This window comes from Paraburkholderia caledonica NBRC 102488 (genome assembly GCF_000685095.1).
GTDB lineage: Bacteria > Pseudomonadota > Gammaproteobacteria > Burkholderiales > Burkholderiaceae > Paraburkholderia > Paraburkholderia caledonica.
In genome coordinates, this window is sequence record NZ_BAYE01000003.1 from 226,429 (window position 1) to 284,099 (window position 57,671).

The 57,671-nt window shown below is 62.0% G+C and carries 51 protein-coding genes and 4 tRNA genes (2 of these 55 only partly in view); 41 read left to right on the plus strand and 14 right to left on the minus strand.

The window, feature by feature from the left end; all coding sequences use genetic code 11:
• From fabG to nagZ, 17 genes are all read left to right on the plus strand, one after another.
• On the plus strand, positions 1-676 hold the 3' portion of the coding sequence (gene fabG / locus BCA01S_RS08065) for a 3-oxoacyl-ACP reductase FabG (RefSeq protein WP_027776484.1). 74 nt of this gene lie to the left of the window's left edge; the window shows 676 of its 750 coding nt (coding positions 75-750); its start codon lies off the left edge, out of view; its stop codon occupies positions 674-676.
• 150 nt (positions 677-826) lie between these two features.
• Entirely contained in the window at positions 827-1,066 is a 240-nt protein-coding gene (acpP, locus tag BCA01S_RS08070) for an acyl carrier protein (RefSeq protein ID WP_004197638.1), read from the plus strand.
• A gap of 231 nt (positions 1,067-1,297) precedes the next feature.
• The gene (gene fabF / locus BCA01S_RS08075; RefSeq protein ID WP_020069388.1) at positions 1,298-2,536 is read left to right on the plus strand and encodes a beta-ketoacyl-ACP synthase II; all 1,239 of its coding nucleotides are present in this window, start codon (positions 1,298-1,300) and stop codon (positions 2,534-2,536) included.
• Between the two features lie 97 nt (positions 2,537-2,633).
• Positions 2,634-3,035, plus strand: coding sequence for a protein YgfX (locus BCA01S_RS08080; protein WP_494471464.1), 402 nt, complete (start codon positions 2,634-2,636; stop codon positions 3,033-3,035).
• Between the two features lie 115 nt (positions 3,036-3,150).
• The gene (gene rpoE, locus BCA01S_RS08085) at positions 3,151-3,750 is read left to right on the plus strand and encodes an RNA polymerase sigma factor RpoE (RefSeq protein ID WP_006051939.1); all 600 of its coding nucleotides are present in this window, start codon (positions 3,151-3,153) and stop codon (positions 3,748-3,750) included.
• Positions 3,751-3,833: 83 nt separating this feature from the next.
• Complete coding sequence (locus tag BCA01S_RS08090) at positions 3,834-4,448, plus strand: sigma-E factor negative regulatory protein (protein WP_027776486.1); 615 nt, start codon at positions 3,834-3,836, stop codon at positions 4,446-4,448.
• A 4-nt stretch (positions 4,449-4,452) separates the two neighbouring features.
• Positions 4,453-5,496, plus strand: coding sequence for a MucB/RseB C-terminal domain-containing protein (locus BCA01S_RS08095; protein ID WP_020069391.1), 1,044 nt, complete (start codon positions 4,453-4,455; stop codon positions 5,494-5,496).
• Between the two features lie 35 nt (positions 5,497-5,531).
• Positions 5,532-7,058 carry a DegQ family serine endoprotease gene (locus BCA01S_RS08100; protein WP_027776487.1) on the plus strand — a complete coding sequence of 509 codons (1,527 nt, stop codon included), beginning with the start codon at positions 5,532-5,534 and terminating at the stop codon, positions 7,056-7,058.
• On the plus strand, positions 7,055-7,318 hold the full coding sequence (locus tag BCA01S_RS08105; protein ID WP_027776488.1) for a glutaredoxin family protein: 264 nt from the start codon (positions 7,055-7,057) through the stop codon (positions 7,316-7,318). The genes BCA01S_RS08100 and BCA01S_RS08105 overlap by 4 nt, the downstream gene beginning before the upstream one ends.
• A gap of 150 nt (positions 7,319-7,468) precedes the next feature.
• Positions 7,469-9,262, plus strand: a complete 1,794-nt coding sequence (gene lepA / locus BCA01S_RS08110; RefSeq protein ID WP_020069394.1) for a translation elongation factor 4 — start codon at positions 7,469-7,471, stop codon at positions 9,260-9,262.
• 18 nt (positions 9,263-9,280) lie between these two features.
• Positions 9,281-10,174: a signal peptidase I gene (gene lepB / locus BCA01S_RS08115; RefSeq protein WP_020069395.1), complete on the plus strand. Its 894-nt coding sequence runs from the start codon at positions 9,281-9,283 to the stop codon at positions 10,172-10,174.
• 186 nt (positions 10,175-10,360) lie between these two features.
• Positions 10,361-11,704: a ribonuclease III gene (rnc, locus tag BCA01S_RS08120; protein ID WP_027776489.1), complete on the plus strand. Its 1,344-nt coding sequence runs from the start codon at positions 10,361-10,363 to the stop codon at positions 11,702-11,704.
• A gap of 52 nt (positions 11,705-11,756) precedes the next feature.
• Positions 11,757-12,656 carry a GTPase Era gene (era, locus tag BCA01S_RS08125; RefSeq protein WP_027776490.1) on the plus strand — a complete coding sequence of 300 codons (900 nt, stop codon included), beginning with the start codon at positions 11,757-11,759 and terminating at the stop codon, positions 12,654-12,656.
• Complete coding sequence (gene recO, locus BCA01S_RS08130; RefSeq protein ID WP_027776491.1) at positions 12,643-13,560, plus strand: DNA repair protein RecO; 918 nt, start codon at positions 12,643-12,645, stop codon at positions 13,558-13,560. Before era ends, recO begins: the two co-directional genes overlap by 14 nt.
• Positions 13,557-14,321, plus strand: a complete 765-nt coding sequence (gene pdxJ / locus BCA01S_RS08135; RefSeq protein WP_027776492.1) for a pyridoxine 5'-phosphate synthase — start codon at positions 13,557-13,559, stop codon at positions 14,319-14,321. Before recO ends, pdxJ begins: the two co-directional genes overlap by 4 nt.
• Positions 14,322-14,341: 20 nt before the next feature.
• Positions 14,342-14,788 carry a holo-ACP synthase gene (gene acpS, locus BCA01S_RS08140; RefSeq protein WP_027776493.1) on the plus strand — a complete coding sequence of 149 codons (447 nt, stop codon included), beginning with the start codon at positions 14,342-14,344 and terminating at the stop codon, positions 14,786-14,788.
• A 63-nt stretch (positions 14,789-14,851) separates the two neighbouring features.
• Entirely contained in the window at positions 14,852-15,880 is a 1,029-nt protein-coding gene (nagZ, locus tag BCA01S_RS08145) for a beta-N-acetylhexosaminidase (RefSeq protein WP_027776494.1), read from the plus strand.
• A gap of 140 nt (positions 15,881-16,020) precedes the next feature.
• Here the strand turns inward: nagZ and BCA01S_RS08150 are convergent, their stop codons facing one another.
• From BCA01S_RS08150 to earP, 4 genes are all read right to left on the minus strand, one after another.
• Positions 16,021-17,400 (minus strand): sigma-54-dependent transcriptional regulator, encoded by a 1,380-nt coding sequence (locus tag BCA01S_RS08150; RefSeq protein WP_027776495.1) that lies wholly within the window; start codon positions 17,398-17,400, stop codon positions 16,021-16,023.
• A gap of 369 nt (positions 17,401-17,769) precedes the next feature.
• On the minus strand, positions 17,770-17,976 hold the full coding sequence (locus tag BCA01S_RS08155) for a CsbD family protein (RefSeq protein WP_027776496.1): 207 nt from the start codon (positions 17,974-17,976) through the stop codon (positions 17,770-17,772).
• A 265-nt stretch (positions 17,977-18,241) separates the two neighbouring features.
• Complete coding sequence (gene efp / locus BCA01S_RS08160) at positions 18,242-18,799, minus strand: elongation factor P (protein WP_020069404.1); 558 nt, start codon at positions 18,797-18,799, stop codon at positions 18,242-18,244.
• 450 nt (positions 18,800-19,249) lie between these two features.
• The gene (earP, locus tag BCA01S_RS08170) at positions 19,250-20,476 is read right to left on the minus strand and encodes an elongation factor P maturation arginine rhamnosyltransferase EarP (protein ID WP_027776498.1); all 1,227 of its coding nucleotides are present in this window, start codon (positions 20,474-20,476) and stop codon (positions 19,250-19,252) included.
• A 157-nt stretch (positions 20,477-20,633) separates the two neighbouring features.
• Here earP and uvrC point away from each other — a divergent pair, with 157 nt between their 5' ends.
• From uvrC to BCA01S_RS08210, 8 genes are all read left to right on the plus strand, one after another.
• Positions 20,634-22,838, plus strand: a complete 2,205-nt coding sequence (gene uvrC, locus BCA01S_RS08175) for an excinuclease ABC subunit UvrC (RefSeq protein ID WP_027776499.1) — start codon at positions 20,634-20,636, stop codon at positions 22,836-22,838.
• 230 nt (positions 22,839-23,068) lie between these two features.
• Positions 23,069-23,662: a CDP-diacylglycerol--glycerol-3-phosphate 3-phosphatidyltransferase gene (pgsA, locus tag BCA01S_RS08180; RefSeq protein WP_027776500.1), complete on the plus strand. Its 594-nt coding sequence runs from the start codon at positions 23,069-23,071 to the stop codon at positions 23,660-23,662.
• 207 nt (positions 23,663-23,869) lie between these two features.
• Positions 23,870-23,945 (plus strand) — tRNA-Gly (locus tag BCA01S_RS08185).
• Between the two features lie 69 nt (positions 23,946-24,014).
• Positions 24,015-24,090 (plus strand) — tRNA-Gly (locus BCA01S_RS08190).
• A gap of 98 nt (positions 24,091-24,188) precedes the next feature.
• Positions 24,189-24,262, plus strand: a tRNA-Cys gene (locus BCA01S_RS08195).
• 148 nt (positions 24,263-24,410) lie between these two features.
• Positions 24,411-25,169 carry a TraB/GumN family protein gene (locus BCA01S_RS08200; RefSeq protein WP_027776501.1) on the plus strand — a complete coding sequence of 253 codons (759 nt, stop codon included), beginning with the start codon at positions 24,411-24,413 and terminating at the stop codon, positions 25,167-25,169.
• A gap of 133 nt (positions 25,170-25,302) precedes the next feature.
• Entirely contained in the window at positions 25,303-26,283 is a 981-nt protein-coding gene (locus BCA01S_RS08205; protein WP_027776502.1) for a sensor domain-containing diguanylate cyclase, read from the plus strand.
• An 88-nt stretch (positions 26,284-26,371) separates the two neighbouring features.
• Positions 26,372-26,884 carry a GNAT family N-acetyltransferase gene (locus BCA01S_RS08210; protein WP_027776503.1) on the plus strand — a complete coding sequence of 171 codons (513 nt, stop codon included), beginning with the start codon at positions 26,372-26,374 and terminating at the stop codon, positions 26,882-26,884.
• A gap of 78 nt (positions 26,885-26,962) precedes the next feature.
• Here BCA01S_RS08210 and BCA01S_RS08215 read toward each other — a convergent pair whose 3' ends face one another.
• The 3 genes from BCA01S_RS08215 to BCA01S_RS08225 are packed head-to-tail and all read right to left on the minus strand — an operon-like array spanning position 26,963 to position 28,923.
• A complete protein-coding gene (locus tag BCA01S_RS08215) occupies positions 26,963-27,859 on the minus strand; it encodes a cytochrome c oxidase assembly protein (RefSeq protein ID WP_027776504.1) in 897 nt (298 codons plus the stop codon).
• 18 nt (positions 27,860-27,877) lie between these two features.
• Positions 27,878-28,351 carry a copper chaperone PCu(A)C gene (locus tag BCA01S_RS08220; protein WP_027776505.1) on the minus strand — a complete coding sequence of 158 codons (474 nt, stop codon included), beginning with the start codon at positions 28,349-28,351 and terminating at the stop codon, positions 27,878-27,880.
• Between the two features lie 8 nt (positions 28,352-28,359).
• Positions 28,360-28,923, minus strand: coding sequence for an SCO family protein (locus BCA01S_RS08225; RefSeq protein WP_042318242.1), 564 nt, complete (start codon positions 28,921-28,923; stop codon positions 28,360-28,362).
• Between the two features lie 501 nt (positions 28,924-29,424).
• Between BCA01S_RS08225 and otsB the strand changes: the two genes are divergently transcribed.
• Positions 29,425-30,174, plus strand: coding sequence for a trehalose-phosphatase (gene otsB, locus BCA01S_RS08230; protein WP_027776507.1), 750 nt, complete (start codon positions 29,425-29,427; stop codon positions 30,172-30,174).
• Positions 30,175-30,256: 82 nt separating this feature from the next.
• The gene (gene otsA, locus BCA01S_RS08235) at positions 30,257-31,717 is read left to right on the plus strand and encodes an alpha,alpha-trehalose-phosphate synthase (UDP-forming) (protein ID WP_027776508.1); all 1,461 of its coding nucleotides are present in this window, start codon (positions 30,257-30,259) and stop codon (positions 31,715-31,717) included.
• Between the two features lie 100 nt (positions 31,718-31,817).
• Here otsA and BCA01S_RS08240 read toward each other — a convergent pair whose 3' ends face one another.
• Positions 31,818-33,689 carry an ABC transporter ATP-binding protein gene (locus BCA01S_RS08240; protein WP_174447021.1) on the minus strand — a complete coding sequence of 624 codons (1,872 nt, stop codon included), beginning with the start codon at positions 33,687-33,689 and terminating at the stop codon, positions 31,818-31,820.
• 670 nt (positions 33,690-34,359) lie between these two features.
• On the opposite strand from BCA01S_RS08240, the gene BCA01S_RS08245 reads away from it, so the two are divergent.
• The 3 genes from BCA01S_RS08245 (at position 34,360) to BCA01S_RS08255 (ending at position 37,150) form a co-directional block, all read left to right on the plus strand.
• Complete coding sequence (locus tag BCA01S_RS08245) at positions 34,360-35,424, plus strand: glycosyltransferase family 4 protein (RefSeq protein ID WP_020069419.1); 1,065 nt, start codon at positions 34,360-34,362, stop codon at positions 35,422-35,424.
• 255 nt (positions 35,425-35,679) lie between these two features.
• Positions 35,680-36,534 (plus strand): hypothetical protein, encoded by an 855-nt coding sequence (locus tag BCA01S_RS08250; RefSeq protein WP_027776510.1) that lies wholly within the window; start codon positions 35,680-35,682, stop codon positions 36,532-36,534.
• Between the two features lie 151 nt (positions 36,535-36,685).
• The gene (locus BCA01S_RS08255) at positions 36,686-37,150 is read left to right on the plus strand and encodes a DUF2214 family protein (RefSeq protein WP_027776511.1); all 465 of its coding nucleotides are present in this window, start codon (positions 36,686-36,688) and stop codon (positions 37,148-37,150) included.
• Positions 37,151-37,223: 73 nt separating this feature from the next.
• On the opposite strand, the gene BCA01S_RS08260 is transcribed toward BCA01S_RS08255, so the two are convergent.
• The 5 genes from BCA01S_RS08260 to BCA01S_RS08280 all read right to left on the minus strand — a co-directional run bounded on the left by BCA01S_RS08260 (position 37,224) and on the right by BCA01S_RS08280 (position 41,901).
• On the minus strand, positions 37,224-39,101 hold the full coding sequence (locus tag BCA01S_RS08260) for an ABC transporter ATP-binding protein (RefSeq protein WP_027776512.1): 1,878 nt from the start codon (positions 39,099-39,101) through the stop codon (positions 37,224-37,226).
• Between the two features lie 504 nt (positions 39,102-39,605).
• A tRNA-Val gene (locus tag BCA01S_RS08265) sits at positions 39,606-39,680 on the minus strand.
• Positions 39,681-39,728: 48 nt separating this feature from the next.
• Positions 39,729-40,463 (minus strand): DNA polymerase III subunit epsilon, encoded by a 735-nt coding sequence (gene dnaQ, locus BCA01S_RS08270; RefSeq protein ID WP_020069424.1) that lies wholly within the window; start codon positions 40,461-40,463, stop codon positions 39,729-39,731.
• Positions 40,464-40,543: 80 nt separating this feature from the next.
• On the minus strand, positions 40,544-40,990 hold the full coding sequence (gene rnhA, locus BCA01S_RS08275) for a ribonuclease HI (protein ID WP_006051973.1): 447 nt from the start codon (positions 40,988-40,990) through the stop codon (positions 40,544-40,546).
• Positions 40,987-41,901 (minus strand): class I SAM-dependent methyltransferase, encoded by a 915-nt coding sequence (locus tag BCA01S_RS08280; protein WP_027776513.1) that lies wholly within the window; start codon positions 41,899-41,901, stop codon positions 40,987-40,989. The genes rnhA and BCA01S_RS08280 overlap by 4 nt, the downstream gene beginning before the upstream one ends.
• Positions 41,902-41,920: 19 nt before the next feature.
• Between BCA01S_RS08280 and gloB the strand changes: the two genes are divergently transcribed.
• The 7 genes from gloB to BCA01S_RS08315 all read left to right on the plus strand — a co-directional run bounded on the left by gloB (position 41,921) and on the right by BCA01S_RS08315 (position 52,157).
• Positions 41,921-42,712 (plus strand): hydroxyacylglutathione hydrolase, encoded by a 792-nt coding sequence (gene gloB, locus BCA01S_RS08285; RefSeq protein WP_027776514.1) that lies wholly within the window; start codon positions 41,921-41,923, stop codon positions 42,710-42,712.
• A gap of 156 nt (positions 42,713-42,868) precedes the next feature.
• The gene (locus BCA01S_RS08290; RefSeq protein WP_027776515.1) at positions 42,869-44,518 is read left to right on the plus strand and encodes a transglycosylase SLT domain-containing protein; all 1,650 of its coding nucleotides are present in this window, start codon (positions 42,869-42,871) and stop codon (positions 44,516-44,518) included.
• 201 nt (positions 44,519-44,719) lie between these two features.
• Positions 44,720-45,958 (plus strand): MFS transporter, encoded by a 1,239-nt coding sequence (locus BCA01S_RS08295; RefSeq protein ID WP_027776516.1) that lies wholly within the window; start codon positions 44,720-44,722, stop codon positions 45,956-45,958.
• Positions 45,959-46,414: 456 nt separating this feature from the next.
• Positions 46,415-47,569 (plus strand): glutamine-hydrolyzing carbamoyl-phosphate synthase small subunit, encoded by a 1,155-nt coding sequence (gene carA, locus BCA01S_RS08300; RefSeq protein ID WP_027776517.1) that lies wholly within the window; start codon positions 46,415-46,417, stop codon positions 47,567-47,569.
• Positions 47,570-47,665: 96 nt separating this feature from the next.
• Entirely contained in the window at positions 47,666-50,920 is a 3,255-nt protein-coding gene (gene carB / locus BCA01S_RS08305; RefSeq protein WP_027776518.1) for a carbamoyl-phosphate synthase large subunit, read from the plus strand.
• Positions 50,921-51,150: 230 nt separating this feature from the next.
• Entirely contained in the window at positions 51,151-51,627 is a 477-nt protein-coding gene (greA, locus tag BCA01S_RS08310; RefSeq protein ID WP_027776519.1) for a transcription elongation factor GreA, read from the plus strand.
• A 20-nt stretch (positions 51,628-51,647) separates the two neighbouring features.
• Positions 51,648-52,157 (plus strand): DUF4149 domain-containing protein, encoded by a 510-nt coding sequence (locus BCA01S_RS08315; RefSeq protein WP_027776520.1) that lies wholly within the window; start codon positions 51,648-51,650, stop codon positions 52,155-52,157.
• A gap of 142 nt (positions 52,158-52,299) precedes the next feature.
• Here BCA01S_RS08315 and BCA01S_RS08320 read toward each other — a convergent pair whose 3' ends face one another.
• On the minus strand, positions 52,300-52,827 hold the full coding sequence (locus tag BCA01S_RS08320) for a YhbY family RNA-binding protein (RefSeq protein WP_027776521.1): 528 nt from the start codon (positions 52,825-52,827) through the stop codon (positions 52,300-52,302).
• 223 nt (positions 52,828-53,050) lie between these two features.
• Between BCA01S_RS08320 and BCA01S_RS08325 the strand changes: the two genes are divergently transcribed.
• The 4 genes from BCA01S_RS08325 to glmM form a co-directional block, all read left to right on the plus strand.
• Positions 53,051-53,713 (plus strand): RlmE family RNA methyltransferase, encoded by a 663-nt coding sequence (locus BCA01S_RS08325; RefSeq protein ID WP_020069434.1) that lies wholly within the window; start codon positions 53,051-53,053, stop codon positions 53,711-53,713.
• A gap of 230 nt (positions 53,714-53,943) precedes the next feature.
• Positions 53,944-55,833, plus strand: coding sequence for an ATP-dependent zinc metalloprotease FtsH (ftsH, locus tag BCA01S_RS08330; RefSeq protein WP_006051983.1), 1,890 nt, complete (start codon positions 53,944-53,946; stop codon positions 55,831-55,833).
• An 83-nt stretch (positions 55,834-55,916) separates the two neighbouring features.
• Positions 55,917-56,816 carry a dihydropteroate synthase gene (gene folP / locus BCA01S_RS08335; protein WP_042318246.1) on the plus strand — a complete coding sequence of 300 codons (900 nt, stop codon included), beginning with the start codon at positions 55,917-55,919 and terminating at the stop codon, positions 56,814-56,816.
• Between the two features lie 27 nt (positions 56,817-56,843).
• Positions 56,844-57,671: the 5' portion of a phosphoglucosamine mutase gene (gene glmM / locus BCA01S_RS08340; protein WP_027776523.1), read on the plus strand. Its footprint extends 531 nt past the window's final position; the window shows 828 of its 1,359 coding nt (coding positions 1-828); its start codon is at positions 56,844-56,846; its stop codon lies off the right edge, out of view.

A 57,671-nucleotide genomic window follows, 5' to 3' on the forward strand; every position in this document is an offset into this window, starting at 1 on the left:
GGAGCTCGCGCGCCAGGGCGCAACGGTGATCGGCACGGCGACCAGCGAAAGCGGCGCGGCGGCAATCAGCGAAGCATTCAACGCGGCCGGCGTGAGCGGGCGCGGCGCGGTGCTCGACGTGAACGATGCGGCTGCTGCCGAAGCGCTGATCGAAGGCACGGTGAAGGAATTCGGTGCGCTGCATGTGCTCGTGAACAACGCCGGCATCACGCAGGACCAATTGGCCATGCGTATGAAGGACGACGACTGGGATGCGGTGGTCGACACCAATCTGAAGTCGGTGTTCCGTCTGTCGCGCGCGGTGCTGCGTCCAATGATGAAGGCGAAGGGCGGCCGCATCATCAATATCACGTCGGTGGTCGGTTCGGCGGGCAATCCCGGGCAGATCAACTACGCCGCAGCGAAAGCGGGCGTGGCCGGCATGACTCGCGCGCTTGCACGCGAGATCGGCAGCCGTGGCATTACCGTGAATTGCGTGGCGCCCGGTTTCATCGATACAGACATGACGCGCACGTTGCCGGAAGAGCAGCAAACGGCGCTGAAAACGCAGATTCCGCTGGGCCGTCTCGGCAGCCCGGAAGATATCGCATACGCCGTCGCATTCCTTGCGTCGCCGCAAGCAGGCTACATCACCGGCACGACGATGCATGTGAACGGCGGAATGTACATGTCGTAACCAAATTCGGTTACTATCCGCGCCTTGATGCGTTTGCAAATGCGTAAGGCGCATGCCTTGACAGCAACCTGATGTGCCGCTTTTTTGCCGGGTCAAACCTGATAAAATGCGCGCACCTGTATTTTTGAACTTCTTTCCCTTGGAGGGGTAATGGACAATATCGAACAGCGCGTCAAGAAGATCGTCGCAGAACAACTGGGCGTGGCCGAAGCTGAAATCAAGAACGAAGCTTCGTTCGTGAACGACCTCGGCGCCGACTCGCTGGACACGGTTGAACTCGTGATGGCCCTCGAAGACGAATTCGGCATGGAAATTCCGGATGAAGAAGCCGAGAAGATCACCACCGTTCAGCAAGCGATCGATTACGCTCGCGCAAACGTCAAGGCCTAAGGTCATTCGCGCCTGCGTTTATGCGTTAGCGGCGTATGACGCCCTGCCGTGTCGGTTGCCGACGCCAGCGGGGTCGCCATTTTTTGCCGCGAGGTGTGCCGTGCAGGAGCCAGCGATGTTGACAGCGCATTCTTCAGCGCGATTGCCGACTTAACAGCCACAGGGTACACAGGTCAGGTTCCTGTGGCCGCTGTGGCTTTTGTTTTTGTCATCTATGAAAAAGGGGTTACCGTGAGCCGCCGTCGTGTTGTTGTTACAGGCCTGGGGCTGATTTCGCCTGTTGGCAATAATGTTGCCGACGGCTGGGCCAATCTGGTCGCCGGCAAGTCGGGTATTGCCAATATCACGAAGTTCGATGCGTCGAACTTCTCGACTCGTTTCGCCGGCGAGGTGAAGGGCTTCAATATCGAGGACTACATCCCCGGTAAGGAAGCGCGCCACATGGATACGTTCATCCATTACGGCGTGGCTGCCGGCATCCAGGCGATGCAGGACAGCGGCCTGGAAGTCACCGACGAGAATTCGGAGCGTATCGGCGTCGTGGTCGGCTCGGGCATCGGCGGTCTGCCGATGATCGAAGTCACACAAACTGAACTGCTCAATCGCGGCCCGCGCCGCATTTCGCCGTTCTTCGTGCCGGCGTCGATCATCAACATGATCTCCGGGCACCTGTCGATCAAGTTCGGCATCAAGGGTCCGAATCTCGCCATCGTCACCGCGTGTACAACGGGTTTGCACTGTATCGGCGAGGCTTCGCGCCTGATCGAATACGGCGACGCAGACGTGATGATTGCGGGCGGTGCGGAATCGACCGTGTCGCCGCTCGGTATCGGCGGCTTTGCGGCGGCCCGCGCGCTGTCGCAACGCAATGACGACCCGGCCACAGCAAGCCGTCCGTGGGACAAAGACCGCGACGGTTTCGTCCTCGGCGAAGGCGCCGGCGTGATGGTGCTCGAAGAGTACGAACACGCGAAGGCTCGCGGGGCGAAGATTTACGCCGAAGTCGGCGGCTATGGGATGAGCGGCGACGCCTATCACATGACCGCACCGCTCGAAGACGGTGACGGCGCGCGCCGCTGCATGCTTGCGGCCATGAAGAACGCGGGCATCAACGCCGATCAGGTCAACTACCTGAACGCGCACGGCACGTCCACGCCGCTCGGCGATCTGGCTGAGACAACCGGCATCAAGCGGGCGTTCGGCGACCATGCCAAAGACATCGTCGTGAATTCGACCAAGTCGATGACGGGTCACCTGCTCGGCGGCGCCGGCGGTCTTGAGTCGGTGTTCACCGTGCTGGCTGTTCACCATCAGGTGTCTCCGCCTACGATCAACATCTTCAACCAGGACCCGGAGTGCGACCTGGACTACTGTGCCAACACCGCACGGGAGATGAAGATCGACGTCGCGCTGAAGAACTCGTTCGGGTTCGGCGGCACGAACGGTACGCTTGTCTTTAAGCGCGCCTGATCTCTCGCAACGGGTGACGCGCCAGTCAACGGCGCCGGCTTTGCCGGCGCTTTTCAGTGATACGGCCATCTCCGAAGGAACGTCGCAGCAAATCGTGCTGCGGCGTTCCTTCGCGATGCGCGTTGCGTTGGCTGCTTTTGTGGTGACGGCGTCGTGTGCGGTTTATAGCTGCATGGCGTCGTGGCTCACCGCATGGCAGGCGGTTCCGTTGACGCTTGCCGTGTTTGCGCTCCTTACGCTTTCCGCGGTCAGGCACGACCGGGCGCAGCCAGCGGCGCTCAGAATGGGACGCGAGGGCATTTCTGTCTGGGGCGGGGCCGGAAATCTGCTCGTATACGGTCGAATCGCCGGCTGTGCGCACTGGAGCGACCGTTTGCTGGTGCTCGAAGTGACGCCAGACGAAGGTCGCCGTCAAACGCTTCTTGTTCCCGCCGACACTGTGCCGACGGCCGTTTTCCGCGAATTGGCGGTGCGCGGGCGGCGCCGCGCCGGGGCGTGACTGTAACGAAAGTAACCGCTGTTACCGCGCGTCATGACCTCCGTAACGTGCCTCGTCGACGGGAACGCTACAATGGTGCCCCCGTCATGCGCCCCAAAGTTAACGGATTTATCAGGTGAGCGAAAAAGAAATTGATCAGGTGCTGGTCGAGCGCGTCCAGAAGGGCGACAAGGCCGCCTTTGAGCTTCTGGTCTCCAAATACCACCGCAAAATTCTCCGGCTAATCTCGCGCCTCGTGCGCGACCCCGCCGAAGTAGAAGACGTTGCGCAAGACGCTTTCATCAAGGCGTATCGGGCGTTGCCGCAATTTCGCGGGGAATCGGCTTTTTATACGTGGTTGTACCGGATTGCGGTCAACACGGCAAAGAACTACCTTGCGACCCAAGGCCGGCGCGCGCCGACTTCGACCGAAGCAGATGCTGAAGAAGCTGAAACTTTCTCGGACGCCGACCAACTAAGGGATATCAACACGCCTGAGTCGATGTTGATGAGCAAGCAGATCGCTGAGACGGTCAATGCTGCGATGGCGGTTTTACCGGAAGAGCTGCGTACCGCCATTACTCTTCGTGAAATTGAAGGTTTGAGCTACGAGGAAATCGCTGAGATGATGGGCTGCCCAATCGGCACCGTCAGATCGCGAATTTTCCGCGCTCGCGAAGCCATTGCGGCAAAATTGCGTCCGTTGCTTGACACACCTGAAGGCAAGCGCTGGTAAGTCACTAGCGCGCCGAACGGGGCGCGGGTGCAATATCTGGATTAGTGGTGTCACTACGGGGTCTTTGTAAGATGGGGAGCATCATGGGTTCGGTCTCGATGCAATCGCAAGCCAGCTCGCGCGGCGAGCGTCTGTCCGCTTTTGTCGACGGTGAGCTGTTCGGCGAAGAGCATCTGAATCTGGACAAGTTTCTGTCCGAGCTGGACGGCGAAGATCGCGCCGCGTGGTCCAGCTATCACCTGATCGGGGACGCATTGCGTTCCGACGATCTTGCGGTCGGTTCCGCGACGAGCAGCGCATTCCTCAGCGGATTCGCCGCCCGGCTGGAAAGCGAGCCGCACTTGCTCGCGCCGGCAGCCATACCGGTTGCGCGCCGTCTGCTGGCGCTGCGTCGCCGCGTGGTGCCGGCCTTCGCGGTGGCCGCCGCGGCCGCTACGCTAACGTGGATCGTCGTACCGCAACTGCAGGGCGTACCCGGCGGGCCGGGTTCGACACAAGTCGCTTCGGTTTCCTCGCACGGCGACGCGGTGCAAAAGGTTGCCATGGCGTCCGTGCCGGTCGCGCAGGACGCGAACATCATTCGCGACGCGGGTCTCGACCAGTATCTCGAAGCTCATCAGCAGTTCGCGCAGCAACCCGTCATGCCGGGCTCAATGCCGCTGATCCGCGCTGCTGCAGTCTCTACGCAAGGCCAATAGTTTGATGCAGACTCCGCGGTTGAATATAACGACTATCTGGGGGCGGCTGCCGGCATTTCTATTCTGCGCAGCCGTGTTGTTGTCCGCTACACCGCGGGTTTTTGCACAAACCGACGATCCGCTCGTCGCCCGCCGCACCGCTGCCGATCTGCTGGATCGCATCCATCAGGCCGCGCAGCAACAGAACTACGAAGGCGCGTTTGTCTATCAGCGGGGCAATTTCGTCCAGACGTCGCGGATCGCGCACTATGCGACGAAGGCAGACGGCGAATTCGAGCAGCTGGAAAGCCTCGACGGCAAGCCACGCAAGATGCTTCGTCATAACGAGGAGCTCTACACCTTCGTGCCGGAACGGCATTTGTGCGTTGTCGAAAAGCGCCAGAACAAAGACTCGTTCCCCGCGCTGCTTGCCGTAAGCGGCGAGCAGGTTCTGTCGGTGTACGAGCCGAAACTGCTCGGCGACGACCGCGTTGCGGGCATCGAAAGTCAGGTGATCGAGCTCGATCCGAAAGACGCCTACCGATTCGCTTACAAACTGTGGGCCGACAAGAAAACCGGCCTGCTGCTGCGCGCACAAACGCTCGATCCGAGCGGTCAGGTGCTCGAGCAACTGTCGTTCTCGCAGATCCGCATCGGGGTGCCCGTCGACAAGGCGGGCATTGTCAACGGTATTCGCAATACCGCGGGCTGGACGGTGGTGCATCCGCCGATCGAACCGGTCGATATGGCCGCGCAGGGCTGGCAGTTCGGGGTGACGGTGCCGGGCTTTCGCAAGATCCGTGAACTGCGCCGTCCCATGGCGGCACGCGAAGCAGGTCAGCCCACCATTCCTGTGGATCAGGCGGTGTTCTCCGACGGTCTCGCCGCGATCTCGGTGTTCATCGAGCCGGTTGAAAACAACACGCGCAAGGAAGGCGCGGGCAGTACCGGTGCTACGCACGTACTAGTCAAGCGCCGCGGCGACTTCTGGATTACCCTGCTCGGAGAAGTGCCCCAGACCACGTTGCAGCAATTCGCGTCTGCCATAGAATACAAGGCTCCGAAGTAATCCTCCGAATCCTGAATCCCTCGGCTTCCTACGATATGACGACTTTCTCGGTGCGCAAATTCCTCGCGGCCGCGGTGGTGGCGGCATGTTTGCCGTTCGCACCGCATACGGCGTCAGCGGCCTCCGCAGCCAATCTGCCCGACTTCACCGACCTCGTCGACAAAGTTGGTCCGGCGGTCGTCAACATTCGCACGACCACGCGCGTGACGAACAGTGGCGCGCGCGGCGGCTTGCCGCCCGGCATGGACGACGGCGACATGTCGGAGTTCTTCCGGCGCTTTTTCGGCATTCCGATGCCGCAGTCGCCGCAATCTCCCGGCGCGCCGCGCGGCGGGGACAATGGTGGCCATGGCGGCAGCGGCGGTAGTGGTGGCAGCCAGGACACGCCGGACAGCAACGATCCCGAACAGAACAGCGGCGTCGGCTCGGGTTTCATCCTGTCGGCGGACGGCTACGTGATGACCAACGCGCACGTGATCGACGACGCGGACACCATTTACGTCACGCTCACAGACAAGCGCGAATTCAAGGCGAAGCTGATCGGCGTGGATGACCGCACCGACGTCGCGGTCGTGAAGATCAGCGCGGCGAATCTGCCGACCATCACCATCGGCGACTCGAACAAGGTTCGCGTGGGCGAGTGGGTGGTCGCAATCGGCTCGCCGTTCGGGCTCGAGAACACGGTGACGGCCGGCATCGTCAGCGCGAAGGGACGTGACACGGGCGACTATCTGCCGTTCATCCAGACCGACGTAGCCGTCAACCCGGGCAATTCGGGCGGACCGCTCATCAACATGCAGGGCGAAGTGATCGGCATCAACTCGCAGATCTACAGCCGTACCGGCGGCTTTATGGGCATTTCGTTCGCGATTCCGATCGACGAAGCGATGCGCGTGGCCGATCAGTTGAAAGCGTCGGGCAAGGTGGTGCGCGGCCGGATCGCGGTGGCGATCGGCGAAGTGACCAAAGACGTCGCTGATTCCCTTGGTCTGCCGAAGTCGCAGGGCGCGCTTGTCAGCAGCGTTGAGCCGGGCGGTCCGGCGGACAAGGCGGGCGTGCAGCCAGGCGACATCATCCTGAAGTTCAATGGCCATTCGGTCGATACGGCTACGGACTTGCCGCGCATGGTCGGCGATACCAAGCCGGGCACGAAGGCGACCATTACGGTCTGGCGCAAGGGCCAAACCCGCGAGTTGCCGGTCACGATTGCAGAGATGCAGCCGGACAAGACTGCGAAGGCCGATCAGCGCAAGCCACAGGCGCCCAAGCAACGCGCCACGAATGCGCTCGGCCTGGCCGTCAGCGACATCCCGGCCGATCAGCTAAAGGCGCTGAAACTGCGCAACGGTGTGCAGATCGACGCCGTGGACGGTCAGGCGGCACGCGTCGGCCTGCAAAAAGGCGACATCGTCCTGCGTGTGGGCGACACGGACATCACGAGCGCGAAACAGTTCGACGAACTGACCTCGCATCTGGACTCGCAGAAGATGGTCGCACTGCTGGTGCGTCGCGGCGAGAACACTCAGTTCGTGCCAATTCGCCCGCGCAGCGCTCAGAAATGACAACGGTGGCGCCGCTCAGGCTCTATTCGCGCGCGTGGTGCCACTTGTGCGACGACATGCGCACCGCGCTCGAGCCCTTGCTGGCCGAGTTCGGCGCGCAAGTAGAAGTCATCGACGTCGACAGCGATCCCTCGCTCGAAGCCCGCTACAACGAGCTGGTGCCGGTCCTGTTGTGCGACGGAATCGAGCTTTGTCACTACCATCTTGACGAATCGCGGGTGCGTGACGCGTTGGCTGCCCGCACCGCTGCGGCTTCCTGAGCCGGTCTTTCGTCGACGGTCTCTGCGTCCATGCCCTGCAAGATGCGCCGGGCACCGGCCTTTTCGGCTAAAATGGATAAGTTTTTCACCTACTTACAAGGCGTGCTCCGCTATTGTCCGAGCGCGCCTTTTTTGCTTGATCGGCACTGAATGGATCATATTCGTAACTTCTCGATCATTGCGCACATCGACCATGGCAAGTCGACGCTTGCCGATCGCATCATCCAGATTTGCGGCGGTTTGTCCGACCGCGAGATGGAAGCTCAGGTGCTCGACTCGATGGACCTCGAGCGCGAGCGCGGCATCACTATCAAGGCACAGACTGCGGCCCTGACCTATCGCGCCCGCGACGGCAAGGTCTACAACCTGAACATGATCGACACGCCGGGGCACGTCGACTTCTCGTACGAAGTCAGCCGCTCGCTGTCCGCGTGCGAGGGCGCGCTGCTGGTGGTCGACGCAAGCCAGGGCGTAGAGGCGCAAACAGTCGCCAACTGCTATACGGCAATCGAACTCGGCGTCGACGTCATTCCGGTGCTCAACAAGATCGATTTGCCGGCCGCGAATCCCGAGAACGCGATCGCCGAGATTGAAGACGTAATCGGTATTGACGCGACCGACGCCACGCATTGCAGCGCCAAGACGGGCCAGGGCGTGGAAGACGTGCTCGAAGCGTTGATCGCGAAAGTGCCGCCGCCGAAGGGCGATCCGGAAGCGCCGTTGCAGGCGCTGATCATCGACTCGTGGTTCGACAACTACGTCGGCGTCGTGATGCTCGTGCGTATCGTCAACGGCACACTGCGTCCAAAAGACAAAATCCGCATGATGGCGACCGGCGCGCAGTATCCGGTCGAACACATCGGCGTGTTCACGCCGAAGTCCAAGAACCTCGAATCGTTGTCGGCGGGGCAGGTGGGTTTCATCATCGCCGGCATCAAGGAATTGGCCGCGGCGAAGGTGGGTGACACCGTCACGCTGGTGAACGCGCCTGCTGCCGAGCCGTTACCTGGCTTCAAGGAAGTGAAGCCACAGGTGTTCGCCGGCCTGTATCCGGTCGAAGCGAACCAGTACGACGCGCTGCGCGACTCGCTTGAAAAGCTGAAGCTAAACGACGCATCGTTGCAATACGAGCCCGAAGTTTCGCAGGCGCTCGGTTTCGGTTTCCGTTGCGGCTTCCTGGGTCTGCTGCACATGGAGATCGTGCAGGAACGTCTCGAACGCGAGTTCGACATGGACCTGATCACCACGGCGCCGACCGTCGTGTACGAAGTCCTGCAACGCGACGGCACAACCATCATGGTCGAAAATCCGGCCAAGATGCCGGAGCCCTCGAAGATCGAAGAAGTGCGCGAACCGATCGTCACCGTGAACCTGTACATGCCGCAGGACTACGTCGGTTCGGTGATCACGCTGTGTACGCAAAAGCGCGGCAACCAGATCAACATGCAGTATCACGGCCGTCAGGTGCAGTTGACCTACGAGATTCCGATGGGCGAGGTCGTGCTTGATTTCTTCGATCGGCTGAAATCGATCTCGCGCGGTTACGCGTCGATGGATTACGAATTCAAGGAATATCGCGCGTCCGACGTCGTAAAGGTCGACATGCTGATCAACGGCGACAAGGTGGACGCGCTGTCGGTCATCGTGCACCGTTCGCAAAGCCAGTACCGCGGTCGCGAAGTCGCGGCGAAAATGCGCGAACTGATTCCGCGCCAGATGTACGACGTTGCGATCCAGGCCACGATTGGCTCGAATATCATCGCTCGCGAAAACATTAAAGCATTGCGTAAGAACGTGCTGGCAAAATGCTACGGCGGCGATATTTCACGTAAGAAAAAGCTGCTGGAAAAGCAGAAGGCAGGCAAGAAGCGAATGAAGCAGGTGGGGTCCGTCGAGATTCCGCAAGAGGCTTTCCTCGCCATCCTGCGTGTCGAAGACAAATAAGACGAACAACGGAACCCTATGAATTTTGCGCTGATTCTTTTTGTGCTCGTCGTTTTGACGGGCGTCGCATGGGTCGCAGACAAACTGGTGTTCATGCCGCAAAGGCGGCGCGCGGCGGAAGCCGCGGTCGCTGAGTTCGACCGTCAGCAGGCACGTATCGGTGAGCGTTTCGCCGACGAAAACGCCGCGCAGACGCGCGCGCGACTGCGTGACGACAAGCTGCGCCAACCATGGTGGCTCGAGTATTCCGCGAGCTTTTTCCCGGTGATTCTGGTGGTTTTCGTAGTGCGCTCGTTCGTTGTGGAGCCGTTCAAGATTCCGTCCGGCTCAATGGTGCCAACGCTGCTGGTGGGCGACTTCATCCTCGTCAATAAATTCGATTACGGTATCCGCCTGCCCATCGTCAATACGAAAATCACAGAGGGCCGGCCGCTCCAGCGCGGCGACGTTGTGGTGTTCCGCTATCCGAAAGACGAGTCGGTCGACTATATCAAGCGAGTGATCGGCTTGCCGGGCGACACGGTTGCGTATCAGGACAAGCAGCTCACCATCAACGGCAAGCCGGTGCCTGAAACGCCGCTGCCCGATTATCTCGACGAGGAGCGTCTTGGCTACGCGAAACAGTTCGAGGAAAATCTGGACGGCCGCAAGAACGCAATTTTGAACAATCCCGCCGTGCCGCCGTTTATCGTCGGCGCAGAAGATTATCCGTATCGCGACAACTGCACTTACAACGCGCGCGGCGTGATTTGCAAAGTGCCGCCGGGCAATTACTTCATGATGGGCGACAACCGCGATAACAGCGCCGACAGCCGTTACTGGGGTTTTGCGCCGGACAAGAATATTGTCGGCCGCGCGTTTTTCATCTGGATGAACTTCAGCAATCTCAAGCGCATCGGCTCGTTCCAGTAAGCTTTTCGCCGACCGCATGACGCGCTGCGAACGTGATCGCTTATCGACGATCAACGATCACGTGAACGACCCTGCGGGCGCCGCGCGTTATCGCTACATAAAGTCCTCTAACGTCGCTTCACCACGCTTTCCCCGTCGGGCCGGCCGCGTTTTCGCCCGGCCCGGCGCCCGCGTTATACTCTGCCCATGCCCTCATCTCCGTTGGAAAGCCGTCTGCGCTACGAATTTCGCAATGCGGAATTGCTGCGCCAGGCTTTAACACACCGCAGTCACAGTTCCACGCATAACGAACGGCTCGAATTTCTAGGCGATTCCGTTCTGAATTGCGCGGTGGCTGCGCTTTTGTTCCAACGTTTCGGGAAGCTGGACGAAGGCGACTTGTCTCGCGTTCGCGCTAATCTCGTTAAACAGCAATCGCTTTACGAAATCGCTCAGGCCCTGAATATCTCCGAAGGACTTCGGCTCGGGGAGGGCGAACTGCGCAGCGGCGGCTTCCGTAGGCCGTCAATCCTTGCTGACACGCTTGAAGCGGTGCTGGGCGCAGTGTTCCTCGACGGCGGTTTCGAAGCCGCCCAGACGGTCATTAAGCGCCTGTACGTGCCGATCCTCGATCACATCGACCCGCGTACGCTCGGCAAAGATGCGAAGACGCTTTTGCAGGAATATCTGCAAGGTCACAAGATCGCTTTGCCCACGTACACCGTTGTGGCCACGCATGGTGCGGCGCACAATCAGCAATTCGAAGTTGAATGTACGGTGCCGAAGCTGGACGTGAAGGTCTCTGGCTCTGGCGCCAGTCGGCGCGCGGCTGAGCAGGCCGCAGCCAAAAAAGCGCTCGACGAGGTCCTCGCCGCCGCGCCGGCAGTCGTCGGCAAGTCAAAGCGTTCAAAAGGCGCGCGCGCAGCGAAAAATGTCGAGCTTGAAATTGTCCCCGGCGTGACTGGCGTCCAGACCGCCCTCGACCTGCGCAGCCCGGATCGTAAGAGCGAGCGTGGCGCGGCGAAGGGAGAACCGCGGGTAACGTCCGGAACAGAGCCCGCCGCGGAGCGTAGCGCTTTGGCGGCGGTGGTTGCGGCTGCACCGCTGGCGGTGATTCGCGCGGCGCACGTCGAGTACAGCGCCCCGGAACGCGCCGATAAGGGCGAGCGACTGGAGAAAGCCGATAGGGCGGAAAAGTTCGAGAAATCGGATAGAGCCGCCGCGCAGCCTGGCGACAAATCGGCGGAAAAATCAGCAGGGGACAAGCCGGCGGACAAGCTGGATGCGCGGTTGGCCGAAGCCAGGCCAGTAGAGCCAAAACCCGCCGACCCGAAAACCGCCAACGCGTCGTCCGCAGACCTGAAGCCGGCCGAACCCAAGCCCATCGACACAAAGGCAGAGTCCGCCGTCCGCGGCGTAGACAAACCGTCCCGCAGTCGCGAGCCGGCGTCCGACGCTGTATCGCCCGCGACGAACACTGCGGCCCCCACCGAAAACGAACCCGGCGTAGCCGACGCGGTACAAACGCGCGTCGCCGACGCGGGCCATTGATTGCCCCGGTGCGCCACCCGAGCGCGTCGATCCGAACCTGCCGTAGCCCAATATGAACGCTCCCACTCCCACTGGTTTCCGCTGCGGCATGGTCGCGATCGTCGGCCGCCCTAACGTCGGCAAATCCACGCTGATGAACGCGCTGGTCGGCCAGAAAGTCAGCATCACGTCGCGCAAGGCGCAGACTACGCGCCATCGCATCACCGGCATCCATACGCTCGAAGACGTCCAATACATTTTCGTCGACACGCCCGGCTTTCAGACCAAGCACAGCGGCGCGCTGAACCGTTCGCTGAACCGCGCGGTGACGTCTACGCTGACTTCCGTCGATACGATCCTGTTCGTGATCGAAGCCGGCCGTTTCGGCCCGGACGACCAGAAAGTGCTCGACCTGATTCCGCCTTCTGTACCCACGTTGCTGATTGCAAACAAGCTCGATCGTGTGTCGGATAAAGACTCGCTGTTTCCGTTCATGCAGCAGGTGAGCGCGCTGCGCCAGTTCAGCGAGATCGTGCCGCTGTCGGCCAAAAACCCGGACGACATCAAGCGCCTGATGGCCACCGTCAAGCCGTACCTGCCGGAAGGCGCACCGATTTACGGCGAAGACGATCTCACCGATCGCAGCGAGCGCTTTCTTGCGGCCGAGATTCTGCGCGAGAAAGTTTTCCGCTGGACCGGCGACGAACTGCCGTACACGAGCACCGTGCTGATCGACAAGTTCGAAACCGAAGGACGCCTGCGCCGCATCTTCGCGACGATCCTCGTCGAGCGCGACACGCACAAGGCAATGATCATCGGCCAGAAGGGTGCGAAGCTGAAGCAGATCAGCACCGAGGCGCGCCTCGACATGGAGAAGCTGTTCGACGGACCCATATATCTGGAAACCTTCATCAAGGTGAAGAGCGGGTGGGCCGACAACGAAGCAGGACTTCGTGCGTATGGGTACGAATGACGCGTGGGTCACGCTGAATTCCGACACGGATCCGGACGACGCGGAGCCGGCCGCGCCGTCACGCGAGCCGTCAAAGCCGGCTCGCGCCAGCCGCAAATCTTCCACTAAAAGCACCTCCGACACCGGCCCCGATGACGCGCCTCGCAAGGCGCCGGCTCGCCGGTCCTCGCGCGGTTCCACATCGGCTTCCGAATACCGCATCGCCGAGCAGCCCGCCTTCGTTCTGCATAGCTATCCGTATCGTGAGACGAGTTTGATCATCGACGTGCTGTCGCGCGATCACGGTCGCCTCGCGCTCGTCGCCAAGGGCGCGAAGCGTCCGCACTCCGCGTTGCGCGGCGTGCTGCAAACGTTCCAGCCACTTGCGCTGTCGTGGTCCGGCAGAGGCGAGGTGCGCACGCTGACCGGCGCCGAGTGGGTCGGCGGCATGCTGCCTTTAACGGGCGACGCGCTGCTGTGCGGCTTCTATGTGAACGAACTCCTCGTGAAGTTCTGCGCGCGCGAAGATCCGCATCCGCAACTGTTCCATCACTACGTCGTCACCATGACGCGTCTCGCGCACGACGAGCCGCCGGTCCAGGTGTTACGTTCGTTCGAGCGCGTGTTGCTGCGCGAAACTGGTTACGCGATGGCGCTCGATCGCACGGTCGCGCGCAAAGCGGTCGAAGCCGGCAGCCGTTATGTGTTCGATCCGGAGCGCGGCGTGCGCGAAGCATCCGACGATCTGCCGTCGCAGTGGCCGGTGATTGCAGGTCAAACCTTGCTCGATATGGAAAAGGACGATTACCATCGGGCGCAGACCGTGGCGCAAAGCAAAACGCTGATGCGCTTTCTGCTCAACACTTATCTTGGCGGCACGCCGCTCGCGACGCGCCAGATCCTGATCGACTTGCAGAACTTATGAGCTTCTTTCTAACGTCGCCGAATGTGATCGATCTCGGCGTGAACATCGATCACGTCGCCACGCTGCGCAACGCGCGCGGAACTTTGTACCCCGACCCGATCCGCGCCGCGCTGATGGCCGAGGAAGCCGGCGCCGACGTCATCACGTTGCATCTGCGCGAAGATCGCCGCCATATCGTCGACGCCGATGTGCGCGCGCTGCGCCCGCTGCTCAAGACGCGCATGAACCTCGAATGCGCGGTCACGCAGGAGATGCTCGACATCGCCTGCGAAGTAAAACCGCATGACGTTTGCCTCGTGCCGGAAAAGCGTCAGGAATTGACGACAGAAGGCGGTCTGGACGTCGCCGGTCAGTTCGAGGCCGTGCGCGCTGCGTGCAGGCAACTGGCCGACGCGAACTCACGCGTGTCGCTCTTCATCGATCCGGACGAGACGCAGATCCGTGCAGCGCACGAAGCCGGCGCACCGGTAATCGAGTTGCACACCGGGCGTTATGCCGAGGCGCGCGATCCAGGCGAACAACAGCGCGAATATGAGCGCGTGGTTCGCGCGGTCGAATTCGGCGCGACGCTCGGTATCAAGGTGAACGCAGGCCACGGCCTGCACTACACGAACGTCCAGCAGATCGCGGCGATCGACGGCATCGTCGAGCTGAATATCGGTCACGCGATCGTCGCGCATGCGATTTTCGCGGGCTGGGACAACGCGGTGCGCGAGATGAAGGCGATCATGGTCGCCGCCCGTCTCGGCGCACGTGCGTAACGCGTAAGGGCCGGTCCCCTATGGCGATCTACGGTATCGGTACAGACATCGTTCAGGTGAGTCGCGTGGCGGCGGTCATGACGCGCACCAACGGCCGCTTTGCCGAGAAGGTACTCGGCCCAGACGAATTACGTGTATACCACGCGCGCAACGCTCGTTCGGCCGCGCGCGGGCTCGCATTCCTCGCCACGAGATTCTCGGCGAAGGAGGCGTTTTCGAAGGCGATCGGTCTCGGCATGCACTGGCCCATGACATGGCGCGCGCTGCAAACGCTCAATAAGCCGAGCGGCGAACCGATGGTGGTCGCATCCGGGGAGTTGGCCGAATGGCTCGAGACGCGCGGCATCACGGCGCGCGTCACGATCACCGACGAGCGCGATTACGCCGTGTCGTTCGTGATTGCCGAGAGTGCGCAAGCAGAAGGGGCGAACGGCTCCAACCCGGAAGCTGCAGCTAACCAGAAATAATTGCGAACGCGGCCCGCGCGGTCGCGTATCTCCTTGCTTCACGCAATCTTCAAGCGGAAATCAATGAAAACCAATCCCGGACCGGTGATGCTCGACGTCGTCGGCAAAACGCTGAACGACGACGACAAGCGCCGTCTCGCCCATCCGATGACCGGCGGTGTGATTCTGTTCGCGCGCCACTACGAGAACCGGGCGCAACTGATTGCGCTGACCGACTCTATTCGCGCGATTCGCGAGGAACTGCTGATCGCAGTCGATCACGAAGGCGGACGTGTGCAGCGCTTCCGAACCGACGGGTTCACCGTGCTTCCCGCAATGGCCAAGCTCGGCGCGCTGTGGGACAGCGACGTTATGCATGCTACCAAGGTCACGACCGCAGTCGGCTATATCCTCGCTTCGGAGTTGCGCGCCTGCGGCATCGACATGAGCTTTACGCCGGTGCTCGATCTGAACTACGGCCAGTCGCAGGTAATCGGCGATCGCGCGTTTCATAGCGATCCGCGCGTCGTGGCGATGCTCGCGAAAAACCTCAACCACGGTCTTGCGCTCGCCGGCATGAGCAACTGCGGCAAGCACTTTCCGGGGCATGGTTTCGCGCACGCGGACTCGCACGTCGCGATGCCCGTCGACGAACGCTCGCTCGACGACATTCTTCGCGACGACGTAGCGCCGTATGACTGGCTTGGGCTGTCGCTCGGCTCGGTGATTCCGGCGCACGTCGTCTATCCGCAAGTCGACTCCAGGCCGGCGGGCTTTTCACGTGTCTGGCTGCAGGACATCCTGCGCGGCAAGCTGCGCTTCGAAGGCGCCATTTTTAGCGACGATCTCTCGATGGAAGCCGCGCGCCAGGGCGGCACGCTCACCGAAGGCGCGACTGCCGCGCTGCAGGCCGGTTGCGACATGGTGCTGATCTGCAATCAGCCCGAAAAGGCCGAACAGGTGCTGGACGAATTGCGCTTCACGCCATCGAAGGAATCGCAGCAGCGGGTCAAGCGCATGCGCCCGCGCGACAAGGCGCTGAAGTGGAGCAAGCTGGTCGCGGAGCCGCGATATCTGCAAGCGCAGGCTTTGCTGCGCAGCGTGTTCGCCTGAGCGACGCGCGAATACAGTAGATAAACCAACGGCGCCTCGCTTCAGGCGCCGTTGTTCATTGGTCATCTGCGCGCGTGCATGCGATGTGCGCCTCCCCGGTCCGCTTTGCAAGCGCTTCGACGTGCAAAGCGAAGAGGGGGTCAGTTCAGCCGCATCCGTTGCAGTTTGTTGTACAGCGTCTTCGGGCTGATGCCCAGCAGCGACGCCGCCCGATGGCGTGTACCGCCTACCGCGTCGAGCGTCGCACGAATCAGCATTTCTTCCACATCGGCGAGCGGGGTGCCGACCGTGACCTGAACGCGGCTGCCATTCAGATCGCGACCGTTGACGGAGCCGGCTTCGTCGGCGCGCAACGACTCCAGCACGTCGCCCGATGCGTGGTACGCACGCCGCACGCGGTCCTGCAGCTCGCGCACGTTGCCCGGCCATTCGTATGTCAGGCATTCGCGCAGGAAGTTGGGCCCGATCTGCTTGGCGACGTCGGACGCGCCGCGCGCGGCGGCGTCGTGATTCAGTTCGTCGACAATCGCCTGCGCGATCAGCGCAGGATCTTCGCCGCGCTCGCGCAACGGCGGCAGCGTCACCGCTGCGGCTTCGAGACGCAGCGCGAGGTCCTCATGCAGACTGCCGTCCGCGACCGCTGCGCGCGGCGCTTTGCGCGTCGACGCGATCAAACGGAAATCGGTCACGACCTGACTCGTGCCGCCGACCCGCATGAAGGTCTGCGAATCCAGCGCGCGGAGCAATGCTTCCTGCTGCGCGCGCGGCAATTCCGCAATCTCGTCGATGAAAAGCGTCCCGCCGCTCGCCTGCTCGAAGAGGCCGGGCTCGCGCTGATCGGCGCCGCTGAACGCGCCGCGTTCGTGGCCGAACAGCACGCTGTCCAGCGAACGCAGCTGCGAACTGGCTGCGCTGCGGCAATCGAGCGTGACGAACGGGCCTTTGCGGCGCCGGCTCATATCGTGCATCGTCCGGGCGGCCACCTGCTTGCCGGTACCGGCTTCGCCTGAAATCAGGACGGCCGCTTCGGTCGGCGCGATATGTTCGATCGTGTCGTACACGTGCTGCATCGCGGCGCTGCGGCCCAGCACCGAGCCGAAGCGCCCAAGCTGACGCAACGATGCGCGCAGCGTCTGCACTTCCTCAGTCAACTCATACGGACGCGGAATTCTCGCAAGCAGACTGCGCAGGCGGGGAATGTTGACCGGCTTCAGCAGATAGTCCCAGATGCCGTGCCGCAAGCCTTCGATCGCGCTTTCCACGGTCGCATTGCCGGTCATGACGATCACAGGCAGCGCGCCGCCTGGCGGATGCGCGGGCAGATGCTGCAACAGGTCGAGCCCGCTGCCGTCTGGAAGATTCAGGTCGACCAGAACAACGTCGGGGATGAAGCGCGTCAGCGCGGCGCGCGCTTCGGCGATGGTCGTCGCGGTGTCGACTGAAAAACCATCCGCGGCAAGAATCGCGGATAGGCCCGACAGGCTATTGGGGTCGTCTTCAACAATCAGAGCGTGTGGCATGGCGAGCGCAACTTTTTAAATGGATGAAATAGCCGCTTTTTCTGCGCCTGAACCGCAGCGCGGCGAAGCGGGTACGATGGCTGGCCGGTACTGTCGGGCGGATGCGTCGCCGCGCAAGTCAGCGTCAGCCGGGCGGCGCACAAGCGGCCTCCCGGTCGGCATGACCGCGGTACCCGGCATTCATGCCACCGGGCGAAACGGGCGGCGAGTCGACTCACGTAGTTCTGGTCCTTTGCTGTATCTGAGCGGGCGATTCGCCGCGCGCTGGTTAGCGTTGCGGCCCGCCTGGTTCTATTCGCCGGCATCCTGCGGCCACGATGCAATGCTGCATGGGCGCCGGCGCTTACTTCGCGTCTGCTGCTTTTGCTGTCAGAAATCCCGATTGCTGTCGAAGAAGCGGCGTACTTCGCGCTCCGCGTCTTCGCGAGTTTTGCCATAGCGTTCCTGAATCAGGCCCGCGAGACGGTCCGCGCGACCTTCGGCCTTGGTGAGTTCGTCGTCGGTCAGTTCGCCCCACGCAGCCTTCGCCTTCCCAACCAGTTGCTTCCACTTGCCTTCTGCGATGTCGTTATTCATCTCGCATCTCCGGAGTCGAGAGACATTGGGTATGGGGTCTCTAGCATGAGCTATGCCAACGCCCTTTGACTTGGCATATCAAGGGCTTACATTGCCACACACGGCAACATCGAAATGCTGTGACCGGAAATTTGGACAAAATTGCCGGTAAAGTTTTCCTCCACAATACTCGGCGGCACAAAAAAGAAAAAGCGCCCAATGGGGCGCTTTTCGTTTTTTGCCAGCGCGCATTGCGTCGCGCTGGGCGGGGGCGTCTTGCCGGCGGTTATGCGCGGCTACGATACTCGTGCGTACGCGTGTCGATTTCGATCTTGTCGCCGATGTTGCAGAACAGCGGCACTTGCAGCTCGAAACCGGTGTTCAGCTTGGCATTCTTCAGCACCTTGCCCGAGGACGTGTCGCCCTTCACAGCCGGTTCCGTATAGATGATTTCGCGGACCAGCGTGGTCGGCAGTTCGACGGAGATGGCTTTCTCGTTGTAGAACACGACTTCGCAAGTCATGCCGTCTTCGAGGTAGTTCATCGCGTCGCCCATCATTTCGGCTTCGACTTCATACTGGTTGTAGTCGGCGTCCATGAACACGTACATTGGATCGGCGAAGTAAGAGTACGTCACTTCCTTGCGCTCGAGCACGACGACGTCGAACTTGTCGTCTGCCTTGTACACGCTTTCCATGCCTGCGCCGGTCAGCAGGTTCTTGAACTTCATCTTGACGACGGCGGAGTTGCGGCCCGATTTGTTGTATTCGGCCTTTTGCACGACCATTGCGTCTGCGCCGATCATTACGACGTTGCCGGTGCGGAGTTCCTGTGCGGTCTTCATAAAACTGTCCTGTACGAAATAAGTAGCTTCAACTTGTGCTCAACGGCATACGGCGCAAGCGGCTTCGACGTTTCCTGCGCTTTACGCCGCGCCGCGATGAGACGGCCCGGCGAGAAGCGGTGCATGAAGCGCGGTTGGCTTGCTGCGAGGGTTCCAGTGGCGTAGCCGATGCGACGCGTTCCGCAATTCCCGCAAATCCGTTACCTGCTTTTTACCCGATGCGGGCGTGTACACGAGTGGCGCCGGTCGGCAGCGTGTTTCCTGAAGTGCGCTTTTGCCCACCGTTTCTCCACCGATTGCATGCGGCTTGCGCGAAGCGTCGCATTGCATCTTTGGATGCCGGGGGAACCGGCTAAAAGCGGGAGACGAAAGCCAACTGAAGCCAACTGAATCCAGGATTTTTTTGCTGCGATCGGGCCGCGCTTGCGTCGTCGGCCGTTGGATAACCGCTTATTTTAACTGACTTTTTGTGAACAAGGCCAGATTTCCAGCGAGGTCGCCGACTCGCGCGAGTTCGCCGGCCCATTCGACCGCGCGCCGCTGCAGCGCCGGGTAGTGGTCGCGCACCGCTGCCCAGTCCGGCTCGCCGACGCCGTTCCAGGCGTGCCAAAACCGCGCGAGGGCGGCGCGGGCATCGACGGCAAGCGTGCGGCCGTAGTGTTCGAGCGCGGCGTCGAGTTTCGGCAGATGCGCGTCGTCCGCTTGCGGGTAAATGTGCCAGACGAAGGGTCTGGCGGCCCACTGCGCGCGCACAAACGAATCCTCGCCGCGCACGAAATTGATGTCACTGACCCAGAGCAGCGCGTCGTAGCCGGATTGTTCGGTGAACGCGAGGCCATGTGCGCTCAATCCGCCGCGCTCCGCACGGGTGCCGGCGGCAAACGCCGGCACTCCGAAAAAGCGCGCAACCGCGCCGGAGATACGGCCCTCGGGCACAAGCACCACCACAGGTTCGACACTGTCGCGCCATTGCTCGAGCAGGTTGTCGACTGCCGGATTCTCATAGGCGAAGAGCGAAACGACAGTCGCCCCGACAGGTGGCGCGTGTCCCACGGTTTGCAGCCACCACGCTTCTCGTGCCGCAGGCGACGCCTCGAACGCCGCGCGTGCGGCATCCAGATTCCGCTCCTTCAGCACGCCGCCCGTGCCCGGCCCGAGCCCGGGAAAGAAGAACGTCTTGACGAGCGGATAGCGCGGATGCGGCGATGGCCGCAGGTGAAAGTCCGCGACCCAGTCCTCGGCGCTCAGATATTCGAGGTTGATCCACACAGGCGGGCGCTTGCGCTGCGCCATCGCAGCCACGTAGATGGGCGGCAGTTCGCAGGCGAACGCCTCGATCACCACGTCGGCCACTTCGAGCGTGTCGCCGGCATGCGTCGGCGCGTGCCAGTGTTCGACGACGATCCCGTCGATGGTCTGCCGTGCACGATCGAGCGCGAGCGACGGACACAGTTTCTGGAACGCATGCAGATCGTCGACGAAGACTCGCACTTGCCAGTCGTGCTCGCTCGCAAGCTGACGCGCGAGGCGCCAGCACACGCCGATGTCGCCGAAATTGTCGATCACCGCGCAGAAAATATCGCACGCGATCGCTGCGGACGGTTCGCGAGGCGCAGCGGCGGTTGGGTCGACGGCTGGGTCGGCGGTTGGGTCGGATGGCGGCGCGGTGGAGGGCATCGGCGGGCTCGGGCGGACGCGGAATGTTCTAAACTGGCGATTCTAAAGCACCCGTTCGATCTCCTCGCGCCAGACTTCTTTGAGCGTGAAACCGATGCGGCCACACCAGGCCAGACGGGGCGACCGCCCGCGAGACAGTCCCACCAGCCGATCCTGCATGACCGAACCCGAAGCAAACATCGCTTTCGAGCCGAAAAAAGTGCTCGCCCAGTTGCCGCATCTGCCCGGCGTCTATCGCTATTACGACACGCACGGCGCGGTGCTGTACGTCGGCAAGGCGCGCGATCTCAAAAAGCGTGTTTCGAGCTACTTCACGAAGACGCAACTGTCGCCGCGCATCGCGATGATGGTGACGCGCATTGCGCGCATCGAGACGACCGTGACGCGCTCCGAGGCGGAAGCGCTGTTGCTCGAAAACAATTTGATCAAGGCGCTCGCGCCGCGTTACAACATTCTGTTTCGGGACGACAAGTCGTATCCGTACCTGAAGCTGACCGGCCACAAGTTTCCGCGCATGGCCTATTACCGCGGCTCGGTGGATCGCAAGAATCAGTATTTTGGTCCGTTTCCGAGCGCGTGGGCGGTGCGCGAGAGCATTCAGATCCTGCAGCGCGTATTCCAGTTGCGTACCTGCGAAGACTCCGTGTTCAACAACCGCACGCGGCCGTGCCTGCTACATCAGATCGGCCGTTGCACAGCGCCGTGCGTTGGCAACATCGGCGAAGAGGACTACGCGCGCGACGTCGCGAATGCGTCGCGCTTTCTGCTCGGCCGGCAGGGCGAAGTGATGAAAGAACTCGAGCAGAAGATGCATGCGTTCGCGAGCGAGCTGAAGTTCGAGCAGGCTGCGGCCGTGCGCAATCAGATGAGTTCGCTGTCGACGGTGCTGCATCAGCAGGCCATTGAGGTCGGTAGCGATAGCGATGTCGATATTCTCGCGGTGGTCGCTCTGGGCGGCCGCGTCTGCGTGAATCTTGCGATGGTGCGCGGCGGCCGGCATCTCGGCGACAAGGCGTATTTCCCCGCGCACGTTGAAAGTGCGTTGACGGCGGAAGAGGGTGGTCTCGAAGAGGAAGGCGACGACGTTTTGGTCGACGTCGCGTCGGACGCAGGCTCGGTTTCTGCGGAAAACGCGCACAGCAATATAAGCGGCGACAAACTATCGTCGGACACCGCGGATGCGCTTGCAATCGCACAGGAACTGCCGCCGGAAGATGACGACGACCTCGCTGACGACGCAAGCGCAGGCGTGCTCGATGCCAGCCCCGATTCCAGTTCGGAACCGGCGAAGCCGCGCAAGAACAGCGCGTCGGGCAGCATCGAATCGGAAGTGCTCGAGGCGTTCATCGCGCAGCATTATCTCGGCAATCGCGTGCCGCCCGTGCTGGTGGTCAGCCACGCGCCGGCCACGCGAGAACTCGTCGACGTGCTGATCGAGCAGGCCGGCCACAAGGTCACCGTGCTGCGTCAGCCGCAAGGGCAACGGCGCGCGTGGCTCGCAATGGCGGAGCAGAACGCGCGGCTCGCGCTCGCACGACTGTTGTCCGAGCAAGGCTCGCAACAGGCGCGCACGCGTGCGCTTACCGACACGCTCGGCATGGAGTGCGACGACCTCGCGCATGTGCGCATCGAATGTTTCGACGTCAGCCACACCATGGGCGAGGCGACGCAGGCGTCGTGCGTCGTGTATCACCATCACAAGATGCAGTCATCGGAATATCGCCGCTACAACATCACCGGCATCACGCCCGGCGACGACTACGCGGCGATGCGCCAGGTGCTCACGCGCCGCTACGAGAAAATGGTCGCGCAGGCCGCCGCGAATGCCGCCGATGAGGCCGTCGATCTGCAAAGCGATACGGCGGTGGACCCGTCGCTCACGCCCGAGGCCGCTGAACCTGTCGCGTCGGGAGGCATCTTGCCCACCATCGTGTTGATCGACGGCGGCAAGGGTCAGGTGGAAATCGCGCGGCAAGTGTTCACCGAGCTTGGGCTGGACACGGGCATGCTGGTCGGCGTCGCGAAAGGAGAGGGACGCAAGGTCGGCCTCGAAACCCTGATTTTCGCCGACGGCCGCACGCCGCTCGAACTCGGCAAGGAAAGCGCGGCGTTAATGCTGGTCGCGCAGATCCGCGACGAGGCGCACCGTTTTGCGATCACCGGCATGCGCGCAAAACGCGGCAAGACGCGTCAGACGTCGCGGCTCGAGGAGCTCGAAGGCGTGGGGGCGAAACGGCGTCAGCGGCTGCTGGCGCGCTTCGGCGGGCTGCGCGGCGTGGTCGCGGCGAGCGTCGAAGATCTAGCGAGCGTCGAAGGAATTTCTCAGGCGCTCGCCGAGCAGATCTATCGGCAATTGCACTGAGTCGCGGCGCGCGGGTCACGTCGCCTTTAGCTGGCCGCGGCGGCAACGCTGCTGCCGCGGCATCTTGCACGACGAGCGCGATGAGCCTCGCTCGCCTCACTTTATGTGCCGTCCTCACGCGAGGTGAGTCGCGCAAGCGGTGCGCGCGTCGCTCCCGGCGCCGCTTTGCTTGTGGCACGCACTGTGACACGGCACAATTGCATCTCTCCCGTCAGACGCTGCGCCTGCCCATGCCGTTCAATTTCCCGATTTTCCTGACCTGGCTGCGGATTGTTCTGATTCCGCTGGTCGTCGGCGTGTTTTATTTGCCCGACATGATGATGAGTCCCCCGCACCGTAATCTCGCGGCGGCGACGATCTTCGTGCTGGCTGCGCTGACCGACTGGTTCGACGGCTACCTGGCTCGCAAATGGAATCAGACGTCGGCGTTCGGCGCGTTTCTCGACCCTGTCGCGGACAAACTGATGGTGACCGCCGCCTTGCTGGTGCTCGTGCAACTCGCGCGAATCGACTCCGCTATTGCTCTAGTGATCGTTGGGCGCGAGATCGCGATTTCGGCGCTGCGCGAATGGATGGCGCAGATCGGCGCGTCGAAGAGCGTGGCCGTGAATTCGCTTGGTAAATTCAAGACCGTTTGCCAGATGGTGGCTATTCCGATGCTGCTGTTCAACGGTCCGTTGTCATTCGGCGGCGGCGTGGCGATCGACACACGAACGTGGGGCTTGTGGCTCATCTATCTCGCGGCATTCCTGACCATCTGGTCCATGCTGTATTACATGAAGCTCGCATGGCCGCAAATTCGCGAGCGCGGCGGGGCTGCCTGAGCGCCGTACGCGCTAGCATTGAGCGCGATTCGTGAGAACGTCATGAGTGAAATCTGTTCAGTTAAAGAGATTGGCAAAAGGGGTTGACACGTTTCGGTCGTTTCTCCATAATCTCGTTTCTCCGATGCGAGCAGTTCGAAACGTCGGTTGCAGTAGGAGGAAGAAGGGCGTAGTAGGCCTTTTTAAGCAGCACGAAAGCAGTAATACGCGGGAGTAGCTCAGTTGGTAGAGCGCAACCTTGCCAAGGTTGAGGTCGCGAGTTCGAGCCTCGTCTCCCGCTCCAGATTTTTGAAGCAGCGCGTTGGTCAGTAATGTGGTTTGAGAAGTGCAAGGCGTTGCGAAGCAGTGCATTGCGGGAGTAGCTCAGTTGGTAGAGCGCAACCTTGCCAAGGTTGAGGTCGCGAGTTCGAGCCTCGTCTCCCGCTCCATACATCAGGGGAAGCAACGCTTCCCTTTTTGTTTGGTGGACTGATGGTTGTCCACGAGACAAATCAGCGAATCTGCAGCTAGATTCCAATCCGCTTGCGGCGCGATAGCAAAGCGGTTATGCAGCGGCCTGCAAAGCCGTTTAGGCCGGTTCGACTCCGGCTCGCGCCTCCAGTAGTTGAAGTGCAGAAAAGCCCCGCTATGTCGGGGCTTTTCTTTTTTCCGCGTCCGCAACCCAGTGCGGACGCGTGCGCATTGACGCGCTGCGCCGTGCGGACAATATGGCGCACAATGCACGTTTGTTCTTCGCCACCCAACGTGCATGTACCTACACATCACCGGCACGAATGTGCGCCTTCTTGGCTCCATGCATCTCTTTCCTGCGTCGAACCGCAGAACGCCGCCGTGGATCGAGCAAGCTTATGACTGGGCCGAGGCGCTCGTCTTCGAATCCGACGCGCCGACGATTCTGCCTTTCCTCAAAGCCGATCCGCAGCGTGGCGCGCAAAGCCTCGCGTCTTTCCTTGCCGCCGATGCCTGGACTCGTCTGCAAGCTGCCTGGCCCGCTGACGGCCCGCTCACGCCGCTCGCCGATCTACGTCCGTGGGCCGCGCTGATCATTGCGCCGACGTTGTTTCAGCAGCTCGTCGAGGGCGTCGAGCCGCGCATGCTGCGCTGGGCGACAGGCGAGGGCAAAGCCTATGAATTCCTGGAGACAGCGCAAGAAGTCGCTGGCGCGCTCGAATCGATTCCGCTCGATGCGGTTGCCGCGGCACTCGAGTTGCTCATGGCCGACATCAGCGAGCCCCAGCGCACGCTCGAGCGCATGCATGAAGCGTGGCTCGACGGAGATCTGTCAGCCGTGCACCGCATCGCCGTCGAGTCACCCATGTTCAATCTGCCCGATATCCGACGCACGATTCTGGACGGGCGCAATCACATGTGGGCCGCGCGCATAAGCGAGTTGCTCGCCCGACCTGAACGAACCCTGGTCGTGGTCGGCGCGCTTCATCTATGCGGACCGGGCAACCTCGTCGAACGTCTCGCACGATCCGTCGAGCCGGTGTTTGCCGGCGAGTAGCAGCGGCGCTATGGGGAACTTGTCCGCACGCGTAAAATCGCAGATTGAGAAGCCTCGAATCGCTCAGAAAATCCGCTCAGGAATCACCAGATCACTACTCGCTGTTTCACGCGATGGTTTCAGAGGACACCCCATGCATCTGCCACCCATTCCCGGCAATGAAAGCACGCGTCTGGAGACGTTACGCGCGCTGAATATTCTCGATACTTCGCCCGAAGAGCGCTTCGACCGCCTGACGCGACTCGCGAAGCGCCTGTTCGGTGTGCCCATCGCGCTGGTAAGCCTCGTGGATGCAGACCGGCAATGGTTCAAGTCGTGCGTGGGCCTGTCGGTGAGCGCGACGTCGCGCGACGTCTCGTTCTGCGCGCATGCAATCGTGTCGGACGAGATACTCACGGTGCCGGACACGCTGGCCGACGACCGCTTTCACGACAATCCGCTCGTGACCGAAGCGCCCAACATCCGCTTTTATGCTGGCTGTCCGCTGACGGTGCCCAACGGCAGCAAGCTGGGCACGCTGTGTCTGATCGACGTCAAGCCACGCGAACTCGACGATGAAGAGCGCGAACTGCTGCGCGATCTCGCGCGTATGGCCGAACAGGAACTTGCGGCCGTGCAGCTCGCCACGCTGGACGACCTCACGCTGCTGTCCAACCGGCGTGGATTCTCCGCGCTCGCCCAGCATGCGCTCAATGTCTGCAAGCGCCTGAACAAGCCGGCGTCGCTGCTGTTTTTCGACCTCAACGATTTCAAACAGATCAACGACACGTTCGGTCACGCCGAGGGCGATCGTGCGCTGAAGACTTTTGCCGACATACTGCGCACCGCGCTGCGCGAAAGCGACGTGATCGGGCGGCTCGGCGGCGACGAGTTCGTCGCGTTGCTCAGCGACGCGGACGAAGCCGCGACCCGCGAGGTGACGGAGCGTCTTACGCACTTGCTCGACGAGCGCAATGCGCAGGATCAGCGCGGCTATCGGATTCGCTTTAGCGTTGGGCAGATTCAGTACGACGCCGGGCGGCACGGTTCCATCGCCGAATTGCTCACCGCAGCCGACGCCGCGATGTACAGCCACAAGCAGGCGTCGAAAGTGCGCGCCGCGCGAGGCGCGTAAGCAATTGATTATTCCGGTGCCGCGACGCGCGGCATCATTGTGCATTCGCCGCCGTCGGTGACGGCGCGCTTCATTCCAAAAGCCTGTCATGACCGAACCGCAACACACCGCTGCCGCGAGGCTCGCGCAACTCGAATGGCGCTGGAAGGCGTTCGATGAACTCACGAGCGCCGAGGTCTACGCGATGCTCGCCGCGCGCAGCGCTGTCTTCGTGATCGAGCAGAACTGCCTGTATGGCGATATCGACGGTCTCGATCTCGACGCCTGGCATCTGCTCGCGTTCGGCGCAACGGACGATGCAACCACGGGCGCCGCGCGACCGCCGCTCGCTGGCTATTTGCGCGTGCTCCTACCCGACGCCGACGACGGCGATATTCGGATCGGCCGCGTACTGACTACCGCGGAATTCCGCGGCATCGGTCTCGGCAATGCGATGCTCGACCGCGCGATCGCGAATATCCGCACGCAGTGGCCTAGCACGCCGATCCGCTTGCACGCGCAGGCGCATCTGCAAAGCTTCTACGGCGCGTTTGGGTTTGCGCCAGTGTCCGAGATTCACGAAGAGGACGGCATTCCCCACGTGTGGATGCGTTCGGCCTGAGCGTGCATCGGCGTGCCTGGGTGATCGCCGGGCATCAGCCCGAGGCGGCCGAGGCGCCAGCCGGGTATCGGCGAGGCGTCAGCGGTGAATGCCGACAGTCGACGAAGCCGTGTTCGCGACATCGGCTTGCGTGGGGCTTGCCGGCATCGCACGCCGTTCGCTGCGCACGCGTCCGCGTGCGGAGAGGCGCATCCAGTGACGCAACGCCACGAGCGCGCCGATCACGCTCATCATCGAACCCGGAATCCACAGAAGCAGGCCGCCGATCTGTTGATCGCGCATCGGGCTCAGCCAGGTGAACGCGCGCCCGCAGATCGAATAGATCGGATACAGCTCTCGCGGCGAAAAAAAGATGAACGCGCCGAGGATGATCTGCGGCGGAATCGCAGCGATCACCACCAGCACGCGCTTGCCGGGCGACAGGCGCGCCGGCGGCGCGGGACGCGGATCGAGCACGAGCCACCAGAACAGCAGGCCGTCGACCACCATGCTCCAGTTCATTACGCGATAAAGCCGCCAGTCGAGCATCGCGACAAAATGGACCGGCGACATCAGCCAGAAGTAAATCAGGCCGACGAACAATGTCACCGCGACGACCGGATGCATGACGACGTCGAGCAGCTTTCGTACGAACGGCAGCGCGAGCGCGGGCCGCACGAAGCGCTGTCGCCAGCGGAACGGAATGCCCGCGCGCAATGCCGCGCCCGGATACGACAGCGCGATAAAGAAAGGCCCGAGATGATGCAGCACGAGGTGCTGCGCGCGATGCATGAAAAACTCGTGCTCGAAGAAATAATCGAGCCGCGTGTGCAACGCGACGTACAACGCCACCAGCCCGAACCAGAAGGAAACGCGGCGCGCGATCGACACCTTTGCCTTGCTCGCGCCGCGCACGAACAGGATTGCGGGCAGCAGCAGAGCGATGACGACCGTCGGTGAAAATTCCCAGGGATCGAGCCAGTAGAGCAGGTTCATTGCCGCGGATTGCCGTGCTTACTTCGTCTGCGCCGGCGACTTCACCGCGAACGGTGTGTCGAGCGTTGCGCCGTCCGAAAACTTCAGCATCAGATGTACCGTGTCGCCCGGCGCGATCTTGTGCTTCGCGCCTTCGAGCATCACGTGATAGCCGCCCGGTGCGATTGCAACCTGCCCGTGCGCGGGAACCGTCAGCTTGTCGACCATCACCATTTTCTGCGACGAACCGTTCGAGACTGTCTGATGCAGCATCGCGTCGCCGTAGTCGGTGCTCGAAATATCGACGAGGTCCACGGGCTTGTCGCCTGAGTTCGCGAGCGTCACATATCCGGCTGCCGGCAGGTTGTTCGGCAGCCAGCGGACCCATGCATTCTGTGCGGTGATCGTCTGCGCGCCGGCGGCGTGGGCAGTCGCCGCGAAAGCAAACGAAAGGGCAAAGGCGCCGGCCACGGCGGAGAGCGTACGCATTCTGGACGTTGGGATCTGTGTCATGGATTGAGTCAGGAGCGTTGATCGACGATGCGGCGCAAGTCCTGCGCGATCGCATCTGGAGTGTCGTGGTCGGTGGCGAGCAGGCGTGCGCGGCCTTGCGCGTCGAACATGTAGACGGCGGAACTATGAGTGACTTCGTAATTGCCGTTCGGGTCGCGCTTTTCCGTCTGATACGCAACCCTGTAGCGCTTGGCGAGCGATTCGATCTGCCAGTCGCTGCCCGTCAGTCCCTCGGCATGCTTCGAATCGAATGCGCCGACGTAATCGTGCAGAGCTTTCGGCGTGTCGCGCGCCGGATCGACGGTGATGAACAGGATGCGCACCTTCTGCGCGTCGGGGCCGAGCTTTTCCAGCACCTGCATCAGCCGCCCCATGGTTTCGGGACAGACGTCCGGGCAATGCGTGTAGCCGAAATAGACGAGCGAGGCGCGCCCCTTGAACGAATCGCCGCTGACCGGACGCCCGTCGTCTCCTGTCAGCGTGAAGTCGAGGTCGGGCAAATGGCCCGTCACGTTCGTCAGATGCCACGGCTCCGCGCGGCTCGTGCAGCCGGCAAGCGCGATCATGGCCATGAGCGCGCCGGCTGTGATCGTCGAGCGGAACCGGCGCGCTCGGCTCTCGCGAGGCCGCGACCCCGGGCGCGCTTGCAAGCGTTGCAGTGAGATGTTCGGGAACAAAGCAGGTATCAATGACTCGATTGAAGAGCGGGGCATTGCGCACGCTTTCGCGTGCGCGCGCCCAAACTTGTGCCGGCGAGCGGTTCGCGATAGTGGACGAAAATCGTCGTAACGCCAAAGTCCCGTTTGGCTGCGACTGTATCGCAAAATGACGGAAGGCGTCGCTCATCGCCCACGGGCAGAGCGTTTGCGAGGCAATATGACGCACATGGCTGAAAGCCCGTTGAAGTCCGATCGTTTCCGTTTTGAACGGAATGCCAGCGAACGGGGCGCGACCTCGCTGCCGTGCTGCTCCGTCCGGCTTGCGGCCCGGCTCTCTTTCTCGAAAAATTGATGGATGCGCGGTAAGATGCGCACACTTTTCCGGCTGCGAAAGGCCGAAAGGCAAAATACCCGATGCAACCACTTCCGGCTTTCCTGTCTCGTGGCGAGACCGCATTTTTCTTCGATTTCGACGGCACGCTCGTCGAACTCGCGCCCACGCCGGACGGCGTGCAGGTGCAACCTCGCGTCATCGAGCTCCTTGCCGAATTGCGACGCTTGACCAATGGAGCGGTCGCTGTGGTGTCCGGGCGCGGCATCGACAGTATCGACGCTTTTCTCGGCATGCCCGACCTGCCGATTGCGGGTCTGCATGGCGCCGAGCGGCGCGACGCGAACGGCGACACGCAACGCATCGGCTTTCACGACGAACGCCTTCTGCGTATGGAGCAGGTTTTGGCCGAGGTGGTCAATGCCAACCCTGGCATGCTGCTCGAGATCAAGGGCGCCGCGCTCGCGCTGCATTACCGCAATGCGCCGGATCGCGAGCAGGCGGCGCGCGAGGCGACCGAGCGGCTGGTCGGCGATTATCCGAACTCGTACGTGTTGCAGCCGGGCAAGATGGTCTATGAAATCAAACCGAAGGACGTCGACAAAGGCCGCGCCATGCGCGCGTTTCTCGACGAGCCGCCGTTCGTCGGACGCAAGCCGGTTTTTGCCGGCGACGACCTGACCGACGAGAAGGGCTTCGCCGTCGTCAACGAGCGCGACGGACTGTCGATCAAGGTCGGCGCGGGCGAGACGATCGCGCAAACGCGCGTCGAATCCGTTTCCGCGCTGCTCGACTGGCTCGAGACGGTCGTTGCGGCGGCGCGCGCAGGATGACCGGCGCGGTGTGCGGCGCAGGACGTTTACAACGCACACGACATAGTGCGACAACAAGGCATTACATCGGGGACAGCGTTTCATGAGCCGACTGATTATCGTTTCGAACCGGGTTGCGCCGATCTCGGAGGGCGGTCCGGCGGCGGGCGGTCTGGCGGTCGGCGTGTACGACGCGCTCAAGGAGACCGGCGGCATGTGGTTCGGCTGGAGCGGCGACGTGCTGAGTTCCGGCCAGCCGCAGATCAAGGTCGAAGAGCGCGGCCCCGTGACTTTTGCGACCATCGCGCTGATGCGCCGTGACTACGACCAGTACTATCGCGGCTTCTCGAACGCGACGCTGTGGCCGGCCTTTCACTACCGCGCCGACCTGCTGCAGTATGACCGGCATGACTTCGAGGGTTATTGCCGCGTGAACGCGTGGCTTGCGCAGCAACTCGTGCCGCTGCTACGTGAAGACGACGTTATCTGGGTCCACGACTATCACCTGATTCCGTTTGCCGAGGCGCTACGCGCGGCGGGCGTGAAGAATCGCATCGGCTTTTTCCTGCACATTCCGTTTCCCGCTTCGCAGGTGCTGCTGGCTGTACCGCCACATCGCGAACTGGTACAAGCGTTGTGTTCGTTCGATCTGCTCGGTTTCCAGACTGCCCCTGACCTGCGTGCTTTCTGCGATTACATCGTCAACGAGGCGAACGGCACAGTCGACGCCTCGGCCGCCGGGCCGCTCGCAGTTCATGCGTTTGGCCGCACGTTGCGTGCAGCTGCTTATCCGATCGGCGTGTATCCGGACGAGATCGCCGAACTCGCCAAGGCGGGTGAGCGCGGCAAGCCGGTGCGCACCATGAAGGCTACGCTGCATTCGCGCAAGCTGATCATGAGCGTGGACCGTCTCGATTATTCGAAGGGGCTGGTCGAGCGTTTCCGTGCGTTCGAGCGTCTGCTGGAACACGCCACCGCGCAACGCAACAAGGTGTCTTTCCTGCAGATCGCGCCGCCGACACGCGCCGACATGCACGCCTATCAGGACATCCGTCTGCAGCTGGAAGGGGAGTCGGGCCGCATCAATGGACGTTTCGCGGAGCTGGACTGGACGCCGATCCTGTACATCCATAAGCAATACGAACGCTCGGTACTCGCCGCGCTCTTTCGCACCGCGCATGTTGGCTATGTCACGCCGCTGCGCGACGGCATGAATCTGGTCGCCAAAGAGTACGTGTCGGCGCAGGACCCGGAGAATCCGGGCGTGCTTGTGTTGTCACGTTTCGCAGGCGCGGCGCAGGAACTGGACGGTGCGCTGATCGTCAATCCGGTGGATATCGACGGCATGGCCGATGCGCTCGCCAGAGCGCTCGACATGCCGCTCGCGGAGCGCCAGGCGCGTCATCGCGACATGATGGCGCAGTTGCGGGAGAACAATGTCTCGGTCTGGCGCGACAACTTCATGCGTGACTTGCAGAGCGCCAGTGGTGCAACCCGCACCAGGAGCGGGCGGGCGCGTACCGCTTCGGGGAAGAAGACCGCGCGCGAGGTTCTCGCGAGCTAGCTACAGTGGAGCCGGTTCTGATCGGGAAAACCGAAAAAAAAGCCGCTTGAAAAAGCGGCTTTTTTTTTGACTAAACGCGTTCCTGACTATGGCGCGCGGCTCAGATAACGTGCTGTTCGTCGACTTTCTTTCCGCCCACATGGAGGGTAGCGCCCTTGCCGTATTGCTTCGACAGCAGGTCGCGATACAGCCCGGGACGCACGCGCAACTCTTCGGGACTGCCGTCGTCGATCACCTTGCCGGCGCTCATCACGATAATGCGGTCGAAGTTGTTGAGCGTTGACAGGCGGTGGGCAATGGCGATCACCGTGCGGCCTACCATCAGCCGGTCGAGCGCCTTCTGGATCGCTTCTTCGGATGCGCTGTCGAGCGCAGACGTGGCTTCGTCGAGCAGCAGGATCGGCGCATTCTTCAGGATCGCGCGTGCAATGGCGATCCGCTGACGCTGTCCGCCTGACAGCTTCACGCCGCGGTCGCCGACGATCGTATCGAAGCCTTCTGGCATGGCTTCGATAAAGTCGGTGCAGCGGGCCTCGCGCGCCGCAGCCAGCACTTCTTCGCGGCTCGCTTCGGGGCGGCCATACGCAATGTTCTCGTACACCGTGCGATGGAACAGCGAAATGTCTTGCGGCACGAGCGCGATCGCATGGCGGAGGCTGTCCTGCGTGATCGTGTTGATGTCCTGACCGTCGATTTTGATCGAGCCGCCTTGCGTTTCGTAGAAGCGCTGCAGCAAGGCGAGCACGGTCGACTTGCCCGCGCCCGACTTGCCGATCAGCCCGACCCGCTGGCCCGGCTCGATATGCAGGTCGAAATGATCGAGAATCGGCCGGCGGCGCGGATAGGCGAACGTCACGCTTTCGAAGTCGACCCGACCGCCCTGCGGCACGAGCTCGGTCGCGCCGTCGCGGTCGGGCATGCCATGCGGCTCGAGCAAGGTGCGCACGGCTTCCGCGAGACGGGCCACGTGCTGCGTAACGTCCACCAGCGCGACTGCGAGATCGCGCGTGCCATGCAGAATAGTGAAGCCGAGCGAGCTGACGAGCACGATGTCGCCCGAAGTCGCTTTGCCTTGATCCCACAGCACGAGCGCCCAGCCTAGCAGGCCGGCCGACAGCAGCGCGGTGATCACCGCGTGCAGCAGACGCAGCTTTTCCAGATAAAGCAGGCTTTGCTGACGCGCGTCCATCTCGGCCTTGACCGTCGCACCGAAGCGCTGCTGTTCGCGAAACGTCATGCCGAAGGCGCGCACGAGACCCATGTTGCTGATGACGTCCACGAGCTCGCCGTCGACCGAGGCCGCCTTGGTCGCGAAATGGTGGTGGCGCGCGGAGCCGCGGCCGGCAAGCTTGTACAGCACGACCGACAGAATGGCGGAGCACAGCATCAGGCCGCCGGCCATCAGCGGGTTCACCACGATGATCATGAAGATCGCGCCGAGCACGGCGATGCACGGCGGCAGCACGTTCCAGGCGGTAGTGTTCTCGGCGGTGTAGACCGCATTCGACGTCGCGGTGATCCGGCTTGCCAGCATGCCGGGCTGCTTCTCCGAGTAGTAGGTCGGCGAGTGCCCGCTCAGGTACTGGAACAGGTCGCGCCGCAAGTCGCCGGTCACGGCGACAAAAGTGTGGGCGGCGACCCAGCCGCCGACGCGCCACAGCAGATTGTCAGCGGCGATCAGCCCGACCAGGATCGCAAAAGCGCCCCACAGCGGCCCCGGATGATGCCGGCCAGCGGCGAGCACATCGATGAGATGCTTGATCGCATATTGCGAAGCGAGCGCACAGCCCACGGCCGCTATCACGCTGCACAACACGGTCGCATGAGCGAGCGGATGGCGGCGGATAAAGCGGAAAAGGAACGCAAGGGGCCGGTGCGCATAGCTCGCGAGCTTGGCGTTCTGGGCGTTGCGCTGGGCGATGGTCAAATGTTCCAATTGATCGTGAGGTTGATGAGGTTCGGGGGTGTGCATGCAAAGCGTGGGCCACGCGAAAAGGTTCGCGGCGAAGCCAATGCTTCGCATTGTAAACATGCAAAAGCGATTGCGCCCTGCGTAACCGGGCTTTTGGCGCGATAGATGTCGCCATGGACGTCCGCGACCTACTTCTTGCTCGACTCACTGCAGCGGCAGTGGTTCACGCGGTCGGGGAATGTTTTCGAGATATAATTACAAATTGCATTCAGCCGGCACTCTGCATTCTCTTCAACGGGTACCGGCAAGATTGATGCGAGAACTTACAGGATCCCGCGCGCGAACCAGGGACAGCCGCAGGTGACGGCCAGTCGCTACTGTAGAACTGTCTTGCAAAACAAGGGTTTGCAAAGTGTATCCCCCTTGTAACAACGTAAAGACTTTGAAATGTTGTGGTGCAGCGTGAAGCGCGGCATCGATAATGCATGCGCTCCATGCCCGGCGCGGAATTTTCTGACAGTTTGTCAACGTCCGTGGTGTTGGTGCGTTTACCGCACAGGCATGAACGGTGATCACCGTTCGGGCTCTCTAACCTGAAGCGATCTATCGCAGGATTTCTCGAAAGAATAAGGCCCGCGCCGGTATGTCCAGCCCGGCTGACCTGGCGAGCAAGCGAGTCGCTTTTACCAAACGCAGTACTTTGCCGGTTTTTTACGAGGAGTTCTTCATTATGCGAATCGCACAAATCGCTCCGTTGCACGAGGCGGTTCCTCCCAAGCTGTACGGTGGTACGGAACGTGTGGTGTCCTATCTGACCGAAGCACTGGTCGAGCAGGGCCACGACGTCACCCTCTTTGCGAGCGGCGATTCGCAAACCTCGGCCAAGCTCGAAGCGTTCTGGCCGCAGGCACTGCGCCTCGACCCTACCATTCGCGACGTGATGGCGCCGCACATGCTGCTGCTCGAGGAAGTGCGCCGCCGCGCGGACGAATTCGATGTGCTGCATTTTCACATCGACTATTACCCGTTTTCGCTGTTCGCACGCCAGCCCGTGCCGTTCGTGACCACGCTGCACGGCCGTCTCGACCTGCCGGAATTGCAGCCGATCTTCAACACGTTCAAGGACGTGCCGGTCGTGTCGATCTCGGACAACCAGCGCATTCCGCTGCCGCAGGCTCACTGGCTGCAAACCGTTTATCACGGCCTGCCGGAAAATCTGCTCACGCCGATCAAGGACGTGAAGCCGAGCTATCTCGCGTTCCTCGGCCGCATTTCGCCGGAAAAGCGTCTGGACCGTGCGATCCGCATCGCCGAGCAGGTCGGCATGCCGATCAAGGTCGCGGCCAAGCTAGACAAGGCCGACCGTGCGTACTACGACGAAGTCATCAAGCCGCTCATGGCGCTGCCGCATGTCGAATATATCGGCGAGATCAGCGAAGCGGAAAAGACGGAGTTCCTCGGCAACGCACACGCGCTGCTGTTCCCGATCGACTGGCCGGAGCCCTTTGGTCTGGTGATGATCGAGGCAATGGCCTGCGGTACGCCGGTGATCGCGTTCAATCGCGGCTCGGTGCCGGAAGTGATCGAAAACGGCGTGTCGGGCTTTGTCGTCGAGGACGAAATCAGCGCTGTCGCAGCGGTCAAGCGTCTGCATACGCTGCCGCGCGAAACGGTGCGCAAGGCGTTCGAAGCACGCTTCTCGTCGAAGGTCATGGCCCAGAACTACGTCGCCACGTACGAAGAGCTGCTGCGTCGGAAGCACCGTACCGTGCTGCGTGAAGTCAACGCGAACTAACTGAGCCGGGCCGGGTAGTTTCGGTCCGAGAACGGGCTTGCTAAGAGGAGCGTCTTCTACGCGCCTCGCCAGCGCCCGGCAACGCCCCGCGTGCAAGCCGCTCGCGGGGCGTTGTTGCATACACGCCGCGTTTTTCGCGTTCCGCGATGCAAAGTGAGCGGTTCAGGCACGCCGCGGCGAGCCGGTCTTCGTAATATCCCTATAATGGCCGTGCCGCGAAATTGGCTGCGGCGCCGCCGACGACAGGAGGATGCCTTGGCGAGAACGAAAGAGACGCGTGCGAATGCCGCGCCCGGCGCCGGAACGATTTTCGCGTTACGCGCTATCGGTCTCGTGCTTCTCGCCCGCTGGCTGTTTTCCATGTCGGAGATGGATCTGACCGCGTCGCTGTCGGCCATGGCCTCCTCGCCGTGGGCGTGCATCAACCTGGTCTTCCTGTTCCTGCTCATTTTTCTTCCTGGCGCACGCGCGGTCGCAGAGCGGCCTTTTCATCCGCTGCCGCAATGGCTGCGGCAAGCGCTGCGGCTATTCGCATTCCTGGGATTTCTGTTCGCGGTGTGGTCGGTCAGCGCCTTTGCGGTAAGCGCCGGCTGGCGCCGTACCGCGCAAGCCGTAGCGGCGACCAACGGCTGGCTGTTGGCGGCGCCCGCGCTGTATGCGGCCGTTCTGTGGATCTGCCGTCCGCGCGCGCTGTGGCGCACCAACATTGCTGCGCGCCGCTTTGCGATCGGCCGCTATGCCGTCTCGCTCGATCCGCTTACGCGCACAGTCAGCGTATGGGCCGAGCGTCGCAAGGTGGGGCAGTACGACGCGCGCGAACTCTCCGTGCGCTGGGCGGACGTGGCAGGCACGCGCTCTGCGACGGCGCCCACGCCGGTCATCGCGCTCCACGTCGCCGGCGATACTGGCGTCGGCGTTACGTCGTCAGGCTCGAGCGGCGCTCCGTCGCTTGCCCGAGCCGCGTTTGGCCGACGTCCGAAAATCGAGTTGCTGTGGGATTCGCCCGCGGCGGCCGGCCACAACCGGCAAACCGTCTTTCGCGCGGCCCTGACGACCGAAGGGGATCGCGTCGCCGCACGCGCGCTCGACAGCACGTTGCGGCAAGTCTGAAGCAGAGGTTTTGTGCAGTCGGTCACATGCAGTGACGGTTGCGCGCGTTGTAAAGTAAGCCGTGGTCGATAATGAAGCAACGATGCCGCCCGTACTGACGGCGGGCGAGTGAAACAACAATCGATGTGCCGTGTCGTTTGCAGGAGTCGCTATGCTGGTTCGCTGGTTGCTTGCCGCTCTTCATCTGCTCGCTTATGGCTTCGCGCTTGCGTCGATTCTGCGGCGCACGTGGGCGCTGCGTCGTGCCGCGGTGCCAGCGGCGCTCCGCTCGGTGTTTCGGGCCGATACACGCTGGGGCCTCTCCGCACTCGTGTTGATCGTCACCGGCTTGATGCGCGTTTTCGGCACCTATGAGAAGGGCGCCGATTACTATCTCCACGAGCCGCTCTTTCACGTCAAGATGACGCTGCTCGTGATAATCATCGTGCTGGAAGTTCCGTCGATGCTCGCATTAATGCGCTGGCGCGCATCGATACGAAAAGGCGCTGCGCCGGAGCTGCAAAACGCACGCCGCTATGCGCATTTGAGCGTGATTCAGACTGTGTTGCTCGTGTTAATGGTCTTCGCGGCAACCGGCATGGCGCGCGGCATCGGTTTGCCCGCGGGCGCGGTGTAACGATAGCGGCGCGCCGGCGGAAAGTGCCTTGTACAAAGGCCTATTCCGCAGGACGCGCCGCATCTTTCCCTTTTCAGTCATTAACCAGCAGGCTTGAATCGTCCACCGCGTGGCTGCGCGCGCGGGGACGTTCGTGCGATGCCGGCGTTTCATTCAAGCCCTTGATCAGCTCCAGCGCCTGACGCTCGAACAGACGCCGGTAGAGTCCATTCTCGAGTCGGATCAGCGTCTCGTGACTGCCTTCTTCGATTACCTTGCCCTTGTCGAGCACGAGCAAGCGGTCAAGCGCGCGCACGGTCGAAAGGCGGTGTGCCACGACGAGCGTCGTGCGGCCTTGCATCAGCCGCTCCATCGCCTGCTGGATCAGCACTTCGCTTTCGCTGTCGAGGCTCGAAGTGGCTTCGTCCAGAATCAGGATGGGTGCGTCCGCCAGAAACGCACGTGCAATCGCAACGCGTTGGCGCTCGCCCCCCGAGAGCTTGATGCCGCGCTCGCCGACCAGTGTGTCGTAAGCGTTGGGCAGCGCGCTGATGAAGTCGTGAGCGTTCGCGAGTCGCGCGGCGTGTTCGATCTCAGCGCGGCTCGCGTCCGGACGTGCATACGCGATGTTTTCCGCGAGCGAACGGTGAAACAGCACCGGCTCCTGCTGCACGATAGCAATCTGACTGCGCAACGACGTCTGCCTGACTTGCGCGATGTCCTGACCGTCGATCGTGATGCGACCTTCGGACACGTCGTAAAGACGCTGAATCAACTTGATGAAGGTCGTCTTTCCGGACCCCGAATGGCCGACCAGCCCGACGCGTTCTCCGGGCGCAATGCGCACGGAGAAGTCGCGATAAAGCGGCGTGGCGTCCGCGCCATAATGAAACGTCACATGCTCGAAGCGGATCTCGCCTTTGCCGATGGAGATCGGACCGGCGGCCGGGCGATCTTCGATGCCAAGCGGCTGGCGCTCCAGCGAGACGAGTTCTTCCATGTCGTTGACCGAGCGTTGCAAGTTGCGGATGTGCATGCCGACCTCGCGCAGATAACCTTGCAGCATGAAGAACATCGTCAACGCAAAAGTGATGTCGCCGACGCTCGCCTCACCGCGCAACCACAGTAGCAGCGCGGCGCCGAGAATCGCGGTCTGAATTGCCACCAGCATCGCGCCTTGCACTCCGCCGTTGATCGTGCCGCGAATCCACGTGCGGCGCGTGCGGTTGCGCCACTTGCCGATCACACGCGCAAGTAGCAACTCCTCGCGCTCCTCGGCTCCGAAAGCCTTGACCACACCGTTGCAGCTGACCGCGTCCGCGAGCGCGCCGCCCATGCGCGTGTCCCACGCGTTGGCGAGGCGCGCGGCCGGCGCCACGAAGCCGAGCGACAGCGCGACAGTCACCGCGATATAGAGCAGCGAGCCTACGCCGACCACCGCGCCCATCATCGGCCAACGCCAGCCGAGCAGCAACGTCGCGCCCACGAGCATGATCAGCGACGGGAACAGCGCGATCAGCAGCGTGTCGTTGAGCAGATCGAGCGCCCACATTCCACGCGTGATCTTGCGCACCGTGGAGCCGGCAAAGCTGTTGGCATGCCAGTCGGTCGAGAAGCGTTGCACGCGATGGAATGCGTTCGCGGCGATCTCACTCATCATCTTCAACGTCAGTTTGATGATGTTGAAATACATGGCTTGCCGAAGCAAAGTGGCGCCCAGTCCCAGCGCCGCCAGAACGCAAAAGGCCGTGATGGCTGCGTGCCACGCGCTCGCACGTGCGGCCGGGCCGGACGCGATGGCGTCGACAAGGTGGCCGGCGAACATCGGCGTGAGCACGTCCGCCACGGCGGAGAGCATGACAAGCGCAGAAATGACGACAATGCGCCACAGCTGTTGAGCCCAGTGCCGGAAGGTGAAGCCGAGGACATCCTTGAACGCTTGCCCGCGAAAGTCGAGTTTTTTTCTGGTCATTTGCGACAACCCGTTCGCGCATGGCGCACCGGGGTTCCAGTCAGAAGCGAGATGGAGAGACAGTCGAAGCGCGCCGCTTCACGGCAATGAAACTGCTGGCAATAAGCCTGCGGACTTGGCTGCGAACTATCTGGGATTGCGCGGAGCGCCTTTTCAGGCCGACTTGCGCGGTCGACGAGTCAACGTCGTGGGACCATGTCAGGGATGGCCATATGCACTGCGAACATGTGACGCCTCCCTGTAGTCAATGAGGTGGAGAAAGTAGACGGGGCGAATGCCCGAAAGCCGACTATATCAGCACTGTTTTGCCGCCGCAATCGACGAGGTTTCGTTGTTGACTCGCACGCACACCGTGGTGCCGACGACAGATATCGACATGCAAGCAGCGAGAAATACAATGACGAGGCAAACGGGAAGTGACGAAACGGAAATCACAAAACGGAAAAGGGCTTACACATTGCTGCGTAAGCCCTTTTTTCTTCGGTGATCGACACACCAAAATTCTGGTGGGTAGTACTGGGATCGAACCAGTGACCCCTGCCGTGTGAAGGCAGTGCTCTACCGCTGAGCTAACCACCCGAAGAGATCGAAATTATGCCGGGGATTTGCAAGCTCGTCCAGCACTTTTTAAGCAGCTTGCTCATCCGATACGGGCACGGGTTCGAGACGCCACACGCTCGTGCCTTTGATCGCTTTGTCGAGGCCATCCAGAACCGCCTGGTGTGCGGCGAGTTCTTCGTCGCTCGCGGCAATCACGACGAGGTCCAGCGAGTCGATGGCCACGCGCGGCGCATGCGCTTCGCCGCTGCCGTGCGATTCGCCAAGCATGTCGATGACAAGGCTTTCCTGGCCGCGTGTCATCGCCAGATAAACCTCGGCCAGCAGTTCCGAGTCGAGCAGGGCGCCGTGCAGCGTGCGGTGTGCATTGCTGATGCCGAAGCGGTCGCACAAAGCGTCGAGTGAATTGCGCTTGCCGGGGAACATCTGCTTCGCGCGCGCGAGCGTGTCGATGATCTCGCCGCAATAGGTGCTGACGGGCGGTAGCCCGAGCAACGCGAATTCGGCGTCCAGGAACCCGATGTCGAACGGCGCGTTGTGAATGATCAGGTCCGCGTCCTGAATGAAGTCACGAAACTGGTCGGCGATCTCGGCGAACTTCGGCTTGTCGCTCAGGAACTCGGTAGTCAGCCCGTGAACCGCCAGTGCGCCCGGATCACTGTCGCGCTCGGGGTTGATATAGAAGTGCAGATTGTTGCCAGTGAGGCGCCGGTTCACCAGCTCGACGCAACCCAGTTCGAGGATGCGGTCGCCGGTCCGGGCATTCAGGCCGGTTGTTTCAGTATCGAGGATAAGTTGACGCATGTTGAGTTAGCTTTGCCTCAGAAATTGCAGCCGAAAAAATAAGCGGGGAGAACGTAATGGCGCAGCCTGGCGGCCAACGGTCACAATTCCGCGAGCGACGCGACGCCACGATTGGCGAGCTGATCCGCGCGTTCGTTTTCGGGGTGCCCATTATGCCCGCGCACCCAGCGCCATTCGATCTCATGTTGCGCGACGAGCGCGTCGAGCCGCTTCCACAAATCGGCGTTTTTCACCGGTTGCTTTGCAGCGGTGACCCAGCCTTTCTTTTTCCAGCCGTGAATCCACTCGCTAATGCCTTTCTGCACATACTGGGAGTCGGTGTGCACAACGGCTTTGCACGGACGCTTCAGCGCTTCGAGCGCGGATATCACGCCCATCAGCTCCATGCGATTGTTGGTGGTATTCGCTTCGCCGCCAAACAGCTCTTTTTCCTGATCGCCGAAGCGCAGCAGGGCGCCCCAGCCGCCCGGGCCGGGGTTGCCCTTGCAGGCGCCGTCGGTATAAATGTCGATGATGTTTGCTGTCATTGAGTATGGTTGCGTGTGTTCGGTGTGGCGACGGGCGCGAGGCCCGCGGCGAGAACGGGCTTTTTCACCTTGAGTGGTCCGACGAGGCGCATGCCGCGCACGCGCTTGATCGCCTTGATCATGTAGGTAGCGCCGAAGATCGGCCACCAGCGGTCGCCGGCGGCTTCCATGAAGCCGTACCGGGAGAGCCACTGATCGCTGTCGAGCGGCGGACGATAGCAGCCGAAGCGCCCGCGTTCAAGGTCGAAACCGAGCAGCTTGATCCAGTCTTTCAGACGCGTGAAGGCGATCAGATCGACAGCGGCGGGCACGAACGGCCGGCCCGTCATCTTGCCGACCGATTGCCGCGCGCCCCACAACGAAAGCGAGTTGAAGCCGAGAATGATCAGCTGCCCTTCCGGCATCAGCACGCGCTCCGCTTCGCGCAGCAGGCGGTGCGGATCGCTCGTGAATTCGAGCGTGTGCGGCATCACGATCAGATCGACGCTCTGGGCTTCGAACGGTAAATCCAGCAGGTCGCACCAGACCGCGCTGCGTCCGGCGGGCGAGGGCAGCGGTACCGGCGCTGGGCCGCTGCGCGTGGGGCCGTTGCCCGGGGCGCTTCTCAAACCGTCTCTCAAACCGTCTATGGAGCCGTCTCGCAAGGCGTCCATCGAGCCACCGGCAAGTGCCTGAGCGCGCGGGAAACTATAAGGTGCACTCGCACCGCTCGCGGCGTCGAGCACGAGCCCGCGACAGGGCATGCGGTTTTCGCGCAACGCGTCGAGCTGCGGCAGGCCGAGTTGCAGCGCGTGGTAGCCGAAAACGTCCGACACCACTCGATCGAGTTGCGTCTGTTCCCATTCCAGCACGTAGCGGCCGGGCGGCGAATCCGTCCAGGCGGGCCAGTCTATAATCGCTCGGTCAGTCATATCAAAGAATGCGTCGCCTATGAATGCGCTCGAGTACGTACCGGTCCCGGCGTTTGAAGACAATTACATCTGGGTCGTTTCCGACGGATACCATGCGGTAGTCGTCGATCCGGGTGAAGCCGCTCCCGTTCGCGCCTATCTGGCGAGGCGCGGTTGGCGACTGAGCGCTATTTTACTCACGCACCATCATCAAGACCATGTCGGCGGGGTAGCCGATCTGCTGAATGGCCAGGCCGTTCCCGTCTACGGGCCCGCTGGCGAAGCGATCGGGCATCTCACACACCGTCTGAAACATGGCGATCGCGTGACGATCGCCGCACCCGCGCTCGACTTGAGCGTACTCGAGGTCCCGGGCCATACGAGTGGCCACATCGCTTATTTCCAGGCGGCGGACCCGGGCGGCACGCCGCATGTATTCTGCGGCGACACGCTGTTCGCCTGCGGGTGCGGGCGGCTCTTCGAAGGCACGCCCAGCCAGATGCTCGCATCGCTCGACTCGCTCGCGGCGTTGCCCGGACCGACCGAAGTGCACTGCGCGCACGAGTACACGCTGTCCAACATCCGCTTCGCGCTCGCTTGCGATCCGGACAACGACGAACTGCTTGCCTGGCGCGACAAGGCGAGCGATCTGCGGGCTCGCAACGTGCCCACGCTGCCGACCACGATCGCCCACGAGCGGGCCGTGAATCCGTTCCTGCGTGCCGACAACGCTGCCATTCAGACGACCTTGCGGGAGCAACTGCACGCCGACGTACCCGACCGGCTGGCGTCGTTTACATTGATGCGCGAGTGGAAAAACCGCTTCCGGTGACCGGGTTCCTGTTGGGGGCTTCCTCAAGCGAAGAATCGGAAGAATTCGCCAAGCCCTAGATTTGCTTGATATTTTGGTCAATTTCCGATTGACGTAGACGTTACGGTTTCGTACTATCGGCTGCAAATTCCAGCCCTTGTGGAAGCCGAGACGTTCATGCGATTTATCTTTAGTGCGTTGCTGGTCCTGACGCTCGCCGCCTGCGCGAGCCAGGGACCAACGACGAGCAGCCCAACCACCGCAACAAATCCCGCCAGCCAGCAAGCCGTAGCCGACGCACTCCGCAAGACAGCCACCGCCAAGGAAACCATCAACGTCGATCAGGGCTCGGTCACGCAGTTGACGAGCGCCGACGCCGATTTATGGGGCCGCATTCGCCGTGGTTTTCAGATGCCGGATCTGCAAACGGACCTCGTCGACATGCAGGTCAACTGGTACGCGCAGCGTCCGGACTACGTGCAGCGCATGACTGAGCGCTCGCAGAAATACCTGTATCACATCGTCGAAGAGCTCGAGGCGCGCCATATGCCGACCGAGCTCGCGTTGCTGCCGTTCATCGAATCGGCGTACAGCCCGCAGGCGTTGTCGGTGGCGAAAGCGGCCGGCATGTGGCAATTCATGCCGGGCACCGGCCGCACTTACAACCTCAAGCAGAACATGTGGCAGGACGAGCGCCGCGACGTGCTGGCGTCCACCAGTGCCGCGCTCGACTATCTGTCCCGTCTGCACGACATGTTCGGCGACTGGCAACTGGCACTCGCTGCGTACAACTGGGGTGAGGGCAATGTGCAGCGCGCGATTGCGCGAAATGAAGCGGCGGGCTTGCCGACAGACTATCTGAGCCTGCGCATGCCCAACGAAACGCGCAACTACGTACCGAAGCTGCAGGCGGTCAAGAACATCGTGACGAACCCGCAAATGTACGGGCTCGCGTTGCCGTCGATCCCGAATCACCCGTATTTCGTGACCGTCACCACGTCGCACGATATCGACGTGGACATGGCCGCCAAACTGGCTAATCTCTCGCTCGACGAATTCCGTTCGTTGAACCCGTCGTTCAGGAAGCCGGTGATTCTCGGCGCGACGCAGCCGCAAATCCTGCTGCCGTTCGACAATGCGAGCGCGTTCGAGCGCAATCTGAAAACGTACTCGGGTTCGCTGTCGTCGTGGACCACATACACGGTCACCGAGCGTTCGGCGCCGGCGGCAATCGCGCAAAAGATCGGTGTCGATGCCGACACGCTCATGGAAGTCAACAAGATTCCGGTCGGCATGCGCCTGAAGCCGGGTTCCACCATCGTCGTGCCGCGCGGTTCGGATGACGACGAGGACATCAGCGCGGACGTCGCCGAAAGCGCCGTGCTCGCTATGGAGCCCGACGTTCCCGACACCCGCAAAATGCTGATCCGCGTGCGCCGCAATCAGTCCATGGCGGCTATCGCGTTGCGTTACGGCGTATCCGTCGGGCAGTTGAAGTCGTGGAATCGCACGCACCGGGACAGCGTGTCGCGCGGGCAGGTCGTCGTGCTGCACGTGCCGGTCGGCAGGACTGTTCCGAGCGAACCGGGTCCTGAGCGTATCGCGACCGACGTCCAAGGCGGCGGAGTACAGAAGATCGGCACGCGCGTGGGCGGCTCTAAAAGCGAATCGCACAACGACTCAAAGAAGGGACGTGGCCACTCCGCTGTAGTGAAGGTGTCCGAGCCGGTTGCCAAGGCCGGCAAATCGAAAGCGTCTACAGCGCCTGCTGGCAAAGTGACCAAAGTGTCGGCTTCCACGTCGAGCAAGACAAAGAAGAGCAAGTAGGCACGGCGGTGGCAATCGGGGCCCTGACCGGGCCCCTTGCATTTGGGGCTCGCCCAGCCGGTTCGCTGCGATCGCACTCCCGTTTCATTGACGCCGTCACCCTGTGGTGACGGCGTTTTCCATTTGCGGGGCCGTCGGCGAACACCGTCGAATTCCGATATCGTTCGTCATTTGGCCTGCGGCCAACCGGATATTGAACGTATGTCGTCGACCCAGTTGCGCGTCTTTCTGCTGTTTTCTGCCGGTTATTTCGTGTCCTATGTATTCCGGGGCGTCAATCTCGGTTTTGCGCCGTTTATCACCCACGACCTCGGGTTGTCCGCGGCCGATCTCGGCGTGCTGACCAGTCTGTACTTTCTCGGCTTCGCGGGCGCGCAAATCCCGGCCGGCGTATTACTCGACCATTTTGGCCCGCGGCGCGTGACGGCAGTCACCCTGCTGTTTGCTGCCGCGGGAATCTGGGTGTTCGGGGCGGCCCACAGCCTCGGAATGATGATGGCGGGGCGGTTGCTCATCGGCGTGGGCGTGTCCGTGTGCCTCGGTGCCGCATTCAAGGCGTTGGCGCAGCATTTCGCATCGGCGCGTCTGCCGCTGATGAACGGTCTCGTGATGGCGCTCGGCGGCTTCGGTGGAGTCATGGTCGGCTCGCCGCTCACATGGGTGCTCACTTTCAGCACTTGGCGCTCGGTCTGTGTTGGCTTGGGCCTGTTGACGGCCGCCGTGGCGCTCGCCCAGTGGATGCTCGTTCCGGAGACGAATGAAACCCGTCATCAGGCGAGTATCGGCGCGCAGTTTCATGGCACGCTGCATATTCTACGGAGCGCCACCTTCTGGAAAATCGCGTCGTTTTCGGTCGTCACGCAGGGCGTTTTCTATGCGATGCAATCGCTATGGGTCGGCGCGTGGCTGCGCGACGTTCAGGGCTTCGAGCCGAGGGAAGCCGCTGCGCTGGTGTCGATTCTTGGCTTCGCGATGATGGCTGGTTGCGTCGGTTTCGGCGCAGCGGCTCGCAGTCTGGAGCGGCGCGGCGTATCGCTGTATGCGTTTTGCGGCATCGGCATGGCGCTGTATGTGCTGACCCAGCTGCTGATCGTGTTCAACGCGCCGCTCCCGGCGAGCTTGCTGTGGGCTGCGTACGGAATCTTCGGCGGTACCGGCATTCTCACGTATGCGGTCATGGCGCGCAGCTTTCCAGCGCAGATGATCGGCCGCGTGAACACCACACTGACATTGATCATTTTTCTACTGATCTTCGGCTTCCAGATCGGCGTGGGCGCCGTGCTGTCGCATTGGCCGGCGAGCGGCGGCCATTATCCGGCGGCCGCTCATCTCGCGGCGTGGGGAATTCTCATCGCGTTTCAGGTGCTCGGCGCAGTCTGGTACGTGCTTCCGGGGCGCAAGTCAGTGCACGCCGCCGCCCACGCTCAGCAGGACGCATGAGCTTGTCCCGCCGATTTTCCAGGAAGCCGCTGAACCGGCACCCTACGGCTCGTACTATCCCGAATCCGGTAACGTAAAACTTGCCGGCTTGTCGTGTGGCGCGCCCAGTAAGGCTTTGACCCGATTGCAGTGCGTCCCGGAGGGATCGGTGGGCCATCTGGGATTTGGAGGGAAGGGCAGTCTCACGCTATAATCCCGAGGTTTGAGCTTATCAACCCGCACCCTAGCGCCTACCTCTTCCATACCGTTCATCCGCCGCGCGCCACTGGCGTAGCAAGCAGCCCGCACCAAGCCGATCCGTCCACAAAATGGACACATTGGACACCTCGCGCGCGCTTTGCAACGTCAACGGCAGTACGCGAGCGAGTCTGCGCGCGCATCGCATGATGCTGTCCGCTGCGGCTCGCAAACCGGATAGGCAGGTCGGCAACAGGGTGTTCCCCCAAGGAGTCTCCCGTGTTGCCGTCATTTTCTCCCGCTCTGCTCGCGCTCGCCGACGGCACGGTCTTTCGTGGTTATTCGATCGGCGCCCCCGGGCATACCATTGGCGAAGTGGTGTTCAACACCGCTATCACCGGCTATCAGGAAATTCTGACTGACCCGAGCTACGCGCGCCAGATCGTGACCCTCACGTACCCGCATATCGGCAACGTCGGCGTGAACGCCGAAGACGTCGAAGCGACGAAAGTCCATGCCGCCGGGCTGATCATTCGCGACCTGCCGGTTCTCGCGTCGAATTTCCGCATGGAGCGCACGCTCACGCAGTATCTGCAGGACGAAGGCGTGGTCGCGATCGCCGGTCTCGACACTCGCAAGCTGACCCGCGTTTTGCGTGACAAAGGCGCTCAGAACGGCGCGATTCTCGCCGGTTCGGACGACGAGGCCAAGGCTATCGAACTTGCACGCTCTTTCCCGGGCCTCGCGGGCATGGACCTCGCCAAGGTCGTGTCGACGAAAGAAACCTACGAATGGACGCAGACCGAATGGCGTCTCGAAAGCGGCTACGGCAAACAGAATTCGCCGAAGTATCGCGTCGTCGCGTTCGACTACGGCGTCAAGTACAACATCCTGCGCATGCTCGCTGAGCGCGGCTGCCACGTGACCGTGCTGCCGGCAGAGGCATCGGCCGCCGACGCGCTCGCGCTCAATCCGGACGGCATCTTCCTGTCGAACGGCCCGGGCGATCCCGAGCCGTGCGACTACGCAATCGCGGCCACGAAGGAACTGATCGAGCGTGGCATGCCTACCTTCGGCATCTGCCTCGGTCACCAGATCATGGGCCTCGCGCTCGGCGCCAAAACCGTGAAGATGAAAACCGGCCACCACGGCGCCAACCATCCGGTGAAAGATCTGGACAACGGCCGCGTGATCATCACGTCGCAAAACCACGGCTTCGCAGTGGACGCGGACACGCTGCCGGCCAACGCGCGGGTCACGCACGTGTCGCTCTTCGACGGCACGCTGCAAGGCTTCGCGCTGAGCGACAAGCCAGCGTTCTGCTTCCAGGGCCATCCGGAAGCGTCGCCGGGCCCGCACGACATCGCCTATCTGTTCGACCGCTTCACCGCGTTGATGGACGCGAAGAAGGCCGGCAAGACCGCGGCGGCATAACTAGCGCGGCCAGAAGCAGCGAGAGGTAAAGCGCGCGCAACGCCCAGGCGGCGCGCGCTGACGGAAAGAATTCAGGAATACATTAGCGAGAGCGTTATGCCCAAGCGGACAGACATCAAGAGCATTCTCATCATCGGCGCGGGTCCGATCATCATCGGCCAGGCGTGCGAGTTCGATTACTCGGGCGCGCAGGCATGCAAGGCGCTGCGTGAAGAAGGCTACAAGGTCATCCTCGTCAACAGCAATCCGGCGACGATCATGACCGACCCGAACACGGCCGACGTGACTTATATCGAGCCGATCACGTGGGAAGTGGTCGAGCGCATCATCGCCAAGGAGCGCCCGGACGCGATCCTGCCGACGATGGGCGGCCAGACCGCGTTGAACTGCGCGCTCGATCTGCACGCGCACGGCGTGTTGAAAAAGTACAAGGTCGAGCTGATCGGCGCATCGCCCGAAGCAATCGACAAGGCGGAAGACCGCCAGAAGTTCAAGGACGCGATGACCAAGATCGGTCTCGGTTCCGCCAAGTCGGGCACCGCGCATTCCATGGAAGAAGCGCTGCAGGTTCAGGCGCGCATCGCCGTCGAAACCGGCAGCGGCGGTTATCCGGTCGTGATCCGTCCGTCGTTCACGCTCGGCGGCTCGGGCGGCGGTATTGCGTACAACCGCGAAGAGTTCGAGGAAATCTGCAAGCGCGGTCTCGACCTGTCGCCCACGCGCGAGTTGCTGATCGAAGAATCGCTGCTCGGCTGGAAAGAGTATGAAATGGAAGTGGTCCGCGACAAGAAGGACAACTGCATCATCGTTTGCTCGATTGAAAACCTGGACCCTATGGGCATCCACACCGGCGACTCGATCACCGTCGCGCCGGCTCAAACGCTCACGGACAAGGAATATCAGGTTCTGCGTAACGCGTCGCTCGCCGTGCTACGCGAGATCGGCGTGGACACCGGCGGTTCGAACGTGCAGTTCTCGATCAATCCGAAAGACGGCCGCATGATCGTGATCGAAATGAACCCGCGCGTATCGCGTTCGTCGGCGCTGGCGTCGAAGGCGACCGGCTTCCCGATCGCCAAGGTCGCGGCCAAGCTTGCAGTCGGCTACACGCTCGACGAGCTGAAGAACGAAATTACCGGCGGCCAGACGCCGGCGTCGTTCGAACCGACGATCGACTACGTCGTCACCAAGATTCCGCGTTTCGCGTTCGAAAAATTCCGCGAAGCGGATTCGCGCCTGACCACGCAAATGAAGTCGGTCGGCGAAGTCATGGCGATCGGCCGCACTTTCCAGGAGTCGTTCCAGAAAGCGCTGCGTGGTCTTGAAGTAGGCGTCGACGGTCTGGACGAAAAGACCGATAACCGCGACGAGATCATTCGCGAGATCGGCGAAGCCGGTCCGGACCGTATCTGGTACGTCGGCGACGCGTTCCGTATCGGCATGACGGCGCAGGAAATTTTCGAAGAGACGTCGATCGACCCGTGGTTTCTCGCACAGATCGAACAGATCATCCTGAAGGAAAAGGCGCTGGCCGGCCGTACGCTCGCGAGCCTCTCGAAGGAAGAACTGAAGTATCTGAAGCAGAGCGGTTTCTCGGACCGGCGTCTCGCGAAGCTCGTCGGCGCGAAGCCCGCCGAAGTGCGCGCTCGCCGCATTGAACTGAACGTGCGCCCGGTGTACAAGCGCGTCGATACGTGCGCGGCCGAGTTCGCCACGAAAACGGCCTACATGTACTCGACCTACGAGGAAGAGTGCGAGGCCAATCCGACGAACAACAAGAAGATCATGGTCCTGGGCGGCGGCCCGAACCGGATCGGCCAGGGCATCGAGTTCGACTACTGCTGCGTGCATGCCGCGCTCGCCATGCGCGAAGACGGCTACGAAACGATCATGGTCAACTGCAACCCTGAAACGGTTTCGACCGACTACGACACGTCCGATCGTCTGTACTTCGAATCGCTGACGCTCGAAGACGTGCTCGAAATCGTCGACAAGGAAAAGCCGGTCGGCGTGATCGTGCAATACGGCGGCCAGACGCCGCTGAAGCTCGCGCTCGATCTCGAAGCGAACGGTGTGCCGATCATCGGAACGTCGCCCGACATGATCGACGCGGCTGAAGACCGCGAGCGTTTCCAGAAACTGCTGCAAGACCTCGGCCTGCGCCAGCCGCCTAACCGCACCGCGCGCGCCGAAGACGAAGCGCTCAAGCTCGCCGCCGAAATCGGCTATCCGCTGGTGGTGCGTCCGTCGTACGTGCTGGGCGGCCGCGCAATGGAAATCGTCCACGAGCCGCGCGACCTCGAGCGCTACATGCGCGAGGCCGTGAAAGTGTCGAACGACTCGCCGGTGCTGCTCGACCGCTTCCTGAACGACGCAATCGAATGCGACGTGGATTGCATTTCGGACGGCGAAGCGGTGTTCATTGGCGGCGTGATGGAGCATATCGAACAGGCGGGCGTGCATTCGGGCGACTCGGCTTGCTCGCTGCCGCCGTACTCGCTGTCGGGCGAGACCGTTGCTGAATTGAAGCGTCAGACCGGTGCAATGGCGAAGGCGCTGAACGTGGTCGGTCTGATGAATGTGCAGTTCGCGATTCAGCAAGTTCCGCAGGCGGACGGCTCGAAGCAGGACATCATTTACGTGCTGGAAGTGAATCCGCGCGCTTCGCGCACGGTGCCGTACGTGTCGAAGGCGACCAGCCTGCCGCTCGCGAAAATCGCAGCGCGCGCTATGGTCGGTCAGAAGCTTGCGGCACAAGGCGTGACGAAGGAAATCGATCCGCCGTACTTCAGCGTGAAGGAAGCTGTGTTCCCGTTCGTCAAATTCCCGGCTGTCGACCCCGTGCTCGGGCCGGAAATGCGTTCAACCGGCGAAGTGATGGGCGTCGGCCAAACGTTCGGCGAAGCGCTCTTCAAGTCGCAGCTGGCGGCGGGCTCGCGTCTGCCGGAGTCGGGCACGGTGCTGTTGACCGTCATGGACGCCGACAAGCCGAAGGCCGTCGAAGTCGCGCGCATGCTGCACGAACTCGGTTATCCGATTGTCGCGACCAAGGGCACGGCGGCTGCGATCGAAGCTGCCGGCGTGCCGGTCAAGGTGGTGAACAAGGTGAAGGACGGGCGCCCGCACATCGTCGACATGATCAAGAACGGCGAAATTGCGCTGGTCTTCACGACCGTCGACGAGACGCGCGCCGCGATCGCCGACTCGCGCTCGATCCGCATGAGCGCGCAGGCGAACAAGGTCACGTACTACACGACCATGTCGGGCGCGCGCGCGGCCGTCGAGGGCTTGCGCTATCTGAAAGACCTGGAAGTCTATGATTTACAAGGCTTGCACGCTCGCCTAAACTAAGGCTTCGAGTTCCTGTCCAAGATGTAAGTGCCGCGGTTAAGCGGCGTTCCGCAGGTGCTGTGTCCCGGTTTCTTCCCGGGTCGCCGGCTCCCACGGAATGCACTTAACCGCGGTGTTTTTTTACGGCCGCTTTTTGTTTCAAAGCACTCCTCGCATCTGGCTCTTTACTCCAGATGCGGCGCGGGGCTCAGTGAACCGGAAGCGGCCCGGCGTTTTCACGAGAGTTGTTTATGAGCACTATTCCATTGACTAAGCGCGGCGCAGACATGTTGCGCGACGAATTGCAGCGCCTGAAATCGGTTGAGCGTCCCGCCGTGATCAACTCGATCTCGGAAGCGCGCGCGCAGGGTGACCTGTCGGAAAACGCAGAATACGATGCAGCGAAGGAAAAGCAGGGCTTTATCGAGGGCCGCATCGCAGAAATCGAATCGAAGCTCGCAGGCGCTCAGGTGATCGATCCGTCCAAAGTGGACGCGGACGGCCGCGTGGTGTTCGGCGCAACGGTCGAACTCGAAGATCTCGGCTCGGGCGCTTCGGTCAAATATCAGATCGTCGGCGACGACGAAGCGGACATCGACCACGGCCTCATTTCCATCAGCTCGCCTATTGCACGCGCGCTGATCGGCAAATCGGAAGGCGACGTTGCGTCGGTGCAGGCGCCCGGCGGCGTGCGCGAGTACGAAATCATCGCAGTTAGCTACGTTTGAGGGCCGCTCCGGTGTCCCTGATGCCGCATCGGATTTTCCGTCTGCTGACGGTCGTGTGGGTCGGCAGCCTGCTGACTATCGGCTATGCCGTTGCGCCTGTGCTGTTCACCTCGCTCGACCGGACGACGGCGGGCGCAGTGGCCGCGCAGCTGTTTCGCATCGAAGGGGTGCTCGGCGCCGTGTGCGGCATTTTGCTGCTCGGTCTCGCGAACTTGGTGATCCGGCGCGGCGGCAACGCGTATCGCCGGTTGCGCTGGCTTGTCACGGGTATGCTGCTGTGCGTGCTGGTTGGTTATTTCGCGCTGCAGCCGTTCATGAATGCGATGCGTATCGCCGCAGTCGAAGCGGGTACCGACGTCGGGCATTCCGCCTATGCGGTGCGCTTTGGCATGCTGCACGGCATTTCGAGTCTGTTTTATCTGATTGAAAGCCTGCTCGGCGTAGTTCTGATCTGGAAGCTGCCGCTGGGCGAGGGAGCCGGTTCAGTACAGCAGAGCGCTCCCGGTGTTTCGGGGAAAGTAACAGGCTAAAGCGCCGACTGGCGGGTTTTTGCTGTGTTGTGGCGCTCGCGTGCGCTGCCCGCGCGCCAGGCGAAGAGCGCGGCCAAACTTTGACGTCAAAGCTGGCCGCACGCAGTAGGCGCGGAACTCGCCGCACCTTTCATACGTTTGCTTATTTCGACTGATGTGCGCGCTTGGCGCTTGTTTGCCGCTTTTTCGCGCGTTTGATGTTGCCGCCTTGCGTGACGCGCTCGTTTCCGCGCACCAGCACTGCTTTTGCCTTAGGTTTGCGCATGGGCACTTCGCTGGGCTTTACGACTTTGACCACGCGCGGTGCGCGGCCCTTGCCGGGCTTGGCTTCGACAGCGGCTTCGCGGGCGCTCGGCAATGCGCCGCGTTTGCCCTTTACCGCGGGTTGCGCCGCGGCCTCAGGCTTCCAGATAACCAGCAGCTTGCCGATATGCTGGATCGGCGCGGCGTTCAGGGTGTCGCAGATCTGTTCGTAAATGGCGATGCGTTCTTCGCGCTCGTCGCCGAACACACGAATCTTGATCAGCTGATGAGCGGCGAGGTGAACCTTGATCTCGGCGAGCACGGCGTCGGTCAAACCTTCGGCGCCGACGAGCACGACCGGTTTGAGCGCATGTGCCTGGGAGCGCAACTCGGCGCGTTGGTCGGAAGAGACTTTGAGGGCGGGCATGTGAAGTGGGAGACTCGACTAAAATGGCAGCGCCTGCGTGGCCTATCCCGTCTTTCGATTGGTTCGGTTTGGGCGCAATCGGGATACGGGTGGGACAGTACGGCAGGCGGCGCGTCAGAACAACAGAATCGCGGATAACTGCCGGTTTTTGGCGGTCGCCGCGCGAATTAACCGCGTATTATCCGCTAAAGCGTGACATGACGCAGCAAGAGTTCAACGTTTAATGGCAAAAAACAAGTTCAACACGGCGTGGTTGCATGACCACATCAACGATCCTTACGTAAAGATGGCGCAGCGCGAAGGCTATCGCGCCCGCGCTGCGTACAAGCTGAAGGAAATCGACGAGCAGGACAAGCTGATCCGCCCGGGGCAGGTCATCGTCGATCTGGGCTCCACGCCGGGCAGCTGGAGCCAGTATGCGCGCAACAAACTCGCCAAAGGGTCGCGGCGCGACGCCGAGCGCGAAGGCGGGATCGACGGCACCATTATCGCGCTCGATGTCCTGCCAATGGAGCCGGTCGCCGACGTCCATTTCATTCAGGGCGACTTTCGCGAAGACTCGGTGCTGGCCCAGTTGGAAGAATTAGTGGGAGAGCGCCAGGTGGACCTTGTAATTTCGGATATGGCGCCCAACCTGTCAGGAGTGGCCTTGGCGGATGCCGCGCGGATCGAGCATTTGTGCGATCTCGCGCTGGAATTCTCGCAGAATCACCTGAAACCGGATGGAGCCCTTTTAGTCAAATGCTTTCACGGCAGTGGTTACAGCCAGATTGTCGAAAAGTTCAAGCGCCAGTTCAAGGTGGTGGCTGCCCGCAAGCCGAAGGCTTCGCGGGACAAGTCGTCAGAAACGTTTATTTTGGGTAAGCATTTGAAGCGGCCCGCGTAGGGCGCCCCGCGTAGGGCGACCCGCATAGGGCGGCTCTCGTAGGGCCTGCAGAATGGTTCAGCGTCTGTCCATAAATGCGCTGATGACGGTGGAAATTTCCGCCGTTGCAGCCCGCTACGCTATTTCTGTGGTAGCGAAACCTTATGGCAGGGGTCTGCGGACTGGATTAGAATGCTTTCGTGGTGCCGCAAGGCAAATGTAGGCGCCCGTCTAAGTGAAGGAGTGGTGCTTTGAACAACAATATGTTTTCGAAAGCAGCAGTGTGGCTGGTTATCGCACTGGTGCTATTTACGGTGTTCAAGCAGTTCGACAAGCCCCGTGTCCAGGAAGGTGTTTCCTATTCGCAATTCATGGACGACGCGAAGAACGGCAAAGTCAAGAACGTCATTGTCCAGGGGCGGAACCTCACGGTCACTCCAGCAGACGGCCAGAAGTACCAGATCGTGTCGCCCGGCGACATCTGGATGGTCGGCGATCTGATGAAGTATGGCGTTCAGGTAAGCGGCAAGGCTGACGACGAACCCAATGCGCTGGTGTCCGCGCTGTATTACCTCGGGCCGACGATCCTGATCATCGGTTTCTGGTTCTACATGATGCGACAGATGCAGGGGGGCGGGAAAGGCGGCGCGTTCTCGTTCGGCAAGTCTCGCGCGCGTCTGATCGACGAAAACAACAACGCAATCAATTTCACCGACGTCGCAGGTTGCGACGAAGCGAAGGAAGAAGTCTCCGAACTGGTCGATTTCCTGCGCGATCCGCAGAAGTTCCAGAAGCTGGGCGGCCGCATTCCCCGTGGCGTATTGCTGGTCGGCCCGCCGGGAACCGGTAAGACGCTGCTCGCGCGCGCCATTGCCGGCGAAGCGAAAGTGCCGTTCTTCAGCATTTCGGGTTCGGATTTCGTCGAAATGTTCGTCGGTGTCGGCGCTGCGCGTGTGCGCGACATGTTCGAGCAGGCGAAAAAGCATGCACCGTGCATCGTGTTCATCGACGAAATCGACGCGGTCGGCCGTCATCGTGGCGCCGGCATGGGCGGCGGTAACGACGAGCGCGAGCAGACGCTGAATCAGATGCTGGTCGAGATGGACGGCTTCGAGGCGAATTCGGGTGTGATCGTGATCGCCGCCACCAACCGCTCGGACGTGCTCGACAAGGCTCTGCTGCGTCCGGGCCGTTTCGACCGCCAGGTTTATGTCGGTCTGCCTGACATTCGCGGTCGCGAACACATCATGAAGGTTCACCTGCGCAAGGTGCCGATTTCTAACGACGTCGACGCAGCGGTGATCGCGCGTGGCACGCCGGGCTTCTCGGGCGCCGATCTGGCGAATCTCGTGAACGAAGCGGCTTTGTTTGCGGCGCGTCGCGGCAAGCGCATCGTTGAAATGACGGATTTCGAAGACGCGAAAGACAAGATCTTCATGGGCCCGGAGCGCAAGTCGGCCGTGATCCGCGAAGAGTCGAAGCGTGCCACCGCGTATCACGAGTCGGGTCACGCAGTCATCGCGAAGCTGTTGCCGAAAGCCGATCCGGTGCACAAGGTCACGATCATTCCGCGTGGCCGTGCGCTGGGCGTCACGTGGCAGCTGCCGGAGCATGACAACGAAACGTATTCGAAAGACTACCTGCTCGATCGTCTCGCCATCCTGTTTGGTGGCCGTGTCGCGGAAGAGTTGTTCCTCAACCTGATCAGCACCGGCGCGTCGGACGACTTCAACAAGGCCACGCAAACCGCGCGCGCCATGGTGGCTCGTTTTGGCATGACGGACGCGTTGGGACCGATGGTCTACGTTGACGACGAAAACGACGCAACGCCGTTTGGGCGTGGTTTCACGCGTACCATTTCGGAAGCAACGCAGCAGAAGGTCGACGCCGAAATCCGGCGCGTGCTGGACGAGCAATACAACCTCGCGAAGCGCCTGCTGGACGAAAACCGCGACAAGGTCGAAGCAATGACCGCCGCGCTGATGGAGTGGGAAACGATCGACGCCGATCAGATCAACGACATCATGGCGGGCCGTCCGCCGCGCTCGCCGAAGAGCTCGCCGCCGTCGGCAAGCGACGCTTCGTCGGGCGGCAGCCCCGGCACCGAAGTCAAGCCGGGCAGCGCGACCGCGCCGGCCTGATCGGCTATCAGTAGAAAGTGCGGGCCGGTGTGTTTCACACCGGCCCGTTTTGCATTTATCCGTCATAAGTGATGTAACGCTACGTGGCCACAGTCGCTATTCCTTTTCCCCGTATCCCGGAGCCGTTGCAATGCGGCCGGTTCAAGCTGAGCTTTGAACGCCCGTTGATCATGGGCATCCTGAACGTCACACCAGATTCCTTTTCCGACGGCGGCCAGTATGCGATGCGCGGCGATGCGTTGCGTCAAGCCGAACGCATGCTGCTTGAGGGCGCGGACATCATCGACATCGGCGGCGAATCCACGCGCCCTGGCGCGCCGCCAGTGCCGCTCGACGAAGAACTCGAGCGTGTGATCCCACTTGTCGAGCAATTACGCGGCGCCAACGTGCCGCTTTCCGTCGACACCTATAAGCCCGAAGTAATGCGCCACGCGCTCGCTGCGGGCGCCGATCTGATCAACGACATCTGGGGCTTTCGCATGCCCGGTGCCGTCGATGCGGTCCGCGAAAGCGACTGCGGTCTGTGCGTCATGCATATGCTCGGCGAGCCGCAGAGCATGCAACTGGGTGAACCGGCTTACGGCGACGTGGTAAGCGAAGTCCGGCAGTTTCTGGAAGAGCGAGTGGACGCGCTCAGACAGGCGGGCATCGCCCGTGATCGCATCAGCGTCGACCCCGGTTTTGGTTTTGGCAAGGCAGTGGTCGAGCATAATTACGCGCTGCTCGCGGGTCTGCCGGATACGGCGCCCCGCGGCGAGCCGCCGTATCCCATTCTTGCGGGAATGTCGCGCAAATCGATGATCGGCGCGGTCACCGGACGGGCGGCGCCGGAGCGCGTCGCCGGCAGCATTGCTGCGGCCGTTTGCGCGGCGGAGCGCGGCGCCGCGATTCTCCGCGTGCACGACGTCGCACAAACAGTAGACGCATTGAAAGTTTGGGTAGCCCTGCGCAACGCGGCGAATCACGCCGGCCCGCGCGGTTGAACCCACAGCCAAGGAGGAACATAAAAGATGGCACGTCGTTATTTCGGCACGGACGGAATTCGGGGAAAGGTCGGTGAAGGGCCCATCACGCCGGAATTTGTATTGCGGCTCGGCTATGCGGCCGGCAAGGTCCTGGTCGGTGCAGACCGGTGGGCACGCACGGGCACGCGGCCAACCGTGCTGATCGGTAAGGACACGCGGGTGTCCGGCTATATGCTCGAGGCTGCGCTCGAAGCAGGTTTTTCCGCAGCGGGCGTCGACGTGATGCTGGCCGGTCCAATGCCCACGCCGGGCATCGCCTATCTGACGCGCGCGTTGCGGCTCGCGGCCGGCGTGGTGATCAGCGCGTCGCACAATCCGTATTACGACAACGGCATCAAATTCTTTTCCGCCGACGGCAACAAGTTGCCCGACGAGGTCGAATCGCAGATCGAAGAGCACCTGGAGTTGCCGCTCGCCTGTGCCGCGTCCGAGCAGCTGGGCAAGGCGCGGCGTCTCGACGATGCAGCCGGCCGCTACATCGAGTTCTGCAAAAGCACTTTTCCTGCGGCGTTCGATTTGCGGGGACTGAAACTGGTGGTTGATTGCGCGCACGGCGCCGCGTATGACGTCGCGCCGCACGTCTTTCACGAGCTCGGCGCGGAGATCATCCCGATTGGGGTCGCGCCGAATGGCTTCAATATTAACGACGGCGTCGGTGCGACCGCGCCGGATGCACTCGTGCGGGCGGTGCGGGCCAACCACGCCGACCTGGGCATTGCGCTCGACGGAGACGCTGACCGCCTGCAGGTCGTCGACGCAGCAGGGCGCCTGTATAACGGCGACGAACTGCTGTACGTGCTGGTGAAAGATCGT

Bases quoted from the DNA above. Each gene is read 5' to 3' on its own strand.
- acpP (WP_004197638.1), top strand. From the start codon at position 827: ATGGACAATATCGAACAGCGCGTCAAGAAGATCGTCGCAGAACAACTG.
- BCA01S_RS08090 (WP_027776486.1), top strand. From the start codon at position 3,834: ATGGGTTCGGTCTCGATGCAATCGCAAGCCAGCTCGCGCGGCGAGCGT.
- BCA01S_RS08095 (WP_020069391.1), top strand. From the start codon at position 4,453: ATGCAGACTCCGCGGTTGAATATAACGACTATCTGGGGGCGGCTGCCG.
- BCA01S_RS08100 (WP_027776487.1), top strand. From the start codon at position 5,532: ATGACGACTTTCTCGGTGCGCAAATTCCTCGCGGCCGCGGTGGTGGCG.
- BCA01S_RS08105 (WP_027776488.1), top strand. From the start codon at position 7,055: ATGACAACGGTGGCGCCGCTCAGGCTCTATTCGCGCGCGTGGTGCCAC.
- lepA (WP_020069394.1), top strand. From the start codon at position 7,469: ATGGATCATATTCGTAACTTCTCGATCATTGCGCACATCGACCATGGC.
- lepB (WP_020069395.1), top strand. From the start codon at position 9,281: ATGAATTTTGCGCTGATTCTTTTTGTGCTCGTCGTTTTGACGGGCGTC.
- rnc (WP_027776489.1), top strand. From the start codon at position 10,361: ATGCCCTCATCTCCGTTGGAAAGCCGTCTGCGCTACGAATTTCGCAAT.
- era (WP_027776490.1), top strand. From the start codon at position 11,757: ATGAACGCTCCCACTCCCACTGGTTTCCGCTGCGGCATGGTCGCGATC.
- recO (WP_027776491.1), top strand. From the start codon at position 12,643: ATGGGTACGAATGACGCGTGGGTCACGCTGAATTCCGACACGGATCCG.
- pdxJ (WP_027776492.1), top strand. From the start codon at position 13,557: ATGAGCTTCTTTCTAACGTCGCCGAATGTGATCGATCTCGGCGTGAAC.
- acpS (WP_027776493.1), top strand. From the start codon at position 14,342: ATGGCGATCTACGGTATCGGTACAGACATCGTTCAGGTGAGTCGCGTG.
- nagZ (WP_027776494.1), top strand. From the start codon at position 14,852: ATGAAAACCAATCCCGGACCGGTGATGCTCGACGTCGTCGGCAAAACG.
- BCA01S_RS08150 (WP_027776495.1), bottom strand. From the start codon at position 17,400: ATGCCACACGCTCTGATTGTTGAAGACGACCCCAATAGCCTGTCGGGC.
- BCA01S_RS08155 (WP_027776496.1), bottom strand. From the start codon at position 17,976: ATGAATAACGACATCGCAGAAGGCAAGTGGAAGCAACTGGTTGGGAAG.
- efp (WP_020069404.1), bottom strand. From the start codon at position 18,799: ATGAAGACCGCACAGGAACTCCGCACCGGCAACGTCGTAATGATCGGC.
- earP (WP_027776498.1), bottom strand. From the start codon at position 20,476: ATGCCCTCCACCGCGCCGCCATCCGACCCAACCGCCGACCCAGCCGTC.
- uvrC (WP_027776499.1), top strand. From the start codon at position 20,634: ATGACCGAACCCGAAGCAAACATCGCTTTCGAGCCGAAAAAAGTGCTC.
- pgsA (WP_027776500.1), top strand. From the start codon at position 23,069: ATGCCGTTCAATTTCCCGATTTTCCTGACCTGGCTGCGGATTGTTCTG.
- BCA01S_RS08200 (WP_027776501.1), top strand. From the start codon at position 24,411: ATGTACCTACACATCACCGGCACGAATGTGCGCCTTCTTGGCTCCATG.
- BCA01S_RS08205 (WP_027776502.1), top strand. From the start codon at position 25,303: ATGCATCTGCCACCCATTCCCGGCAATGAAAGCACGCGTCTGGAGACG.
- BCA01S_RS08210 (WP_027776503.1), top strand. From the start codon at position 26,372: ATGACCGAACCGCAACACACCGCTGCCGCGAGGCTCGCGCAACTCGAA.
- BCA01S_RS08215 (WP_027776504.1), bottom strand. From the start codon at position 27,859: ATGAACCTGCTCTACTGGCTCGATCCCTGGGAATTTTCACCGACGGTC.
- BCA01S_RS08220 (WP_027776505.1), bottom strand. From the start codon at position 28,351: ATGACACAGATCCCAACGTCCAGAATGCGTACGCTCTCCGCCGTGGCC.
- BCA01S_RS08225 (WP_042318242.1), bottom strand. From the start codon at position 28,923: ATGGCCATGATCGCGCTTGCCGGCTGCACGAGCCGCGCGGAGCCGTGG.
- otsB (WP_027776507.1), top strand. From the start codon at position 29,425: ATGCAACCACTTCCGGCTTTCCTGTCTCGTGGCGAGACCGCATTTTTC.
- otsA (WP_027776508.1), top strand. From the start codon at position 30,257: ATGAGCCGACTGATTATCGTTTCGAACCGGGTTGCGCCGATCTCGGAG.
- BCA01S_RS08240 (WP_174447021.1), bottom strand. From the start codon at position 33,689: ATGCACACCCCCGAACCTCATCAACCTCACGATCAATTGGAACATTTG.
- BCA01S_RS08245 (WP_020069419.1), top strand. From the start codon at position 34,360: ATGCGAATCGCACAAATCGCTCCGTTGCACGAGGCGGTTCCTCCCAAG.
- BCA01S_RS08255 (WP_027776511.1), top strand. From the start codon at position 36,686: ATGCTGGTTCGCTGGTTGCTTGCCGCTCTTCATCTGCTCGCTTATGGC.
- BCA01S_RS08260 (WP_027776512.1), bottom strand. From the start codon at position 39,101: ATGACCAGAAAAAAACTCGACTTTCGCGGGCAAGCGTTCAAGGATGTC.
- dnaQ (WP_020069424.1), bottom strand. From the start codon at position 40,463: ATGCGTCAACTTATCCTCGATACTGAAACAACCGGCCTGAATGCCCGG.
- rnhA (WP_006051973.1), bottom strand. From the start codon at position 40,990: ATGACAGCAAACATCATCGACATTTATACCGACGGCGCCTGCAAGGGC.
- BCA01S_RS08280 (WP_027776513.1), bottom strand. From the start codon at position 41,901: ATGACTGACCGAGCGATTATAGACTGGCCCGCCTGGACGGATTCGCCG.
- gloB (WP_027776514.1), top strand. From the start codon at position 41,921: ATGAATGCGCTCGAGTACGTACCGGTCCCGGCGTTTGAAGACAATTAC.
- BCA01S_RS08290 (WP_027776515.1), top strand. From the start codon at position 42,869: ATGCGATTTATCTTTAGTGCGTTGCTGGTCCTGACGCTCGCCGCCTGC.
- BCA01S_RS08295 (WP_027776516.1), top strand. From the start codon at position 44,720: ATGTCGTCGACCCAGTTGCGCGTCTTTCTGCTGTTTTCTGCCGGTTAT.
- carB (WP_027776518.1), top strand. From the start codon at position 47,666: ATGCCCAAGCGGACAGACATCAAGAGCATTCTCATCATCGGCGCGGGT.
- greA (WP_027776519.1), top strand. From the start codon at position 51,151: ATGAGCACTATTCCATTGACTAAGCGCGGCGCAGACATGTTGCGCGAC.
- BCA01S_RS08315 (WP_027776520.1), top strand. From the start codon at position 51,648: ATGCCGCATCGGATTTTCCGTCTGCTGACGGTCGTGTGGGTCGGCAGC.
- BCA01S_RS08320 (WP_027776521.1), bottom strand. From the start codon at position 52,827: ATGCCCGCCCTCAAAGTCTCTTCCGACCAACGCGCCGAGTTGCGCTCC.
- BCA01S_RS08325 (WP_020069434.1), top strand. From the start codon at position 53,051: ATGGCAAAAAACAAGTTCAACACGGCGTGGTTGCATGACCACATCAAC.